The 57671-nt window shown below is 38.0% G+C and carries 62 protein-coding genes, 3 tRNA genes, 3 pseudogenes, 1 riboswitch and 2 other annotated features; of the genes and pseudogenes, 17 read left to right on the top strand and 51 right to left on the bottom strand.

The genetic code is table 11. The features are described from left to right. Nucleotides 1-8: 8 nt before the first annotated feature. The 4 genes from MLD65_RS14320 to MLD65_RS14305 all read right to left on the bottom strand — a co-directional run bounded on the left by MLD65_RS14320 (nt 9) and on the right by MLD65_RS14305 (nt 848). Nucleotides 9-80, bottom strand: a tRNA-Glu gene (locus MLD65_RS14320). A 5-nt stretch (nt 81-85) separates the two neighbouring features. Beyond that, nucleotides 86-176, bottom strand: a tRNA-Ser gene (locus tag MLD65_RS14315). Between the two features lie 3 nt (nt 177-179). After that, nucleotides 180-254 (bottom strand) — tRNA-Asn (locus MLD65_RS14310). A 135-nt stretch (nt 255-389) separates the two neighbouring features. Further along, nucleotides 390-848 carry a SprT family protein gene (locus tag MLD65_RS14305; RefSeq protein WP_243292543.1) on the bottom strand — a complete coding sequence of 153 codons (459 nt, stop codon included), beginning with the start codon at nt 846-848 and terminating at the stop codon, nt 390-392. Between the two features lie 99 nt (nt 849-947). On the opposite strand from MLD65_RS14305, the gene cmpA reads away from it, so the two are divergent. Then, a complete protein-coding gene (gene cmpA / locus MLD65_RS14300) occupies nt 948-1061 on the top strand; it encodes a cortex morphogenetic protein CmpA (protein WP_243292542.1) in 114 nt (37 codons plus the stop codon). A gap of 17 nt (nt 1062-1078) precedes the next feature. Here cmpA and MLD65_RS14295 read toward each other — a convergent pair whose 3' ends face one another. The 14 genes from MLD65_RS14295 to acpS all read right to left on the bottom strand — a co-directional run bounded on the left by MLD65_RS14295 (nt 1079) and on the right by acpS (nt 12010). Further along, the gene (locus tag MLD65_RS14295) at nt 1079-3235 is read right to left on the bottom strand and encodes a Tex family protein (RefSeq protein WP_243292541.1); all 2157 of its coding nucleotides are present in this window, start codon (nt 3233-3235) and stop codon (nt 1079-1081) included. A 111-nt stretch (nt 3236-3346) separates the two neighbouring features. Beyond that, the gene (locus tag MLD65_RS14290) at nt 3347-3946 is read right to left on the bottom strand and encodes a PP2C family serine/threonine-protein phosphatase (protein WP_243292540.1); all 600 of its coding nucleotides are present in this window, start codon (nt 3944-3946) and stop codon (nt 3347-3349) included. Beyond that, nucleotides 3934-4731 (bottom strand): RNA polymerase sigma factor SigB, encoded by a 798-nt coding sequence (gene sigB / locus MLD65_RS14285; RefSeq protein ID WP_243292539.1) that lies wholly within the window; start codon nt 4729-4731, stop codon nt 3934-3936. The genes MLD65_RS14290 and sigB overlap by 13 nt, the downstream gene beginning before the upstream one ends. After that, nucleotides 4697-5173 carry an anti-sigma B factor RsbW gene (gene rsbW / locus MLD65_RS14280; protein ID WP_243292538.1) on the bottom strand — a complete coding sequence of 159 codons (477 nt, stop codon included), beginning with the start codon at nt 5171-5173 and terminating at the stop codon, nt 4697-4699. The genes sigB and rsbW overlap by 35 nt, the downstream gene beginning before the upstream one ends. Continuing rightward, on the bottom strand, nt 5170-5502 hold the full coding sequence (locus MLD65_RS14275) for an anti-sigma factor antagonist (protein WP_243292537.1): 333 nt from the start codon (nt 5500-5502) through the stop codon (nt 5170-5172). The genes rsbW and MLD65_RS14275 overlap by 4 nt, the downstream gene beginning before the upstream one ends. 64 nt (nt 5503-5566) lie before the next feature. Beyond that, entirely contained in the window at nt 5567-6574 is a 1008-nt protein-coding gene (locus MLD65_RS14270; protein ID WP_243292536.1) for a PP2C family protein-serine/threonine phosphatase, read from the bottom strand. Between the two features lie 13 nt (nt 6575-6587). Then, nucleotides 6588-6989 (bottom strand): anti-sigma regulatory factor, encoded by a 402-nt coding sequence (locus tag MLD65_RS14265; RefSeq protein WP_243292535.1) that lies wholly within the window; start codon nt 6987-6989, stop codon nt 6588-6590. Continuing rightward, nucleotides 6986-7357, bottom strand: coding sequence for an STAS domain-containing protein (locus MLD65_RS14260; RefSeq protein WP_243292534.1), 372 nt, complete (start codon nt 7355-7357; stop codon nt 6986-6988). The genes MLD65_RS14265 and MLD65_RS14260 overlap by 4 nt, the downstream gene beginning before the upstream one ends. Beyond that, nucleotides 7357-8190, bottom strand: coding sequence for an STAS domain-containing protein (locus MLD65_RS14255; protein ID WP_243292533.1), 834 nt, complete (start codon nt 8188-8190; stop codon nt 7357-7359). Before MLD65_RS14255 ends, MLD65_RS14260 begins: the two co-directional genes overlap by 1 nt. Before the next feature lie 159 nt (nt 8191-8349). After that, on the bottom strand, nt 8350-8700 hold the full coding sequence (gene ndoA, locus MLD65_RS14250; RefSeq protein ID WP_035404386.1) for a type II toxin-antitoxin system endoribonuclease NdoA: 351 nt from the start codon (nt 8698-8700) through the stop codon (nt 8350-8352). A gap of 4 nt (nt 8701-8704) precedes the next feature. Then, nucleotides 8705-8986 carry a CopG family ribbon-helix-helix protein gene (locus tag MLD65_RS14245; RefSeq protein WP_243292532.1) on the bottom strand — a complete coding sequence of 94 codons (282 nt, stop codon included), beginning with the start codon at nt 8984-8986 and terminating at the stop codon, nt 8705-8707. Between the two features lie 145 nt (nt 8987-9131). After that, nucleotides 9132-10277 carry an alanine racemase gene (gene alr / locus MLD65_RS14240; protein WP_243292531.1) on the bottom strand — a complete coding sequence of 382 codons (1146 nt, stop codon included), beginning with the start codon at nt 10275-10277 and terminating at the stop codon, nt 9132-9134. A 180-nt stretch (nt 10278-10457) separates the two neighbouring features. Further along, entirely contained in the window at nt 10458-11474 is a 1017-nt protein-coding gene (locus MLD65_RS14235; protein ID WP_243292530.1) for a LolA family protein, read from the bottom strand. A 173-nt stretch (nt 11475-11647) separates the two neighbouring features. Continuing rightward, entirely contained in the window at nt 11648-12010 is a 363-nt protein-coding gene (gene acpS / locus MLD65_RS14230; RefSeq protein WP_243292529.1) for a holo-ACP synthase, read from the bottom strand. Nucleotides 12011-12107: 97 nt separating this feature from the next. Here acpS and MLD65_RS14225 point away from each other — a divergent pair, with 97 nt between their 5' ends. Then, entirely contained in the window at nt 12108-12707 is a 600-nt protein-coding gene (locus MLD65_RS14225; protein ID WP_243292528.1) for a rhomboid family intramembrane serine protease, read from the top strand. 124 nt (nt 12708-12831) lie between these two features. On the opposite strand, the gene MLD65_RS14220 is transcribed toward MLD65_RS14225, so the two are convergent. From MLD65_RS14220 to MLD65_RS14195, 6 genes are all read right to left on the bottom strand, one after another. Further along, a complete protein-coding gene (locus tag MLD65_RS14220) occupies nt 12832-14271 on the bottom strand; it encodes a PH domain-containing protein (RefSeq protein ID WP_243292527.1) in 1440 nt (479 codons plus the stop codon). Next, nucleotides 14264-14743, bottom strand: a complete 480-nt coding sequence (locus MLD65_RS14215) for a PH domain-containing protein (protein WP_243292526.1) — start codon at nt 14741-14743, stop codon at nt 14264-14266. The genes MLD65_RS14220 and MLD65_RS14215 overlap by 8 nt, the downstream gene beginning before the upstream one ends. A gap of 246 nt (nt 14744-14989) precedes the next feature. Further along, nucleotides 14990-16441, bottom strand: a complete 1452-nt coding sequence (gene cshA / locus MLD65_RS14210) for a degradosome RNA helicase CshA (RefSeq protein WP_481748532.1) — start codon at nt 16439-16441, stop codon at nt 14990-14992. A 569-nt stretch (nt 16442-17010) separates the two neighbouring features. Further along, nucleotides 17011-17724, bottom strand: a complete 714-nt coding sequence (locus MLD65_RS14205) for an alpha/beta hydrolase (RefSeq protein WP_243292524.1) — start codon at nt 17722-17724, stop codon at nt 17011-17013. A gap of 23 nt (nt 17725-17747) precedes the next feature. Beyond that, on the bottom strand, nt 17748-19112 hold the full coding sequence (locus MLD65_RS14200; protein ID WP_243292523.1) for a UDP-N-acetylmuramoyl-tripeptide--D-alanyl-D-alanine ligase: 1365 nt from the start codon (nt 19110-19112) through the stop codon (nt 17748-17750). 68 nt (nt 19113-19180) lie between these two features. Further along, the gene (locus tag MLD65_RS14195) at nt 19181-20266 is read right to left on the bottom strand and encodes a D-alanine--D-alanine ligase (protein WP_243292522.1); all 1086 of its coding nucleotides are present in this window, start codon (nt 20264-20266) and stop codon (nt 19181-19183) included. 229 nt (nt 20267-20495) lie between these two features. Between MLD65_RS14195 and MLD65_RS14190 the strand changes: the two genes are divergently transcribed. Beyond that, a complete protein-coding gene (locus MLD65_RS14190) occupies nt 20496-20813 on the top strand; it encodes a thioredoxin family protein (protein ID WP_243292548.1) in 318 nt (105 codons plus the stop codon). Between the two features lie 238 nt (nt 20814-21051). On the opposite strand, the gene MLD65_RS14185 is transcribed toward MLD65_RS14190, so the two are convergent. From MLD65_RS14185 to MLD65_RS14175, 3 genes are all read right to left on the bottom strand, one after another. Continuing rightward, nucleotides 21052-21849 (bottom strand): HAD family hydrolase, encoded by a 798-nt coding sequence (locus tag MLD65_RS14185; RefSeq protein ID WP_243292521.1) that lies wholly within the window; start codon nt 21847-21849, stop codon nt 21052-21054. A gap of 262 nt (nt 21850-22111) precedes the next feature. After that, complete coding sequence (locus MLD65_RS14180; protein WP_243292520.1) at nt 22112-23182, bottom strand: branched-chain amino acid aminotransferase; 1071 nt, start codon at nt 23180-23182, stop codon at nt 22112-22114. 164 nt (nt 23183-23346) lie between these two features. After that, nucleotides 23347-23593 (bottom strand) — a binding site (T-box leader). A gap of 54 nt (nt 23594-23647) precedes the next feature. Further along, nucleotides 23648-23896: a binding site (T-box leader), on the bottom strand. 397 nt (nt 23897-24293) lie between these two features. Next, complete coding sequence (locus MLD65_RS14175) at nt 24294-24950, bottom strand: FMN-dependent NADH-azoreductase (RefSeq protein ID WP_243292547.1); 657 nt, start codon at nt 24948-24950, stop codon at nt 24294-24296. Between the two features lie 484 nt (nt 24951-25434). Between MLD65_RS14175 and MLD65_RS14170 the strand changes: the two genes are divergently transcribed. From MLD65_RS14170 to MLD65_RS14150, 5 genes are read left to right on the top strand one after another with little or no spacing between them, the layout of a single operon-like run. Further along, a complete protein-coding gene (locus tag MLD65_RS14170; protein WP_243292519.1) occupies nt 25435-26385 on the top strand; it encodes an ABC transporter permease in 951 nt (316 codons plus the stop codon). Next, nucleotides 26378-27328, top strand: a complete 951-nt coding sequence (locus tag MLD65_RS14165; RefSeq protein ID WP_243292518.1) for an iron chelate uptake ABC transporter family permease subunit — start codon at nt 26378-26380, stop codon at nt 27326-27328. The genes MLD65_RS14170 and MLD65_RS14165 overlap by 8 nt, the downstream gene beginning before the upstream one ends. Beyond that, the gene (locus tag MLD65_RS14160) at nt 27325-28086 is read left to right on the top strand and encodes an iron ABC transporter ATP-binding protein (protein WP_243292517.1); all 762 of its coding nucleotides are present in this window, start codon (nt 27325-27327) and stop codon (nt 28084-28086) included. The genes MLD65_RS14165 and MLD65_RS14160 overlap by 4 nt, the downstream gene beginning before the upstream one ends. 18 nt (nt 28087-28104) lie before the next feature. After that, nucleotides 28105-29076 (top strand): siderophore ABC transporter substrate-binding protein, encoded by a 972-nt coding sequence (locus MLD65_RS14155; RefSeq protein WP_243292516.1) that lies wholly within the window; start codon nt 28105-28107, stop codon nt 29074-29076. Continuing rightward, nucleotides 29076-29384: an antibiotic biosynthesis monooxygenase family protein gene (locus MLD65_RS14150; RefSeq protein WP_243292515.1), complete on the top strand. Its 309-nt coding sequence runs from the start codon at nt 29076-29078 to the stop codon at nt 29382-29384. The genes MLD65_RS14155 and MLD65_RS14150 overlap by 1 nt, the downstream gene beginning before the upstream one ends. 39 nt (nt 29385-29423) lie before the next feature. Here the strand turns inward: MLD65_RS14150 and MLD65_RS14145 are convergent. Next, nucleotides 29424-29551, bottom strand: a pseudogene (locus tag MLD65_RS14145) (metallothiol transferase FosB); the annotation flags it as partial. Between the two features lie 368 nt (nt 29552-29919). Beyond that, nucleotides 29920-30654 (bottom strand): AAA family ATPase, encoded by a 735-nt coding sequence (locus tag MLD65_RS14140; protein WP_243292514.1) that lies wholly within the window; start codon nt 30652-30654, stop codon nt 29920-29922. Nucleotides 30655-31054: 400 nt separating this feature from the next. Between MLD65_RS14140 and MLD65_RS14135 the strand changes: the two genes are divergently transcribed. Next, entirely contained in the window at nt 31055-31798 is a 744-nt protein-coding gene (locus tag MLD65_RS14135; RefSeq protein WP_243292513.1) for a YqjF family protein, read from the top strand. A gap of 4 nt (nt 31799-31802) precedes the next feature. Here the strand turns inward: MLD65_RS14135 and MLD65_RS14130 are convergent, their stop codons facing one another. Both MLD65_RS14130 and MLD65_RS14125 read right to left on the bottom strand, forming a co-directional pair. Continuing rightward, on the bottom strand, nt 31803-32264 hold the full coding sequence (locus tag MLD65_RS14130) for a VOC family protein (RefSeq protein WP_243292512.1): 462 nt from the start codon (nt 32262-32264) through the stop codon (nt 31803-31805). A 199-nt stretch (nt 32265-32463) separates the two neighbouring features. Then, nucleotides 32464-32928 (bottom strand): VOC family protein, encoded by a 465-nt coding sequence (locus MLD65_RS14125; protein WP_243292511.1) that lies wholly within the window; start codon nt 32926-32928, stop codon nt 32464-32466. 355 nt (nt 32929-33283) lie between these two features. Between MLD65_RS14125 and MLD65_RS14120 the strand changes: the two genes are divergently transcribed. After that, a complete protein-coding gene (locus tag MLD65_RS14120; protein WP_243292510.1) occupies nt 33284-33385 on the top strand; it encodes a YjcZ family sporulation protein in 102 nt (33 codons plus the stop codon). 123 nt (nt 33386-33508) lie between these two features. On the opposite strand, the gene thiE is transcribed toward MLD65_RS14120, so the two are convergent. From thiE to MLD65_RS14055, 13 genes are all read right to left on the bottom strand, one after another. After that, nucleotides 33509-34117 (bottom strand): thiamine phosphate synthase, encoded by a 609-nt coding sequence (thiE, locus tag MLD65_RS14115; RefSeq protein ID WP_243292546.1) that lies wholly within the window; start codon nt 34115-34117, stop codon nt 33509-33511. A 35-nt stretch (nt 34118-34152) separates the two neighbouring features. Beyond that, nucleotides 34153-34962 carry a bifunctional hydroxymethylpyrimidine kinase/phosphomethylpyrimidine kinase gene (gene thiD / locus MLD65_RS14110; RefSeq protein WP_243292509.1) on the bottom strand — a complete coding sequence of 270 codons (810 nt, stop codon included), beginning with the start codon at nt 34960-34962 and terminating at the stop codon, nt 34153-34155. 18 nt (nt 34963-34980) lie between these two features. Further along, nucleotides 34981-36006, bottom strand: a complete 1026-nt coding sequence (locus MLD65_RS14105) for a thiazole biosynthesis adenylyltransferase ThiF (protein WP_243292508.1) — start codon at nt 36004-36006, stop codon at nt 34981-34983. Then, the gene (locus MLD65_RS14100) at nt 36003-36770 is read right to left on the bottom strand and encodes a thiazole synthase (RefSeq protein ID WP_243292507.1); all 768 of its coding nucleotides are present in this window, start codon (nt 36768-36770) and stop codon (nt 36003-36005) included. The genes MLD65_RS14105 and MLD65_RS14100 overlap by 4 nt, the downstream gene beginning before the upstream one ends. Before the next feature lies 1 nt (nt 36771). Continuing rightward, the gene (gene thiS, locus MLD65_RS14095; protein WP_243292506.1) at nt 36772-36975 is read right to left on the bottom strand and encodes a sulfur carrier protein ThiS; all 204 of its coding nucleotides are present in this window, start codon (nt 36973-36975) and stop codon (nt 36772-36774) included. 12 nt (nt 36976-36987) lie between these two features. After that, complete coding sequence (thiO, locus tag MLD65_RS14090; protein ID WP_243292505.1) at nt 36988-38124, bottom strand: glycine oxidase ThiO; 1137 nt, start codon at nt 38122-38124, stop codon at nt 36988-36990. Further along, nucleotides 38121-38738: a thiazole tautomerase TenI gene (gene tenI / locus MLD65_RS14085; RefSeq protein WP_243292504.1), complete on the bottom strand. Its 618-nt coding sequence runs from the start codon at nt 38736-38738 to the stop codon at nt 38121-38123. Before tenI ends, thiO begins: the two co-directional genes overlap by 4 nt. Nucleotides 38739-38753: 15 nt before the next feature. Continuing rightward, nucleotides 38754-39548, bottom strand: a complete 795-nt coding sequence (locus MLD65_RS14080) for an energy-coupling factor transporter transmembrane component T family protein (protein ID WP_243292503.1) — start codon at nt 39546-39548, stop codon at nt 38754-38756. Between the two features lie 15 nt (nt 39549-39563). Further along, on the bottom strand, nt 39564-41018 hold the full coding sequence (locus MLD65_RS14075; RefSeq protein ID WP_243292502.1) for an ABC transporter ATP-binding protein: 1455 nt from the start codon (nt 41016-41018) through the stop codon (nt 39564-39566). An 11-nt stretch (nt 41019-41029) separates the two neighbouring features. Beyond that, nucleotides 41030-41617 (bottom strand): ECF transporter S component, encoded by a 588-nt coding sequence (locus tag MLD65_RS14070; RefSeq protein WP_243292501.1) that lies wholly within the window; start codon nt 41615-41617, stop codon nt 41030-41032. Beyond that, entirely contained in the window at nt 41604-42299 is a 696-nt protein-coding gene (gene tenA, locus MLD65_RS14065) for a thiaminase II (protein WP_243292500.1), read from the bottom strand. Before tenA ends, MLD65_RS14070 begins: the two co-directional genes overlap by 14 nt. Before the next feature lie 289 nt (nt 42300-42588). After that, nucleotides 42589-42697: riboswitch (TPP riboswitch) on the bottom strand. A gap of 218 nt (nt 42698-42915) precedes the next feature. Then, nucleotides 42916-43326 carry a Uma2 family endonuclease gene (locus tag MLD65_RS14060; protein WP_243292499.1) on the bottom strand — a complete coding sequence of 137 codons (411 nt, stop codon included), beginning with the start codon at nt 43324-43326 and terminating at the stop codon, nt 42916-42918. Nucleotides 43327-43710: 384 nt separating this feature from the next. Continuing rightward, the gene (locus MLD65_RS14055; RefSeq protein ID WP_243292498.1) at nt 43711-44439 is read right to left on the bottom strand and encodes a DsbA family oxidoreductase; all 729 of its coding nucleotides are present in this window, start codon (nt 44437-44439) and stop codon (nt 43711-43713) included. 567 nt (nt 44440-45006) lie between these two features. Here MLD65_RS14055 and MLD65_RS14050 point away from each other — a divergent pair. The 3 genes from MLD65_RS14050 to MLD65_RS14040 all read left to right on the top strand — a co-directional run bounded on the left by MLD65_RS14050 (nt 45007) and on the right by MLD65_RS14040 (nt 47887). Beyond that, nucleotides 45007-45723 carry a Crp/Fnr family transcriptional regulator gene (locus MLD65_RS14050; protein ID WP_243292545.1) on the top strand — a complete coding sequence of 239 codons (717 nt, stop codon included), beginning with the start codon at nt 45007-45009 and terminating at the stop codon, nt 45721-45723. A gap of 256 nt (nt 45724-45979) precedes the next feature. Continuing rightward, a complete protein-coding gene (locus tag MLD65_RS14045) occupies nt 45980-47215 on the top strand; it encodes a nitrate/nitrite transporter (RefSeq protein ID WP_243292497.1) in 1236 nt (411 codons plus the stop codon). 135 nt (nt 47216-47350) lie between these two features. Next, entirely contained in the window at nt 47351-47887 is a 537-nt protein-coding gene (locus tag MLD65_RS14040) for a hypothetical protein (protein WP_243292496.1), read from the top strand. Between the two features lie 317 nt (nt 47888-48204). Here MLD65_RS14040 and MLD65_RS14035 read toward each other — a convergent pair whose 3' ends face one another. The 4 genes from MLD65_RS14035 to MLD65_RS14020 are packed head-to-tail and all read right to left on the bottom strand — an operon-like array spanning nt 48205 to nt 52631. Then, on the bottom strand, nt 48205-48735 hold the full coding sequence (locus MLD65_RS14035; protein ID WP_243292495.1) for a QcrA and Rieske domain-containing protein: 531 nt from the start codon (nt 48733-48735) through the stop codon (nt 48205-48207). A gap of 21 nt (nt 48736-48756) precedes the next feature. Then, nucleotides 48757-49299: a 4Fe-4S dicluster domain-containing protein gene (locus tag MLD65_RS14030; protein ID WP_243292494.1), complete on the bottom strand. Its 543-nt coding sequence runs from the start codon at nt 49297-49299 to the stop codon at nt 48757-48759. Between the two features lie 30 nt (nt 49300-49329). Beyond that, nucleotides 49330-51453 (bottom strand): formate dehydrogenase subunit alpha, encoded by a 2124-nt coding sequence (fdhF, locus tag MLD65_RS14025; protein ID WP_243292544.1) that lies wholly within the window; start codon nt 51451-51453, stop codon nt 49330-49332. Next, nucleotides 51453-52631, bottom strand: a complete 1179-nt coding sequence (locus MLD65_RS14020) for an MFS transporter (protein ID WP_243292493.1) — start codon at nt 52629-52631, stop codon at nt 51453-51455. The genes fdhF and MLD65_RS14020 overlap by 1 nt, the downstream gene beginning before the upstream one ends. Nucleotides 52632-52806: 175 nt before the next feature. On the opposite strand from MLD65_RS14020, the gene MLD65_RS14015 reads away from it, so the two are divergent. Beyond that, entirely contained in the window at nt 52807-53544 is a 738-nt protein-coding gene (locus MLD65_RS14015) for an Mrp/NBP35 family ATP-binding protein (protein WP_347709310.1), read from the top strand. Between the two features lie 399 nt (nt 53545-53943). On the opposite strand, the gene MLD65_RS14010 is transcribed toward MLD65_RS14015, so the two are convergent. Then, nucleotides 53944-54090: a YwiC-like family protein gene (locus tag MLD65_RS14010; RefSeq protein ID WP_243292492.1), complete on the bottom strand. Its 147-nt coding sequence runs from the start codon at nt 54088-54090 to the stop codon at nt 53944-53946. Nucleotides 54091-54612: 522 nt separating this feature from the next. Between MLD65_RS14010 and MLD65_RS14005 the strand changes: the two genes are divergently transcribed. Next, entirely contained in the window at nt 54613-55071 is a 459-nt protein-coding gene (locus MLD65_RS14005) for a cyclic nucleotide-binding domain-containing protein (protein ID WP_243292491.1), read from the top strand. A 244-nt stretch (nt 55072-55315) separates the two neighbouring features. Here MLD65_RS14005 and MLD65_RS18475 read toward each other — a convergent pair whose 3' ends face one another. Continuing rightward, nucleotides 55316-55504, bottom strand: a complete 189-nt coding sequence (locus MLD65_RS18475) for a hypothetical protein (RefSeq protein WP_481748531.1) — start codon at nt 55502-55504, stop codon at nt 55316-55318. Between the two features lie 200 nt (nt 55505-55704). On the opposite strand from MLD65_RS18475, the gene MLD65_RS14000 reads away from it, so the two are divergent. Both MLD65_RS14000 and MLD65_RS13995 read left to right on the top strand, forming a co-directional pair. Next, the gene (locus tag MLD65_RS14000; protein WP_243292490.1) at nt 55705-56277 is read left to right on the top strand and encodes a DUF2087 domain-containing protein; all 573 of its coding nucleotides are present in this window, start codon (nt 55705-55707) and stop codon (nt 56275-56277) included. A gap of 73 nt (nt 56278-56350) precedes the next feature. Beyond that, nucleotides 56351-57478: pseudogene (locus MLD65_RS13995) on the top strand (MFS transporter); the annotation flags it as partial. A 66-nt stretch (nt 57479-57544) separates the two neighbouring features. Here MLD65_RS13995 and MLD65_RS13990 read toward each other — a convergent pair. After that, nucleotides 57545-57671 (bottom strand): annotated as a pseudogene (locus MLD65_RS13990) (IS200/IS605 family element RNA-guided endonuclease TnpB); the annotation flags it as partial.

Raw genomic sequence — 57671 nt, 5'->3', positions numbered from 1 at the left:
AAATATGATGACCCGTACGGGATTCGAACCCGTGTTACCGCCGTGAAAGGGCGGTGTCTTAACCACTTGACCAACGGGCCCTATATGGCGGAGAAGGAGGGATTTGAACCCTCGCGCCGCTTACGCGACCTACACCCTTAGCAGGGGCGCCTCTTCAGCCACTTGAGTACTTCTCCATATGGCTCCGCAGGTAGGATTCGAACCTACGACCGTTCGGTTAACAGCCGAATGCTCTACCACTGAGCTACTGCGGAATAACTTCTTGCGACTTCCTTCATTTTAATGATCCAAGTCAATTTTGTCAAGATTTTTATGATCGTTAAATATTCACTTTCTGTTTACCTATCGTAATGACGACGGCTTTTACAATTTATCATACAACCCTGATGTTAGTCAACCTCTTTTAACAAATTTATTTTCCCATTACATTTCCCACAGACATATCTTTTTGTATCCATTCTTTTGTATCGAACAAATTGCTGTGAACATTGTTTACAACCATACACATATCGTTTTCTAGTTGCTTTATTTTTAGGGATGGGCGAGCAAAATCTTGGTGCGTTTACTTTTTGAAGCAATGATTTAAAATCACGATCCCGGTGCTGATAACCCTTACCCTCTATATGTAAGTGATAATGGCAAAGCTCATGTTTAATAATCCCTTCTAACTCTTCGAATCCAAAGGCTTCATAATACTTTGGGTTAATTTCGATATGATGACTTTGCAATAAATATCGCCCACCTGTCGTTCGTAAACGATTATTAAAATACGCTGAATGGTTAAAGGGCTTTCCGAATGATGATAAAGATATATTTTCAACTAACTGTTGTAATTCGATATTGTTCACAATTCGACACCTTCTTCAGAATCCTCACACGGGACAACATTTGAACACATATATTAAATAGTACCATACTCCATTATATAAGTTCAGGAGGTATAAACAATGCCTACATGGCTTAAAAATCAGATGATGCGCGCTTTTTATCAAAAAGATCGCTATCAAATTAAACTTCTTAATCAATGTTGGTATTTTTACAGAAAAAAACACTGCCCGTAAAAAGCAGTGTTCATTCCTTATTCTTGAATCATGGTTAAAGCAACTCTTCCTTTTTGGACATCAACCGAATCTACCCATACGGTTACAATATCTCCAACTGAAACGACATCAAGCGGGTGCTTCACAAAGTTTTTACTTAATTTTGAAATGTGCACAAGGCCGTCTTGTTTAACGCCAATATCAATAAATGCGCCAAAATCAACAACATTTCGAACAGTACCTTGCATTTCCATTCCACGCTTTAAATCTTCTAATTGTAATACATCTTTCTTTAGTAACGGTTTTGGTACTTCATCACGAGGGTCACGTTCTGGTCGAATAAGAGCATCACAAATGTCTTTTAATGTATATTCACCAATTCCCAATTGTTTAGAAGTTTCCTTCATATCGAGTTTTTGTAAAGATTCTTTTAAAGGCTGGGATCCTAAATCTTCTGTTGTAAAAGAGAGACTATTTAATAATTTCTCAACATCAGGATAACTTTCAGGATGAATACTTGTTCGGTCTAGTAAATGCTCCCCATCAACAATACGTAAAAATCCTATACATTGTTCAAATGTTTTTGCACCGAGACGAGGGATATCTTTTAACTGTTTTCGATTCACGAATTTCCCTATTTCTTCTCGGCGCTTCACAATATTATTTGCTACCGTTTTACTTAAGCCGGAAACATACTGTAATAATGCCGGAGATGCTGTATTTACGTTGACTCCAACTTGGTTAACAACCGTTTCTACGACAAAAGTTAACGATTCTGAAAGTCGTTTTTGCGAAACATCATGTTGATATTGCCCAACTCCAACGGACTTTGGATCGATTTTCACGAGCTCAGCAAGCGGGTCTTGTAACCGCCTTGCAATCGATACAGCGCTTCGTTCTTCTACTTGTAATTCTGGAAATTCTTCACGAGCTAAATCAGATGCAGAATAAACACTCGCTCCCGCTTCATTAACGATTAAATAATACACGTCTTTATTAAGCTCTTTAATAACATCTGCTACAAATTGTTCGGTTTCACGAGAAGCTGTTCCATTCCCAATCGCAATGACTTCGATATCATACGTTAGTAAAACATCCTTAAATTTCTGTTTTGCCTTTTCATATTCATTTTTTGGCGGATGTGGATAAATGACATCGATGGAAAGCAATTTCCCAGTATCATTTACAACCGCCAACTTACACCCAGTCCGATACGCAGGGTCAACACCTAGTACCATTTTACCTTTTAGCGGCGGCTGTAATAAAAGTTTTCGTAAGTTTTCAGAAAAGATATGTATCGCTCTTTCTTCTGCACTTTCTGTTAATTCTTTACGTATTTCGCGCTCAATCGATGGTTCAATCAATCGTTTATAAGCATCTTCAATAGATTTAATCATTAAATCCTTCACAACTGTTTCGGTTTTTATTAGCTTCCTTTCGATATATGCTAATAGTTCATCGACAGGCGGTTCTATGGATATTTTTAATACACCGTCTTTTTCCCCGCGATTCATCGCTAATATTCGATGTGGTACAATTTTAGAAATCGGTTCTTCATATTCATAATACATTTCATAAACTTTATTCTCATCTTTTTCTACATTTTTAATTACTGAAGTAATTCTTCCTTTTTTGAACGTTTTCTCCCTTATATATTGGCGTATCGTAGCATCGTCTGAAATCCACTCTGCTACAATATCGTTCGCTCCATTTAAAACATCGTCAATTTGATTAAGCTCTTTTTCTGCATCAATATATTTGGTCGCTTCTCCCTCTATATCCCCAGACTTTGGAAGCGAAAATACCCACTTTGCAAGTGGTTCGAGCCCTTTTTCTTTCGCAATCGTTGCCTTCGTTCTTCTTTTTTGTCGGTACGGACGATACAAATCTTCAACTTGTTGCAGTTTTGTTGCCACAAGTATTTTTTTCTTCAACTCATCGGTTAGTTTATTCTGCTCGCTAATTAATCGAATGACCTCTTCTTTTCGCGCTTCTAAATTTTGCATATACATCCATCGTTCTTCGATAGCACGAATTTGTACTTCATCTAGCGCACCCGTTTGTTCCTTTCGGTAACGTGCAATAAACGGAACCGTATTCCCTTCATTAAGTAGGCGAATGACATTTTCTATTTTTGTAAGCGAAATCGTTAATTCTTCACTAATAGCCTTTAAAATGTTTAGTTGCAGATCCATTTTTCGTCCTCCAGCTCATTTTCAAATATGTCAACATTTTACCAAATGCTTTACTTGAACAAAAGATTCACATCAAAAAAATAGAGACTGTACTTCAATTCGCACAGTCCGTTAAAGTAATTGCCCAACAACATAAGTTAAATCATCCGTACGGAGCGGTATATACTGTTCTAAGTTTTTCGTGATTTCTTCCACTGTGTGGTATTGTTTCAATAGCGATCTACTCATAGGTAATTTAAGGCCATCTGAATATAGGATAAATGTAGAACCTTGTTCATAAGCAAATGTATGAATGCGATACTTTTGTGGTTTACCAGATAAATAACCACCGACAGGTAACGGGTAAATAAATTGATTAGAAGGGGAATAGAGCGTAAAGCGAATGTTGCCAACAGAGCTATACACGCATTCACGCTTTAAAAAGTCTACTTTTAAAAGCGAAACCGTTGCTCCCCGTTTGTTTTTCATCCCTTCATTACACTTAGATAACAATGTCGACAAATCTTCTTCTTGATACTTCTCTACCATTCTACAAATGGCAGATGATGATTCATATGCTGCTTTTCCACTACCGAGGCCATCTGCAATGACACAGATAAAATAACAATCTGTCGCGAGCATATAAAAACAATCACCGCAATAAACATTCCCCATTTTTTCAGCCTGATAGGCGAACGCTCGAATATACTTTGTTGCTTCTATTTGAAACATGAAGATGTCTCCGTCTTATCTATTCTTGCAGCTCTACGAAGTTTTTCGATAGCGCGCCGCTGTAAGCGTGATACATGCATTTGCGATATCCCTAACAATTCCCCTGTTTCCCTCTGACTTCTATTTTGAAAAAATAGATGTTCAATAATTTGCCGCTCACGACTTGTTAGAACATGTAAAACGCTCTCCAATGTTAATTTTTGGTTAATATGTTCGTAACCTTGCTCCTGCTGTCCGATCACATCTAGTATCGTAACAGCACTTCCATCGGAATCCGCCTCCATCTTATGATCGACAGAAAGCGCTTGATAGCTTCTCCCCATTTCCATCGCTTCCAATACTTCTTCCTCTGAGGCGTCAACATATGTTGCAATTTCGTTTACCTTAGGTGAACGTTGAAGTTCATTTGTTAATTCATCTACAGCTACTTTAATTTTAGGACCGAGTTCTTTAATACGCCGAGGAACATGGATACTCCACGTTTTATCACGCAAATACCGCTTCATTTCACCTACAATTGTCGGAATCGCAAATGCTTCAAATGGTTTCCCAATGGACGAATCGTATCGATGAATCGCTCCTAGCAAACCAACCATTCCGACTTGTATTAAATCTTCTAAGAAATCTTTACCATTCACATATTTTTTTGCTAAAGATCGAACCAGGTTTTCATAATGCTTGACGAGGATTTCTTGGGCCTTTTGATCTTCTTTTTCTTGATACAGACAAATGAGCTCGTTAATCTCTTCTTTACTTCGTTTCTGTTTTGGAGATAATGGCGTCATTGTCTATTCTCTCCTCATTTAATAACTTAGTCATAAAGACGGTTACACCAGATTCTGCGTGTACTTTAACCTCGTCCATTAGCGTATCAATTAAAAATAGCCCTAACCCTCCTTCATTCAATTCTTCTATCGGAACAGAAGGAGAATATGGCCCAAGTTGTTCCTTAAGGTTTGGGAACTCAAAGCTTTTTCCGTTATCGGCTACCATAATTTCTAAACGATCCTCATTCATCCTAAACCCAATGACTATTTCACCCACTTCCTCTTCGTAGGCATGTTTAACGGCATTTGTACACGCTTCACTCGTTGCCACTTTTAAATCTTCAATTTCGTCATAAGTAAAGCCCATTCGACTTGCGATACCGGATACGGTTAAGCGAACAACACCAATAAATTCAGGTTTGGCAGGAATCTTCATTTCTACGTAATCCTTATTTGTCATTCGTTTTCACCTACCGCATTTGTTGTAATGTTGATGATGTCACTTAATCCAGTAATGGTAAACAACCTCTCTAATCTGTTAGATAATCCAGTTAATGTTAATTGACCATTTCGTTTTCGAACAGATTTCAACAAACCAACAAAAACACCTAATCCCGTACTATCCATATAACCGACATCCTTCAAGCATATGATGATGCAAGCATTCTCTTTTTCTGCAAACGGATATAGTTCTTCTTTTAATTTAGGAGCAGTATAAGCATCAATTTCTCCTGACAATTGTACATGTATTTGGTTCATCTTTTCGTTTATATCAATGGCTAAATTCATAAACGATCCCTCCACCTAAAAGGACTCATTTCTTTCTATAACATTTACCCTGCTGTCACGAAAATTAAACCTTTCGACGCAATAGAATGAATGTAAAGTCATCCTGAAGCTCAAAATCTTGCATTCTTTCAAATTCATTGTAAACATGCTCCACACATTCTTGAGCGGATAAATGCATATATTTTCGAATAGCTTCCGTAACCGTACTGCGTTCTACAAATCCATCCTTTGTCCTCGTTTCTGTTACTCCATCGGAAAGAAGGACGATAAAATCACCAGCTTGTAATGACTTTTCGTACTGTCGGTATTGAATATGTCGATTAATCCCTAAAACGAGTCCTTTTGTTCTCAAATCATAAAAGGTATCGTCTTTTGCCGAAAAATAAAAACCAGGTTCATGACCAGCAGACGAATAAGTAAAAGTATGATTTGCCGCATTGTACATACCGAAAAACATCGTAATAAACATGTTAGAATCTACATTTTGTTCAACAACGCTGTTTAAGTTCTCTAAAACACGACTTGGACTTTTACGTGATTCAGGCAAGCTATCCATCGCGTATTTAATCATCGACATACATAAGGCTGCCGGTATCCCTTTTCCAATAACATCCGCAATTGCTACACTTACGATATCGTCATCTTGAACAAAATGATAGTAATCCCCATTCATTATTTTTGCCGGGACACTTTTAACACCGATATCTAAACAATCTAAAGTAGGAACTTCTGTTTCTAGTAATGTTTGCTGAACATTTGCAGCAATCTCAATTTCTGACTTCAATTCCTGTTGCTGATCACGTAAAGATTGATGCTCCTGATAGGCTAATCCGTAACCAATCATCACTTCCAATAAAAAGTCTAATGAATGAAATAGAGATGGTGGTAAATTAGGAAATAATTCCTCTGTTATTTTTTTGTGCATACTAACGATTTCATCAGGTGGAATTTGATGTTCAATAATATGCCGACTAAATTTTTGCCCTTCGTATAATGCTTCTTCCGTTCTATTGTCTATATAAGAACTTACTAAATCTTTATATATAGCTAAAATGTCTTTTTTATCTTTCATAAGTTAGCTCCTCCTAACGAAGCCATTTGATAACCGTCACTTCTGTACTTTCACCAATTTGAGAAATAATATCAAATTCGTCCATTAATCGCTTCACCCCTGGGAGACCAGCTCCTAAGCCCCCGGACGTGGAAAAGCCATCTTCCATCACTTTACGAATATCGGTAATTCCAGGACCTTTATCTTTTGCTGTTATTTTCATTCCACTTTTCCCGAGATTTTTTATCTTTTCAATACATATTTGGCCCTCTTCAGCATATAAATAAATATTTCTTGCTAATTCACTTATTGCAGTCGTAATTCTTGCTTGATCCACAGAACCAAAACCTAGCTCCTTTGCCACGTTTCGACCTAATTGACGGGCTGCCACAATGTCCCATTCGGTCACAATTTTCACACAAGATTTGTTGGTCATTGGCTATCCCCTAACTCCCGTTGCAGTCGCTCTAATCCCTTCTCTAAATCTAAAGCCGTTTGAACATCCTCTAGTTCAATCCCTAGCTCAATTAATGTGATGGCCACAGCCGGCTGAATGCCCGTTAGAACAACCTTTGCCCCCATTAATTTCGACATGCTAATCACATCACCTAATATTTTGGCAATAAATGAATCAATGACTTCTACAGAAGTTAAATCAATTGCAACTCCTCTAGCACCTGTTGTATGTATTTTTTTTAGTAAATCCTCTTGAAACTGCAACGCTGTCTTATCATCAAGCTCCAATTGGATGGAGACGAGCAAACAATTATACAGCTTCAAGATTGGAATTCTTTGAATATACATTATTCAACCCCCATTTCAACAATTTTCCGATTCGTCATCGCTAATGCGGCTTCAATTCCTTTTAAGAGCGTGTTTTTCGTTGTAATTTTGTTCAAATCTATCCCTAAGTTAACGATTGTCTGGGCAATCTCTGGGCGAATACCAACTAATAGACATTTTGCCCCAACTAGTCTAACCGCCTCCGCTGCTTGAATGATATGATGTGCCACCATCGTATCGACTACTGGAACACCAGTAATATCAATCAAGACGACTTCAGAACGATATTTCACCACACCGTTAAGTAAATTTTCCATTATACGCTTCGCTCGGTCTGTATCAATTGTACCGACTAATGGCATCACCGTAATATGCTCAAACACCGGAATTAATGGAGCGGATAATTCTTGAAGTGCAATTTTTTGCAAACTAATGGTACGCTCATATGACGCTGTATATTGCTGAAGAAGCTCTGCATTAATTGGGGAGACAGTTTGTTCAATATACCATAAAAGATCTACATGTCGTTCTGCCGTTTCCTTTTCAGCCATCTTTTGAAAAACAATTCGTTCAAAACTATTTAAGCTTCTCGTTACCATATGAATCGGCCAACCAGCTTGAACGAGCTTTTGCGACAACTCATGTGCTTTATCCGAAATGTCTTGATCTGGAGTAAAATAATATGTATTTAATATGTTTACATACTCATTCGCAATATTAACAAAAACTTGCTCTGTTACCGTGTTTGAATATTGTTCTTTTTCTTCAAACAATTGTTCAATCCATTCTTGTAAAATTTCCTCCCGATTCATCTCGATAAAGGTTGGTATTGAGTTAAGTCCACTCTCTCCCATTTTCAACTCCTCCTCCATTTATAAAAAATTCTTTCTCTTATTATACCTTTTCAAATTCGTACTGGACATTTTCTCATAACAATCGTAAAGAATTGTTACAAAAATAAAAAAAAGTTGCCACATACGTTGGCAACTAGTGATACATATATTATGAGTGCATTAAAAGTCGATAAGTCCTAAGCTTATTTGCAAGGCCTCATCTACTTTATCCATCATTTCGTCATCTAAGTGTGTAATTTTATCAGTTAACCTTTGTTTATCAATGGTTCTAATTTGCTCGAGCAAAATAACTGAATCACGTTCAAAACCGTACCGTTTGGCGTCAATTTCAACATGCGTAGGCAGCTTTGCCTTTTGAATTTGAGCCGTGATAGCCGCAACTATAACCGTAGGACTGAAACGATTTCCAATGTCGTTTTGAATAATTAAAACTGGACGAACGCCTCCTTGCTCGGAACCAACAACAGGGGATAAGTCAGCAAAATAAACGTCGCCTCGTTTTACAATCAAATGATTACCCCCCGCTTACTAAACGTTCAACGGTATGGTCCGCTTCATATTCAGCCAAAAATGCTTCGGAAGCGATGTTTAAATTAATTTTTGCCATTTCCATATATCCACGTCTCATCGATTCACGAATTTGTCGCTTTTTACGTTCGCGTAAATACATTTTTGTGGCTTGATAAATAAGGTCATTTCTATTCCCGTTTTCTTGTTTCGCTAAACCATCAATTTCAGATACGAGTGTTTGCGGTAACCGAACTAAAATTTCTGTTGTTGCGCTGGATTCAGACACAAACATACACCTCCACCGATCTACACAGCCATTCTCTATTCCACCTTCAATAATATCACTTATACTTGGTGAATTAAAGCCATTTTTATTGATTTCTCCACTATTATCGACAATTTATGGATTTTTTTATTCATAAAAAAAGAATTTATAGTAGCGAATTTCTCACTTCCATTATACGCCCGTTTTTTAAAAAGATACGAGGTACTCGCCAACCAATCATACACGGGACCTCATAATTAATGGTATCTAGCCTTTTGGCAACTTCATCAACGGAAATAGTTTGACCATTTTGTGTACCGATAAGCGTTACTTTTGTTCCGAGCGGCTGTTTCTTATGAAGCTTTATCATAAGCTGGTCCATACAAATTCGACCGACAATTGGTACGCGTTCTCCCTCTACTAACACTTCGAAACCCGATAACCGACGAATCCATCCGTCAGCATACCCAATAGGTACTGTTCCAATCCATTCATCTTCATTTGCTGTATAAGTGGCGCCATAGCTGATTTTTTCACCTTTTTTCATTTTTTTAATATGAACAATGGATGAATGTAAAGAGAAAGCCTCTTTTAATGCGAAAGGTATCTCGTCCACAATGTCAGCAGAAGGTGCTAGTCCATACATAGAAATTCCAAAGCGTACAGCATTGAACACTTTTTTTGGAAAGCGTAAGCTCGTAGCACTATTTGCACAATGAATGATGACATTTTTTTGATTAACGTGTTCTATTAATTCAAGGAATCGTTCATATTGCTTGTCAAAGTACGTTTTATCTTTCTCATCTGCTGTAGCAAAATGAGTAAAAACTCCTTCTAAACAAAAAGATGGATGCTTCTCTATAAAAGTTAGCACTTCTTCTAGCTCATCACGTTGTTTAACACCAAGCCTGCCCATCCCAGTATCTAATTTAATATGAATAGGAACGCTCTCTTTTGTGTCATAGCTCCCAGCTTGCTTTAGCCAATCAATCGAATAAGCTGTTAATGCAATATGATGTTTAGCGGCAATGCCTATATCACTTGGTCTAGCTGCCCCCATCACAAGAATAGGTACCGTTACTCCCTTCTCGCGTAGTGCAAGCGCTTCATCTAAAAAAGCAACGGCAAGTCTTGAAGCACCCGCTCTCAGTGCAGCATTGGCCACTTCAACATCACCGTGACCGTAAGCGTTTGCTTTTACAACAGCTATAATGGCTGTTTCCTCAGGTAAATGCCTCTTTAGCGATCGAACATTCGCTTCAATATGATCTAAGTTTACTTCTGCCCACGTATCTCGATAATACTTGTTCATCTATGTCCCCATCCTCTATTATAATTGTACGAATGTTTTTATACTTCATTTTACCATGATTTTTTTGTCATTGTAGAGAACATATTTTGATTAGGGTCGTAACTGTCGGCAATTGAGCAATAAAGAGCCCTTCTAAAAAAAGAGAAAAATCGAGCGGGGATCACACCGCTCGATCAAAAGTTATTTCCCTGCCTGCGCTTGGACTGATTGTGCGATTGTAACCATTTCATCTTGCGTTAATTCACTTGAAGCAAGCATGTAGTCAACCCCATCATATGTCCACGAAATAGAGTTTTCTGTAAGTGCTCCAACCGTAAAACCGAGATCAACCGGTTCACCACTAACAAACTCTGAAGCTGTGACAGGAGCGACTTCCGAGCGTTCTTGAATTAGTGTAAAGGAGCGATCATCTCCACTATATGTTAAAACAACTCGTTTACCATTATCTGTTATCACTTCTTTTTCTTGCTTTAAAGTGACTCCCATCGGCAGTTTGTCTTCAAGCGGATACATCACGGCAAACTTCTCTTCATCCGGCTGTGCTAATGTCGGAATATCCACTTGGGCATTAGACATGTTTTTCTCCATATCGAATGCATTTTGATCAAATTTCGGGTCGATTTCAAAATTCGAAAACTCAACAGTGACAAGTGGATTTTTATCTACATCCATGACCTTGACACCTTTTGGCGATAAATCCTTATTAAATGTGATTTCTTGATATGGGAGCATATTACTGTTTTGATAATTCGTCTTCGTCTCAAAAACGTAAGATTTTTCAACAGCTTGGAACGTAGCCTCCGAATCTTGTTTTACATCTTTTACTAAAGATTCGTACAAGTATGCTTGACTGCTGTTTTGCGGCCATTCACTTTGAAAACGGAAGCTCTTATTTAGGGCAGGTGTTAATACAAAAACTCCATCATCATTTCGGAGAATAATTTGGCTTTGTTCTTTACTAGCATTTTTTAATGCTACTCGGTAATAGTCCGGTTTTTTATGCCAAATTGCCACCTCATATACTTGTGGTTCCTCCCCGGTTTGAATTGTCATTTTCGCATCCGCTTTGTACCCTTTTAGATCTTCAACTTTTTTATTTAGTGAATTCGTAATGTCTTCTTGAGATTTCCCTCCACATGCAGCGAGAACTCCGATGAATAGCAATAAAATGACCGATAAAGCTAAACCTCTCCTCAAGTTTTTTCAACCCCTTTGTCTCAAATGACGTTAAATGGGAGTTGTTTTTCCATCAATTAGCCTTTTTCTGTTCTTTCAGACAGCACAGCCTGTTTCTCGTTTTAAAAGGCGTCATTGACTTGTCTCCCTTATCGCACTAAAAATATATGAGACAAGGAAGCCATTTATGCAGACTAGCATTCAATCATTTCGATAATTACTTGGGCAACAGCAAATTGCCTACTATGTGAAATCGTTACATGAACGGTATGTTTTGTCACATTTTGTTTCAAAACAGGTTTTCCAAGCTCATCGTTTAAAACTTCGATATCTAAAAAGCTTAATTGTTCGCCAATTCCTGTTCCAAGTGCTTTGCTAAAAGCTTCTTTTACCGCAAATCGGCCTGCTACATATTCTACTTTCCGTGTTTCTGATAGTTGGGAGAGACGATTTTGTTCATTTACTGTTAATACCCGATGAATAAACTTTGGATTCCTCTTTATAATTTCAGCTATTCGATCTAACTCAACAATATCGAGTCCAATCCCTGCAATCATACCTTTTCACCTTTTTCCTTTTCTTGTACTATTTTACCTTTTTCGTTCATACAAGTTAATAAAGAAATGATCTTGTCCACCTTAAAGGAGCTGTTATATGTTTACTCGAAATGAAGACTTTAAAACTTTTATTCATTTATACCCTATTGTAACAGCCATTTGCTTTATACAAGTCATTTTATGGGGAATGTTACAAATCCCTTATCCGTTTTTCACCTTATTATTCGGTTTACTTAGTGGTTATAATGGAGGGATTGAAGCAGGAGAATGGTGGCGATTAGCTTCCCCCATTTTCCTTCATGCTTCTTTTTCACACTTGCTTTTTAATACAATCGCCTTAATCCTTTTCGCCCCGCCTCTCGAACGAATTTTAAAAAGTGCAAAGTTTGCCCTCGTTTACTTAATAACGGGGATTGTGGCTAATATCGCTACATTTATCATCGAACCAGCTTATTATATACACGTAGGAGCATCTGGCGCGATTTATGGATTATTTGGTATGTATGTATTTATGGCCTTTTATCGTCAACGCTATATGGATAAACGTCATGCACAACTCATTTTAACAATTCTCTTTATCGGTTTAGTCATGACCTTTTTAAGTCCAAATACAAATGTTGTCGCCCATTTATCAGGCTTAATTGCCGGTTTTGCCGTAACGCCTTTATTTATCAAAAAGAACAGCTTCAATCATTGATAATAAACATAAAGTTTCCTGATCATATTGATTTTTCTCTTTTTTATGTTATTGCTTTATAGAATCACCGAATAAAAAGAAGCAAGGAGCAAGTATAGGCTACTCCTATGCTTCTTTATTTTGATTAGCTGTCTTCTTCTCGTTTAGTCTTTGAGAACCATTCAACTATCTTGATCGCGTCTTGATCATCTAATTCTGCGACTGAAAAGTGACTACCTAAAAATCCAGACATGACGGAGCTCGAAATTGTCGCTAAACGTTTTCTTCTTTGAAAAAATGATGAGCTCATCTCAATGGATTGAATTCGTTTTCGTTCCATTATGACCGTTGTTTTGCTAAGACGTCGAAAGGATAAAGTCAACTCATTTTCATGAATATTCCACCCGCCATCGCGATATTGAAAATATCCTAAAATCACAACCGCCGGAATGAGTACAAGGGAAAGGTATCCCCACGGCTGTAAAAAAATACATAATGGGATGATGAGTACAAACGCCCACAATAATTTTTTTATCCAAATACGCGGTAACGCTCTACGTGGCAATCTATGTACTTCATGTTGGATGGTTACATCCATAAAACGTTCGATTGTCTCTTTTATTCGCTTTTTTTCAATGAGTGGAAACAGCATCGTGCCAATCCCTTCATCCGTTGAGTTCCCTGCTGTATCAATTAAAACAGTCGCATAGCCAATACATTGTCTTAGTGGATTTTCTATAATTTGGATTGCTTGTATCCGTTCTATAGGTACCGTAACTTTTTGCTTTTCTAACAAACCTCTTGAAATGATGAGTTGGTCATCTTCTAATTCAACTGAAAAATGGGCAAATTTCAATACAACGCCAATAATACTGATTCCCCAAGCAACGAGCAATAAGAGAACAACCATTAGGATGATTGCAGTGACTCCTTCATTCGATAATATTTCGATTCGTTCAACTAGTTTTTCATACAATTTATCAAGTGCAAATAACTCGTCAAACTGGGAAAAGAAAGCTAAAATCGAGAGAGCAATCCCAATTCCACTTGAAGTCGCTGCTGTGATGAGAAGTTGCTTTGGGCTAATGTTATAAATGATCTGCTTAGACGTTTCTTCTATAAATTCTAATGAATCGGAATTAGCTAACAAGTTATGTTTCTTTTCACGTAACAATGTTTGTATCTGCTCCGCATCACGTCCATGAATCGCGGATAGTTCAATCTCTGCATCTTCTGATCCGCCGGCCGTTTCTACTTGCAGCTTGACTAACCCAAATATACGCTGGATTATTCCAGCACTTACATGGATTGTTTGAATTCGTTCAATCGGAACATATCTTTTTTTCTTAATGAAAATGCCATGTTCCACACGAAACTCATTTTCTTCAATCCGATATGTATATTTCCACCAGTGGAGAATACTTAAAATGATCAGAATCAAGACAATCCCTGCAATTCCAAGGTAAGCATATTCTTTATATGGAAAACCGACTAAAAGTATAAGGATGGTGGCGATCAATTCTTTAATCATTTTAAAAAGACGGATGATAACCGCCACTGGATGAAGGTGACGTGGTTCAAACATCTTCCTTTGCCTCCCTCGCAAGCTGAGAAATATAGTTGCGTAATTGATCGGCTTCATCTTCTTCTAGTGCCGGTATTTCATGTTCAGTTGCTGCAGATGAAATCGTTACAGTAGCTAGGTTATATTTTCTTAAAATAGGACCTTGGGACGTATCAACGTGCTGTACACGAACCATTGGAATTAAGATACGTTTAATAACAAACACTCCGTATTGCAGTTCAATTTCATGTTGATTCACTTCATAGCGCCACATTTTCAATCGAACTTTCGGAACGTACATGACCATGAGCGCGATATAAATAATGAGAATCACGGCTAGTATAGGTATAATCCATTTCGGCCAATCGAAAATAAATATAAGTACCGTTAATGCAACAAAAATGATAAATAATATTCCACTACTTATCGCAGCATTTATGCGAAAAACCGACAATGCCTTTGGACTTAGCCGATTCATTGGCAATTCTCTCATTCAACCCCTCCTCTTCTAATCATTATATACGGGGAGTATTTCCCCCAATTTATATACGATTACAACAAATGGAAAGTTTCAAGAAGACGGATTTTTACGGTAAAATCTCGTTTCATTGACTGTATCCGCAAGTTGCATTGGTTTTGACGCAAGTTATGAAAAGCATCAACAAATTATGAAAGAAATCCGCAAGTTCGCGAATAAATTCTGGTGTACTATAAGAAAAGCATGCGGATATCCGCATGCTTATCTTGAACGGGATGAGGAAACATTTCGATTTCCTCTACTAGAGCGATTTTGTGATTGTCTTTTATTCTTGACACCTTTCCCTTTAAAGTCACGTTTCATTTGAGAACGTTTTTTGTCTTTTTTTGCAGGGGCTGGTGGTTCAGCAGTTAATTTAACTGGTGTTGTATCAGGTTCTTTCGTCATCATTTTGATAGCAGCGGCTAGAACAGAAACAGAGTCGTATTGTTCCAAAAGTTCCTCAGCTGCATTTTTATAAATCGATAAATTTTCGTTTTCGATCATGGATCGTAATTTTTCAATTGTAATTTTTTGCTGGCCTTCTAACGCCTCATCAAGTGTAGGTGGGCGCATTTTATCCATTTTACGCTTCGTTGTCTTTTCAATATTTTCTAAGATCCCGAATTCTCTTGGTGTAATGAACGTCATCGCAACTCCCGTTTTACCAGCACGTCCTGTTCTTCCGATACGGTGCACGTAGCTCTCTGGATCTTGCGGTACATCAAAGTTGTACACGTGCGTAACACCTGAAATATCAAGTCCGCGTGCTGCTACATCTGTTGCAACTAATACATCAATAGAACCTTCTTTAAACTTTCGCAAAACCGATATACGTTTTGCCTGTGTTAAATCACCATGAATTCCTTCTGCGGAATATCCACGTATATTCAACGCTTCTGAAAGCTCATCTACTCTTCGCTTTGTTCTTCCAAAAACGATCGCTAATTCAGGTGATTGAATATCTAATAACCTTGTCAGAACATCAAACTTCTTCTTCTCAGGTACTTCTAAATAAAATTGCTGAATGTTTGGAACCGTTACTTCTTTTGCCTTTACTTTGACATGCTCTGGGTTATTCATAAAACGTTCTGCAATGGCTTTAATCGGTCCAGGCATCGTCGCAGAAAATAACAATGTTTGTCTAGACTCAGGAATGTTTGCTAAAATCGCTTCAATATCTTCAATAAAGCCCATGTTTAACATTTCATCTGCTTCATCAAGAACAACTGTTTGAACATTGTCTAAACGAATAGTTTTTCGTTTAATATGATCAAGCAATCTTCCTGGTGTTCCAACAATAATATGCGGACGTTTCTTTAAGGAACGAATTTGTCTATTAATATCTTGACCACCATACACAGATAGCACTTGCGTCCGTTTATGGTAACCAATTTTATATAGCTCTTCAGATACTTGAATGGCTAATTCTCTTGTTGGAGCAATAACAATTCCTTGAATAAATCCACTTTGGACATCAATTTTTTCCACAAGCGGAATTCCAAACGCCGCCGTTTTTCCTGTACCTGTTTGTGCTTGTCCGATCACGTCTTTATGATTTAACGCTAACGGAATGGTTTGAGCTTGAATCGGCGTCGTTTCCTCAAACCCCATCTTCTTAATGGATTTCATTAAATCCTGGCTTAACTCAAATTGGTCGAACATTTTTGTCAATGTATTCATTCTCCTTTTAAAAAATAAATTGTATCGTTAAAACAAGTGTAAAATCGAGGTTCTCATCAAAACCACCGTGGCTAACAATTGAAAATTATCCGCCAATTATATCGAAGGAAAGTAACACTCTCCATAATCGTTTAGAAAAACTGACTTACGGAGTGAGCAGCTGTTTTTCTAATCCATTTCCATACACAGTTAAAATTCGGAAAGCTTCAGAATAATACACCAAGTAATTTGAAGGAGAGTTATAGCTAATTCTTTGAAAGAAAATATATTTTTTTGCACATTTGTTTCGGTGTCTCACTCAAGAACCGCTAGTGCTTTACTTAATCCGTTCAGAAGGTTAGAGCCGGTCGCTAGAGCTAAGGGGCGACAGCCCTCTTAAAATGAGGGAAATTTTATGAAGCAATAGCTATTCTTATGTGGTAGAAGATAACCTCTTTCTCAATATGCTAAAAAGAAAAGCCCTTTCCAAGGGCGGATTGTTGATTCCAAATATTGTACACTCTAGGTGTAATCATACCATTTTCAACACAGTATTTCAACAACACCTTGTTATCTTTCCATTACCTTACTCCGCTTACAGACTCTTTTTTTGATTGCAAGAACGATTCAACTCGATTAACGAGAACGGGGAAATCCTCCCCATAACATACGTGATGCTTCGACATTGGTAAAAAACAAAGCTCTTTTTCTGTTGTCGGAATGACCTCATATAAATAATGGGCACTTTTAACTGGAACAATCCCGTCTCGTTCACCTTGAACAATTAAAGTAGGAGCTTGAACTTGTTTTAAAGCAGGTTTCACAAATCGGACAAGCTTCCGAAATTGAACTGTTGCACTGAACGGGGTTTCCTTTATTTTCTTTTTATACCGATTAAATAATTCGTTTTCTGTTAACGATCCTTGAACACCATCTCGAATCATCTTTTTAATATCTGCAAACATTTGCCCTGGATTCATATAATAAGCAGCAGCACTTAGCAAAACTAGTTTAGATACAGAATATTTAGTTGACAAATAGGCTGCGATTAACCCTCCCATTGAAAACCCAATCATATATACCCGATCCGTGTGATTGAGTAAATCAACTAATTCTTTCTCAACATGTTCAATCCACGCTTCAAAACGCACACCAGTTAGAGAAAGTGTCTCACCATGCCCCGGTAACGTTGGCACACGAATGTCCCAATTCGTCGTCCTTTTTAAATGTTCTGCTAACGGCTCCACCTCATATGGACCCCCTGTAAAACCATGTACACAAAGGCAACCAATCATGAGGCATTACTCCCTTCAAATCATTAATCTTCACATAATGCATGAACAACTTCTTCTAACTTCATACCTCGGGAAGCTTTGACTAAAACAACATCATTCGGTGATGTTATTTTCTTTAATTCTGCAATTAAGGCTTCTTTGTTCGTAAATACATGAATTCGCTCATCCTCTAAAAAAGGCTTTGCACCGTTTGCAATTTCCTTTCCAAGCGTTCCAAACGTAAATAAATGGGCAACTCCTGAATCTTCAATCGCTTCCCCTACTTCTTGATGGAACTCTACTTCTTTTTCTCCTAATTCAAGCATGTCTCCTAGCACTAAAATCTTTTGTCCAAACCCTTTCATATCTCTCACTAATTGAATGGCTGCTTTCATCGAAGTAGGACTTGCATTATAAGCATCATTAATCACGGAAAGACCTTTTTTAGTTTTGACCATTTCAAGTCGCATATTACTTAATTCTACATTTTTTAACCCTTTTTTAATGTTTTCTTCATCGATGCCGAGCACTTCAGCGACAGATATAGATGCTAATGCGTTTAAAACGTTGTGTCGACCTAAAATAGGAATGAAAAATGTTTGTCCTTCAAACACATTGCATGTAAATTCTGCACCATTTTCTTTATGCAATATGGAAATTGGATACAGGTCATTATGTTTGGATTCACCAAATGTTTTTGTTTGAATAGATAAGGTATTGTTACGTAATAACGGTTCATCTCCATAATAGATAAGTATTCCATCTTTTTTAAGTCCTTTTACAATTTCTAACTTTGCTTCTGCGATCGCTTCCCTTGAACCTAAATCCATTAGGTGAGATTCACCAATATTCGTGATGACACTGACATCTGGTTTTGCTAGTTTAGATAATAATTCAATTTCCCCTTGACCGCTCATCCCCATTTCTAACACCGCTACTTCTGTATGTTCAGGCATACTTAAAATGGTTAGCGGAAGTCCGATATGGTTGTTAAAGTTCCCTTTCGTTTTATGTACAACATATGTTGTCGAGAGCACCGCTCCAACTAAATCTTTCGTTGTAGTTTTTCCATTGCTGCCTGTTATACCGACAACCTTTGGATTTACTTCCTTTAAGTATTGTTTAGCAAGTGTTTGAAGAGCGACAAGTGTGTCTTCAACATAAATAACCGCTTTATCTGTAGGTGCCCCTGCTTCATTTTTCGCCCACAATGTGGCGACAGCGCCATTTTCAAACGCATTCTCAACAAACTGATGACCATTAAAATTGTCCCCTACTAGAGGAACAAACAAATTGCCTTCCATGATATTTCGAGAGTCTGTCGAAACACCTACTACTTCTACATTCAGGTGATGATTAGTTGTTCCATTGACCATATTGACAATATCAAGAAACGTCCTTTTAATCATTAGTACCACTCCTTAAGAGAAAGAAACACTATTCTTCTATTGGAATAGTGTTCCTTATTCGTTCATTTTTAAAATGTATGTTTAATTTGTTGTTTTTGTTCATGGCGTTCTAAACCAAGCTGAACAAGCTTTTCAATGAGTTGATCGTATGTTACACCGCTATGCTTCCATAGCAATGGAAACATGCTAAATGGTGTAAAGCCTGGCATTGTATTCACTTCATTAATGAGAGCCGTTCCGTCTTTTTTCAAGAAAAAGTCTGCACGTACAAGGCCCGCACCATCTATCGCTTTAAAAGCTTGAATCGCCATTTCTTTTATTTTTTCATATTCTGCTTCCGTTACATCGGCAGGAATAATGAGCTCTGTATCGCCATCTTCATATTTCGCTTTATAATCATAAAACTCCTTCTTTGGAGCAATTTCACCAACAACAGAACATATTGGTTCATCGTTTCCGATCACACCAATTTCAATTTCTCGGCCTTCCACCGCTTCTTCTACGATGATTTTACGATCGAATTCAAACGCCTCTTCAAATGCTTGAATTAACGTTTCACGATCTTTCGCTTTATTAATTCCGACGCTTGACCCTAAATTTGCTGGTTTTACAAAGCACGGATACCCTAACGATTGTTCTACTTTTATATAAGCACTTTCACGATCCGACTCCCATTCACTACGAATAAATGAAACATATTTCGCTTGAGCTAAGTTTGCTTGAGCAAATAAGTTTTTCATGATGACTTTGTCCATGCCTGCTGCTGATGCAAGCACACCATTTCCTACATAAGGAACATTCAAGATTTCGAGCATTCCTTGTATCGTGCCGTCCTCACCATTCGGTCCATGCAGTAGTGGAAAGATCACATCTAGGGATTCCTGACCTTCTGTTTGTTTTGCTGGGAACAGCTGTTGATTTAACATAGCAGGCGCAAATTCCGTTTCGCCTGTTTGTAAACGAAGCTGCCTGTCAGATTGTGGCGGTTCCGTTAATTGCTTTCCGCGAATCCACTGCCCTTCTTCTGTAATATATATAGGATGTATGTCAAATTTATTAGCATCTAGTGCTTTAATAACAGCGAGAGCCGTTTGTAAAGAGACTTGATGCTCCGCTGATTTCCCCCCGTAAACAAGCCCTAATTTCACTTTCATTCTTTTTCCTCCCTAGTAAAAAACTGAGCGATTCCATCTCTTATACACATCTCTGTATTATTGTATCATCTTCAAGGTTGTTTTGTTATACGGTTTACGATATAACTTTCGATGAAAATGAACATTTTCTGTCAAGACAAAATGTAACATAAGTCATTTAAATTATATTACAATATATCTTGTCCAAAGTATTCATCTTTCGCTGTGACGAATGTAAGGAGGTATAATGTTGAAAGGTATTCAAACGGTAGAAGAGTTTAATCGAATCATCGCTAGTGAAAAAGAAGTCCTTGTCAAATTTTACGCAAACTGGTGTCCAGACTGCACACGTATGAATATGTTTATCGGGGAAATTCTTGAAGACTATAAGGAATACGATTGGTATGAAATCAATCGTGATGAATTCCCAGAATTAGCCGGAAAATATGAAGTACTCGGTATTCCAAGCATATTAATTTATAAAAATGGCGAAAAGCTTGCTCACCTTCATAGTGCAAATGCCAAAACACCTGAGCAAGTTCGCGAGTTCTTAAGCAACCATCTTTAAAGATGCATAAAAACAGCTGTGCATTAAAATAGCCAGCTGTTTTTAAACCCTTACTAAATATGGAATAGTTTTTCCATTTATCTGACTCATTACCATAACTTAGGAGTGACATAAAATCCATAACTTATTATCCATTGCAAACATTTAATTAACATTCATGATTGGAAAAAAATGAGGGCATTGAGATGAATACATATATTATAGAGATTATCAACTCCCGACTTTGGTGATGACCTGTTTATCTACTAACCTTACTTTCTTTTACTAGCGTAACAAGCTCTTTTAAATTTTGAACTTCATAAGTTGGGTGAACATCCATGTATGGAGATACTCCTTTGCGGTTTAACCAGACAGAAGGAATTTTCGTCTTATTCGCTCCTAAAATATCCGTACTGAGCTTATCACCGACCATCATCACTTCGTCTTCTGTGACACCCATTAAATGTAGTGCATGCTGAAAAATCTCTGTACTCGGTTTTCCTTTTCCAAATTCTCCCGAAATAATGATATGTTTAAAATAACTTGCTAATGAAGGGATGCTTTCAATCTTTTCTTTTTGTAAGCTTGGGTCACCATTTGTTAATAACAATAATTCAACATGTCCCTTTAGCTCATCGAGTACTTCAAATGTATCATCATATACATAGGGCCTTTTTCTTCTTTCTTGACCGAACTGCTCTGAAAGCTCTTTGGCAAAAGGCTGATCATTAATTCCAACTGCCTTAAGGCCATTATTCCAAGCGTCTTTTCGATAAGTTGGTGCAAGCTCTTGTAATTTCTTTAAGTTTTCATCTTTCGGATCACTAAAGTGCGACCATAAAGCTTCAAATGGATTAATTCCAATCATTTTTACATAGGAATACGTTTCATACGACATATAGAGCTTTTTAGCCTCTTCTTTCACCGCTTTTTCGAAACCTACCACATCAACACCATATTTATCGTACGCTAACTGACAAGTTGCCTGAAAAGACTCTTCTACACTTTTTTCATCCCATAATAACGTATCATCTAAATCAAAAAAAATGGCCTTCATGATTGGATCCCCTTTCAAGACATTATGAATAAATACTATCACAAAAAAGAGAGAAACATTGTAAAATTCAAAATAAATTTACTAGAAAAGCGCAATGCAAGCTGACTAATAGGTGCTTTTTACCTTTCGAGCGGCTTGTGCCGATGGCGCCTTGAACTGACAACGATGACTCCATTTATCCCTGAAAACAAAATCAAAAGGATATACATTCTCGTATTACGTAAAACCCTCACTTGCTTTACTACAAGTGAGGGTTTTGTATTTATTCGATTTCAACTGTCCAGCCAAACTTATCATGCTCTTTGCCGTATTGTAAATTAGTAATTGCTGTATAAAGTTTTTTCGCAAATTCACCTGTTTGAAACTCGTTCACGACCATTTTTTCGTTATTCCAATTTAACTCACCAACCGGTGAAATGACAGCAGCTGTCCCTGTTCCAAATACTTCTTCAAGCTCTCCATTCTTATACGCCTTGTAAACATCCTCAATGGAAATTTTTTCTTCACGTACAGGTACTCCCCAGTCTTTAAGGAGATAGAGAACTGAGTCTCTTGTAATACCATTTAAAATACTTCCGTTAAGCTTAGGCGTTACAACTTCTCCATTGATTTTGAAGAAAATATTCATTGATCCAACTTCTTCTACATATTTTTTTTCTTTTCCATCTAGCCAAAGAACTTGATCATATCCAAGTTGCTCTGCTTTCTTTTGTGCAAGTAAACTTGCTGCATAGTTTCCTGATGTTTTTACATGCCCTACTCCGCCTTGAATAGCACGAACATACTCATCTTCTACATAAATTTTTACTGGAGATAACTGCCCTGCATAGTACGCACCAACTGGTGATAAGACAATTAAAAATTTATAGCTATTGGAAGGTCTTACACCTAAATATGGTTCTGTTGCAATGACAAATGGCCGAATATATAAAGATGTACCTTCTGCATGAGGAACCCAATCTTTTTCTATTTCAAGTAATTGCTTTAATCCTTCTAATACAAGGTCTTCATCAAGTTCCGGTATACACATTCGACGACACGTATCATTTAATCGTTTAATATTTTTATCTGGACGGAACAAGAGAACTCTTCCATCGGACGCTTTATAAGCTTTTAATCCCTCAAAAACACCTTGACCATAGTGAAAAACCATTGCTGATGGATCTAACATAAGCGGTTCATATGGTGCAATTCTCGGCGAGTGCCACCCTTTCTTATCACTATAATCCATAGCAAACATATGATCTGTAAACCGTTTACCAAATCCTAACGTACTAGGTTCTGGCTTTGTTTTTAGTTGAGCAGCTTGTTTAAATTCGATCACTTGATTCATTACGAAACACCTCTCCCTTTTGATTGGATAATCCTAAAACATCGCATACTGTTTTTTATGCATGTAGAAAATGTCCCAATTCTCCCCTCTACAATCTTTAAATATTGGTTTTGAGTATAAAAAAAACACCTCTCAACCGATAGTGCCCATACGTTTACTTCGGTTGCTGAGGCGAATAACTCGCGGTACCACTCAGCTTCTCTATTTTCCTCACAGAAAATAGACTCAATAAGTCAACTACATGACTTTCTTGTTAACGGAAGAATCCGTTACTTTATACTCTGGATAAACCATTTTTAAAGCAAAGCTCCAAGGTGACTTTCGAAGCGAGTTAACGGCTGTCCTTTCAGCCACGAGACAGCTCTCTTAACGTTAGAGCTCACCACTACTTTTCCTTATCAACGCTCTCATTATTTTGTTGTTAATATAGAAAACTCGCCCCCCAATCCACACGAATTTCTGGATTGTTGAGGCGAGTAACTCGCGGTACCACTCAACTTTTCCACCCTCTTCGCAGAAGGTAGACTCATCAAGTCTCTTTTAAGACTTTACTTGCTAACGGAAGGTTCCGTTGCTTCATACTCTGGTATGAACCATTTCTAAAGCAAAGCTCCAAGGCGATCTTCAAAGAGGAATAACGGCTGTCCTTTCAGCCTTGGGACAACTCTCTATACGTCAGAGCACTCTTTTACTACTCCTTTTCTAAGCCTTTTTATTATTCTAAATTAATTATTTTTTCAATAATTTTGAAATGATTATAACGACTTTTCCAATCAACGTCAATACATATTTTTAAATTTTGTGAATAAATTTAAAATAAACAATTGGAAAACTGTATAATTTTTGGATCATCACTGTAACTTGGGGGTGACATAAAATCCATATCCTATGATCGATTGCAAACATCTATTTTACATTCATAATTGCAAAAAAATAGGGGAAATGAGATGGGCACATATTTTTTAGAAATTATCAATCCCGATTTTTGGTGATGAGCCTAATTTTTGTATGTTAAAAACCAAAAATGTTGATTTGTCAGCATTCTTAAACATATAAAAGGGGCATCCAAGGTCGATAAATCGACTTATTGGACCCCCCTTTATGTTTCCATTTATGCTGAAACGGTTTCAGTTGCAAAATTTTCCGCTACTTCTTTTGCTTCTTCAATCGCTTTTGCTTTTATTTCTTCCGCTTTATCTGGCATCGCATTAACACCTTCTACGATAATGGATTGAACGTCAGTTACTCCAATAAAACCCAGCACTTGTTGGATATAACGGTCACCAAATTCCATATCCTTCGCTGGTCCTTCAGAGTAAATCCCGCCGCGCGCTTGGATATGAACAGCTTTTTTCCCTTCTAATAAGCCGACAGGGCCTTCATCTGTATATTTAAATGTTTTACCTGCAATCGTAATATTGTCAATGTAAGCCTTCATTTTAGGAGGAACGCTGAAGTTCCAAAGCGGTGTCACGAAAACATATTTATCTGCTTCCATAAATTGTTCTAATAGCACGTTCATTTGCGAAACTTTTGCTTGTTCTTGTTCAGTTAAAGCGTCAAACGCAGTTCCTTGCTGAAGTTTTCCCCAAGCACTAAATACATCTTCATCAATAAGTGGAACTTCTGTTTGATATAAATCAACCTTTACAATTTCATCTTGCGGATTTGCTTGCTTGTAAGCCTCTAAAAACGCTTCCCCTACTGTTAAACTAAAAGATTGATCAACTGGTTTTGGATTTGCTGTAATATATAAAACTTTACTCATTTTGACATCTTCCCTTTCTTTTTTAAATAGTTGTTTTATAAAATCAAACATATTATTTCCCCTTATTCATATTTGAAACTCATAACGGATTCTATCGGTGAATAAACTTGCAAAACCACCTCCTGAATAGCTTTTATACACCCCGATATCTCAATGTAATATATTATTAAATTGAGATATATAGCCAAAAAACAATGAATAAATTCAACTTCAAAAATCTTTATTTCGAGATTTATTATAATATGGCACTTTAAAAACGTCAAGTCATTTGACTTTCAAATGTTTTATGAAGGTATTCCTTTTACACCCCCTCCAAAAACCTTAGGTACACAAGAGATGGTGTTGGAACACATTTAATTGATAATTATTTTCAAAAATTAATTGACAATCATTTCCTTCGTGCTTATAATGGACACTGCATCTAATCGATAATGACTTTCATTATCGATTAGATTGGAAGAATAACAATTTATTGGGGATAGTTATGAAAAAAAGATACCTTATCGTCTTACTCATTTTACTTTCACTCCTTTCTTTATTCGTTGGAGTGAGCCATATAACGCCGAAAGATTTGTTGAATCTACAATCTGAAGAAACGCAAATTTTCCTCATTAGCCGCTTGCCAAGGTTAATTTCCATCCTATTTGCAGGCGCGGGAATGAGCATTGCAGGCTTAATCATGCAACAGCTCAGTCGGAATAAATTTGTGTCTCCAACAACAGCGGGTACTCTTGATGCTACTCGATTAGGAATCTTAGTATCGATGTTGTTATTTACGAACGCGTCTATGCTTGAAAAAATGGTTATAGCATTTGTGTTTGCGCTCGCCGGCACGCTTTTGTTCATGCAATTGCTAGACCGCATAAAGTTCAAGGATGCAATATTTATTCCTCTCGTTGGCTTAATGTTTGGGAACATTTTGTCTTCGGTTACGACATTTTTTGCGTATCAAGCGGATATGATTCAAAATATGTCGGCGTGGCTGCAAGGCGATTTTTCAATGATTATGAAGGGCCGCTATGAACTGCTATACATAACTATTCCAGTATTTGTAGTTGCTTATTTATATGCGAACCGCTTTACAGTAGCGGGTATGGGAGAGGACTTTTCCACAAATTTAGGATTATCCTATAAACGAATTCTAAATTTTGGACTGATCCTTGTCGCATTTTTGACCGTAACCGTCGTCTTGACAGTTGGGATGATTCCGTTTCTAGGCTTAATTATCCCGAACATTATATCGATCTTTAAAGGTGATCATTTACAAAAAACCTTACCCCATACAGCTTTTCTTGGGGCAATATTTTTACTTTCGTGCGATATATTAGGTCGCATCATTATTTTCCCATATGAAATCTCCATTAGTTTGATGGTCGGAGTCATTGGCAGCGGCATCTTCCTCTATTTACTTTTTAGGAGGAAGGCATATGCGTAATTCAAATAAGATGATGATTCTTATCACGATCGCAACCGTGTTTTGTATTATTTATTTATTTCAAGATTTAAATGGCAGCTTTGATTATGCACTACCTAGAAGAGGCATAAAAGTCATTGCAATGGTCTTAACAGGAATCTCTATTGCCTATGCAACTGTCGTTTTCCAAACGATTGCTCACAACCGAATCTTAACGCCGAGCATTATGGGACTTGACTCCTTGTATTTACTAATTCAAACGTTCATTATTTTCGCCCTTGGGTCTGAACACATAATGGTTGTCAATAAGAAGGTAAATTTCTTTATATCCATCATAGCAATGATTGTTTTTGCCTTGTTGCTTTATTACTTCCTTTTCAAAAATGGGAACAAGCCGATTTACTTCATATTGCTCGTTGGTATTATCGTCGGAACTTTTTTCCAAAGTATTTCTACGTTCCTTCATGTGCTCATTGATCCAAATGAATTTCAGAGAGTACAAGATAAAATGTTTGCTAGCTTCAATAATGTAAACGCTGATTTAGTATGGCTCTCTGTATTCATCATAACAGTTATCGTAGTGATAGTATGGCGCTATATGAACTATTTAGATGTCTTATCGCTCGGGCGTGACAATGCGATCAATCTCGGAGTTCCGTACGACAAAATTGTAAAGCGGATGCTTGTAATTGTAGCGATCTTGGTATCGGTTGCAACAGCACTCGTTGGACCTATTACATTTTTCGGTTTAATCGTAGCCAATTTATCATACCAATTTTTTCAAACGTATCGGCATGCGACTTTCATTAGTGGAGCTATCGTTATGAGCATCATTGCGCTTGTTGGAGGGCAATGGGTTGTTGAACGAGTTTTTTCGTTCTCGACAACACTTAGTGTCATCATTAATTTTTTCGGTGGCGTGTATTTCATTTATTTACTGCTAAAGGAGAGTAGGTCTCATTGATTCAAGTTCGTGCTCTATCCAAATTTTATGGGAAAAAGGCCGTCATTGAAAACGTGACTGTCGACATTCATCGAGGGAAAATTACGTCCTTCATTGGACCTAATGGTGCTGGTAAATCAACGCTTCTTTCGATGGTTAGTAGATTAATTGAAGCGGATACGGGTGAGGTGTTAGTCGAAAACACAAAAGTCATGAGCATGGAATCAAACGATTTCTCCAAGCGTGTATCCATCTTAAAACAATCCAATTATATGAATGTTCGTTTAACAATCCGTGAGCTTGTATCATTTGGTAGGTTTCCTTACTCAAAAGGGCGACTAACAGAGGAAGATGAAGAGATGGTGAATCGCGCTCTAGAATATATGGGCTTAGTGGACATGCAGGATAACTATTTAGATGAGTTATCTGGCGGTCAACGCCAACGTGCTTTTATCGCAATGGTCATTGCTCAAGATACGGATTACATTTTACTTGATGAACCGCTGAACAATTTAGATATGAAGCATTCTGTACAAATTATGAAAATACTTCGGCGCCTCGTTAATGAATTAGGAAAAACAGTTGTCATTGTATTACACGATATTAATTTTGCATCTGTCTATTCAGATCGAATTGTCGCCTTGAAAAACGGAAAAGTTGTTAAGAATGGCTCAACAAAAGAAATCATTCAATCAGATGCATTAAGAGAAATATATGATATGGATATACCTATTCAAAAAATCGATAATTGCCGAATTTGTGTTTATTTTAATTCATAGAAAAGGAGATTAATAGTGATGAAAAAATGGTCATTATTTGCATTAGTATTCACAATTATTTTCGTTCTTGCAGCATGTGGATCAAAGGAAACAGCTAATTCTAACGAAAACAAGAACGCAGGAAGTGACAAGCCTCAAGAAGAATCAACGGAAATCAAGATTAAGCATGAGCTTGATGATGAAGAAGTTGTTTTAGAAAAAACTCCTGAAAAAGTTGTTGTATTTGATTTTGGTGTATTAGATACATTAGACGAGTTAGGCGTTAAGGTAGATGGTGTTCCGCAAGCAGTTATCCCAACGTATTTAGAGAGGTTTGCAGGGAGTGAATATACGAATGTTGGTCACTTAAAAGAGCCAGACTTTGAAGCGATTCATGAACTACAGCCTGATGTCATCTTTATCTCTGCACGTCAATCAGACATGTATGAAGAATTTAAAAAAATTGCACCGACCGTTTATATGGGTGTAGATTACGAAAACTATATGGAATCTTTTACACATAACATGGAATTACTTGCGCAAATATTTAATAAAGAAGAAGAAATGAAAAAAGAACTCGATGCGATTAATCAATTCATTGACAAATTAAAGGAAAAAACAACAAATTCTGATGAGAAAACATTGATCGTTATGGGGAATGAAGAAAAAGTAAGTGCGTTTGGGCCAAACTCACGTTTTGGTATTATTCATGATGTGTTTGGGTATAAGCCAACAGACGAAAAGATTGAAAAAGCAACACATGGACAAAGCATTTCATTTGAATATATTTTAGAAACAAACCCGGACATCTTATTCGTTATTGATCGCGATGCAGCATTTGATGAAAAGGCAAGCGCAAAAGATGCCATTGAAAATGAATTAGTGAAGAAAACAAATGCTTTTAAAAACGAGAAAGTCTTTTACTTGAATGGTGGACCATGGTACTTATCTGGCGGTGGCTTGCAGTCTATGAAAAGAATGATTGAAGACGTGGAAAGAGGTATCGAATAATGTTTTATCAAATTAAGCGAATCGTTGTGAAGGAAGGCTTTTCTGAAAAAGTAGTGGAACGCTTTAAAGGTGAAGGGCATATCGAGAAACAACCTGGTTTTATTGACTTCCAAGTTATCGTAAAAAAAGTTCGCCGAGGTGACGAGGAAGTATTAGTGCTCGTCAGATGGGAAACCGAAGAAGATTGGAAAAATTGGGAGAAGAGCCCCGAACATATCGCAGGACATAAAGCGAGCGCTGGGAAACCGAAGCCTGATTTTATCATTGAGTCAAACCAACATGTGTATGATTTGAAGTTTAGAAAATGAAAAGATATTTAAGAGGCGCCTATTGGCTGCCTCTTTTTATCAATCATAAAACTCCAAATGCTGCTTTTCACTTTTATAATAAGCTAAACGGTCTTCCAATGTCCTTGTATGAAATTCAAACTTATGTCTGTAAAATAGACAGACCGCTTATCTTTTTCATCTCGCTCATGTTTTATGGTTTTTTCCATCACTTTCTCGGTTTTATTCATCACTTTCCCACACTTTTTTATCACTTCTCGATTTAATCAATCACTTTGACAAATTTATTCATCACATTTTTACTTTTATCATTCACTTTCTCGTGTTTATTTATCACTTTAATAAATATCATAACCTTCCTTTTAGACTTCTAAAATATCTTTTAAAGATTCCCCTTCCACCTGTCGATTTCCCCGGAAATAGATAGATAATTTGCGAAGTATGTCACATAACGTTACTTTATCTTTAAGGTAAGCTTCCTTATCGTAATGGCTCCCTATGTATATCTAATGCTCGTTTCGACTAGGAGTAGATTGGGTGTCAAAATCACATCCTATCACCCTTCCAAAATATCTTTTAAAAATTTGTCGCGATACTGTAAGAAATATTTCGTAATTTGATAATGGTCCGTTCTTTCATATTCAACTTCTTTCACTTCTCCATCATCAAAGCTTAATATGGTAGCATTCGGAAACCCAAGCAAGATGGGGGAATGTGTCGCAATGATGAATTGACATTCTCCGCTTGAAGAAAGATCATGTAAGATTCTCATGAAGGATAATTGACGCTGCGGAGATAAGGCTGCTTCCGGCTCATCTAATAAATAGATAGCCTTCCCCTTAAAACGATTTAAGAAAAGAGATAAAAATGCCTCCCCATGGGACTGTTCATGTAGCGACTGTCCACCGTAGTCTTTAAAACCTGTAGCTGTTAAACCATCTTGCTCTAATTCATCAAGATGTGTTGCAAAATGATAAAACGATTCCGCTCTTAAAAAGAAGCCGTTTGTCACTTTCGGCAACCAGGAAAGGCGAATGTATTCACCTAAATCGGAATGAGACGCATGCACTTCATATAAGTTGTTTCGACTACCGCCAGCCGTATTAAATTGACATTGGTACGCAATGGCTTCTAATAGTGTTGATTTCCCCGATCCATTTTCCCCAACAAAGAAAGTAACGTTACTCTTCAAATCAAGCTGATCAAAGCTTTTAATAGATGGAATGGAGAATGGATACCGCTTAAAAGATGAAATTCGATCACGTAAAAGCGTTATTCTCTTTAAAAACATGTATTTCACCTACAAACCGGTTTTAATATATTGTACCCTTCCTAAACGAAAAATTAAATGACGCTACTTGCTCTTAACCATTCGAGCAATTTTTCGCTTCCCTGTTCAAAAGTTAAATCATTTACTTTAACCGAAAAAGTATGATATCCATAAGCCTCGTAAATTTTTACATGTGTAGATTACATACATCACTTTTACAACAGCCTCTTCCTCAATGTTGTTAAAAGCAACAATCTTTTAGAAAACAGCCTTTGCTAAAAACAAGATGATCCTTTAAATGTAGAATAATTTTTTATAATGTAAATAAATAGTAATAAGAATACTTATGTAAAATAACCTTATGGGTATAATGAAAGCAATAATGAAGATTAACAAACGTACATTTAAAGGGTGAATCACGATGTATAAGGATTTGCAAAAAATTGACCATCGTCCATATCCAATGCCAAATAACCGCTGGCTTATGACACAAACGTGGAAAGATTTATTGTTTATTCATTGGCCTGTGGCTAAGGAAGAAATTGAAAAACACATCCCCTCTCCTCTTCAAGTGGATACGTTCGAAGGGAAAGCGTGGATTGCCATCGTTCCGTTTTGGTTGAAGAGTATTCGATTACATGGACTTCCGCGAATTCCATTTGCTTCTACCTTTTTCGAAATCAATGTTCGTACATACGTTACCTATAAAAATAGAAGAGGGGTATACTTTTTCACCCTTGATGCAAACCATCTTCCTGCGATTAAGATCGCAAAGGCTACTTTTTTCCTTCCATACTTACACGCAACAGTGAATTTAACAAAAAGTGGGGATTTTGTTAATTTTAAAAGTATTCGCAAACAACATGGCTATCCAAAAGCCACCTTTCACGCAAACTATGAGCCGACCTCGAGTCCTTTCTTAGCACAAAGAGGTTCTCTAGAAGAATGGCTAATTGAACGATATAACCTTCTCTTAGTGAATAGAGGAAAGGTTTATATTGGAGAAATTCATCATAAACAGTGGGAACTCCAACATGCAAACGTTGATATAAAAACGAATGAACTTCTATCATTCTTACCATCATCTATTGTAAAAGAGCCACCTCTTGTGCACTATTCAAAGTTTATGCGTGCTTTTATATGGAAGTTTAAACAATTAAAGTGAATAACTATATTGACTGATGCAGCTTTTCCCATTCACTTAAATACATCATATCAAGCTCTTGTTTCGGTTCTTGTGGTAAAGTGGTTAAAAACTCCAAGCTATTTCCGTCAAGATCTCTAAAGTAGACTGAAGCAGCTGGAACCCAAGCATGAACGATCGGTTCAATCGCTTTTTTTCCGAATGCTTCTCTAGGTGGGATCCCGCGTTCCTTCAACCAACCCATTGCCTTTTTCATGTTTTCAATTGATATATGAAAAGCAAAATGACTACTTCGCCATTGATCAGCAGGAACCTCCCAAACACCTAGCATTTGTTCTTTTTTATCAGGATCCCCCATCCAAAAAAAGGATACTTTTCTTTCTTCCACTGTATGAGCAAGCGTTAAGCCCATTTTTTGATAGAACTCAATCGCCGTATTTAGATCTCTTGTGTAAACATGAGTTTCATAAATTTTATTTGTGAGCATTTGTTTTCCCCCTTCATTTTTAAGCAATATCACATTCTAAAGAAACACCTTTTTTCCTTACATATAACTGAATAACCCCAAACAACGATGAATCACAACCATAGTATAGAGTGCGAAGCTTACATTTGTTGAAGTTTGACTCACAACAAGTGCATAAAATGAACGATTCATTTCCTCCTCCTTCTTAATGAAACTTTTTTTACGGTAAATTTTTCAATAAATACTCCCACTCATCTAAAGAAAATTTTTTATTAATATGCCTTAAGTCTTTCGGAACATTAATGTAACACATTAATTCTAAGCTATTTCCATCAGGGTCATTAAAATAGACAGATGCATTTCCTTGATGGGGTCTAACAAATGGTTCAACTGAATTTCTATTTCCAAATGGAACTGCTTCAATCTGAAGAGAACGTAACCACTCTACTGCCTTTTTCAAATTTTCATAGGTTATGAAAAAAGCGATATGACGTAGTGCTGGGTGATAAGGTGTTTCAACCTCTTCACATTCCCATAGCCCTAACCAGCTCCTTCCCTCTTCAATCCAGTAAAATGCTGTATTTTCATCCTTCCAAGCAAACTTCAACCCTAACTTTTCATAAAATTTCATAGAGGTATCTAAATGACTAACAGGTAAATGTGCCTCGTATAATCCTTGAATCACTTCTTCCATCCCCTTTTTAAACATATTTCATTATAAGAATACGAAATCATTCATTACAATTCATTCACAATTTGATTGATTATTTTTACAACTTTAGTCGTAGTTGTCCCTTCAATCCTTACTCTGAAAGAGGATTATTAATTGGCTTTTCTTCTAAAATATTACAGAACTGTCACTTGCTATTTGTTTTTTTGATTTCGCTAAAGTTAATGCCTTCCCATAATTAGACGAAAGCCAGTCAACTGGATCAAGGGATAAGACATTTTTTAATAATGTACAAAAACCCAATCACATTAAACCATACGATCATAAAATATTACTGTTCGTAATATTATTCTTTGGAGGTGTTTAATCCATGGGTGATTCTTGTCACAACGGTAGTGGTTTTGCAGTCGTGTTAGTATTGTTTATCTTGTTAGTCATCATCGGTCTAGCTGCTCTTAAGGATTATTGTTAATAAACAAATTAGCTATTGGTTAGCATGAGAGAACTAAAGAGTATGAAACCGTAACATAATCGCGAAATATAAAAAAGCGTAACATCAGTAAGAATGTTACGCTTTTTATTCATGTCTCGATATTTAGAAAGAATATCTTTTGTACTCATCTAGCAATTCAAAAGCGGCCATTTCGTTATCTTTTGCTTTACTAATGGCTGATATGACGGCAACACCGTCTGCTCCTGCTTGAATGATCGGTTCAAGGAGACCGTTATGAATCCCTCCGATTGCGACAAGTGGTAATTCAACGCCTGACTCTCTTATTTGCTGAATGACGATGGGGCCTTTTACTTCACGAATATCTTTTTTTGTATTCGTTTCATACATTGGGCCGACTCCAATGTAATCGGCTCCTGCTTTTAGCGCCGCCTTTGCTTCTTCAACATTATGTGTTGATATTCCAAGAATTTTATGACCGATCTTAGCACGAACCTCAGAAATATCCCCATCTTCTTGTCCGATATGCACACCGTCTGCGTCTAATTGTAAGGCAAGCTCCACATCATCATTTACGATAAATGGGATTTGGAGTTGTTTACATAATTGTTGTAAGTCTTTGGCGAGTTGAATTTTTTCCTTACCAACTAAACTACCGGTACCTTTTTCTCGAAATTGGAACATCGTAATACCACCACGAATCGCATCTTTTAAGACTTCATATGGATCTTTTGTACAATTGGTACTCCCCATTACAAAATATAACGTTAAATGCTCACGCTGAAACTTCACGTTAACACCTCTTGACGCTTCCGGTATGCCCAATGATTCGTTGGACCGTGTCCGCCACCAATTCCGAGCTCATCTTCAATTGCCGCTTGAATAAATGCTTTCGCAACTCCGACTGCCTCTTGTACGGTTTTCCCTTTTGCAAGCTCTGCCGTAATAGCGGCTGCAAACGTACACCCTGTCCCGTGTGTATGGTTCGTATCAACGCGCGGACTTTCCCATTCGAAAAATTGCTCTCCATCATATAATAAGTCAATTAATCGATCACTAGGATCATGGCCACCCTTCATCACAACATTCTTTGCTCCTAATTCAACTAGCTTTTTCGCCGCTTCTTTTCGAGCATCCATGCTGTCAATGATCATTTCCGTTAGCACTTCCGCTTCTGGGATATTGGGTGTTATGACCTTTGCGATTGGGATTAAGTATTTTTTCATCGCATGTACTGCCTTCTCTTGTAATAAAGGTGCTCCACCTTTTGCAATCATAACAGGATCTACGACAAGATTATTCCATTGATATTTTTTGACTCGCTCAGCCACCGCTTCAATGATTTCTTCGCTAAACAACATGCCTGTTTTTAATGCGTGAGGACGTAAATCTTCTTCAATCGAGTCGATTTGCTCGATAATCGCCGCAACAGATAATGGATAAACTCCTTGTACACCGAGCGTATTTTGAGCGGTTACCGCTGTAATCGCGGACATGCCAAATGCCCCAAGCTCTTGAAACGTCTTCAAATCGGCTTGAATGCCTGCTCCACCCCCACTGTCAGAACCAGCAATCGTTAATGCTTTATAGACGTTCATAGGGTTAACCTCCTTTCATTACCCTAAATAGCGATGATATAATACTTTCGCTTCATTGATATCCTTTGTGCCATGAACGAGTACGCGTCCATCTTTAAACACAACAAGACGATGCTCGTTAACTTGAAACGATAGAAGGTACGGGTTTGCCTCCACTTTTTTTCCTTGCTGAGAAAGTAATTGCGCCAACTGCTTTAAATCTCGTTCCTTTTGAAGTGCTGGTCGAATTTGTACTGAATCCCGTCCGCAAAGCACGGCCGTTTTTGTTTGCATATCGTACGTTAAATAAGGGTAGGTTGGGTTCGTTCCACAAGAAGGACAGTTTTCCTTTTTCACCTTATCAACGCGAATCGACGTATGTTGATTTTTCCATAAATCAAACGAAATCAGTTTCCCGTTTAATGAGTCCCAATCCTCAACAAGAATTTTTAACGCCTCGACTACTTGATAAGAAACAACCATTTGCACCGTAGGACTAATTATGCCTGCTGTATCACACGTCAAACCACCTAACGGAACAGTATCTAACAAACAATGTAAACAAGGTGTTTTCCTAGGAATAATCACATAACTTAAACCATAACTACTAACACAAGCTCCGTAAATCCACGGAATGTTATATTTTTGAGAAACGTCATTTATGACCATTCTTGTATCAAAATTATCTGTTGCATCAAGAATTAAATGAGGCTTCTCTTTTTTTATCAAGTTTTCTAAATCAATCGGTGTTGCATCACCAGCGATCGCTTCAATTTCAACATCTTGATTGACTTGTTTGAGACGTTCTTTCGCTGCAATAGCTTTCGGAAAACGATTACGTGCATCTTCTTCACTATAAAGTTGCTGCCTTTGCAAATTGCTCCATTCTACATAATCACGATCAATGATCGTTAGCTTTCCGATACCAGCACGAACGAGCGCTTCTGCATTTCCTGTACCTAAAGCACCTGCTCCGATAATTAGAACATGTTTCGTTGCTATTTTTTTTTGGCCCTCTTTTCCGATTGGTGAAAAAAGCTCCTGTCTCGAATATCGTTCGGTCAAACAGTACTCATCCCTTCCATCGGGCTGCTTGCTGTTGCATACCGTTTCTTCGGAATTCGTCCAGCTTCAAAGCCGAGCCTTCCTGCTTCAATGGCAAGCTTCATCGCTTTTGCCATTTTTACTGGGTCTTTTGCACCTGCTACTGCTGTATTCAGTAAAACGCCATCTGCCCCTAATTCCATTGCCATAGCTGCATCTGTTGGACAGCCAATACCCGCATCGACAATGACAGGAACCGTTGCTTGTTCAACAATTAAGCTGATGTTTAATGGATTGATAATACCTTGCCCTGAACCAATCGGTGATGCACCTGGCATGACAGCATGACAGCCTAATTCTTGTAGGCGTTTCGCTAAAAGAACGTCATCAGATGTATAAGGTAAAACGATAAACCCTTCTTCTAATAATATTTCTGTTGCCTTTAATGTTTCGACTGGATCTGGTAAAAGTGTTTTTGGACAACCGATAACTTCAACTTTAATCATGTCACAAAGTCCTGATGCTTTCGCTAATTTTGCAATGCGAACGGCTTCTTCCGCTGTTTTCGCTCCAGCTGTATTCGGTAGCAATTTGTATTTTTCAACCTCAAGCTTCTCTAAAAAGTTTGGTTGATTTGGTTCAAAAATGTTCATCCGACGTACCGCAAAGGTTAAAATTTCAGTTTCTGAAACGTCTACAGCTTCTTTTTGAATATCAAAGTTCGGATATTTTCCTGTCCCTAATAAAAGTCTTGATTCAAATTCATATGGTCCAATTTTTAACATATTAACCGCCTCCTACAAAATGTACGATTTCCACTTTATCTCCATTTGATAACATTGTTGTTTCATAGTCTTGCTTCTGAATAATGTCTACATTCACTTCAACAATCGCAATTTTATTGTCTAATTGAAAATGCGATAGTAAGTCTGATACTGTTTTGACGCTTTCAGGAAGTTGAAGCGCCTCTCCATTAATGATCAGTTCCATTTCCACTCACTCCTAAGTGGTTATTATATTTTTAGCATTTCTTGTTAGTTGAAAACTTGAAAGGTCAAAGTCTATCTGTTTTCCTTCTATTAAATCTGCAAATAGAACTCCTGTGATCGGACTTAGCAATATCCCATTTCGGTAATGTCCAGTCGCTACCCACATCCCTTTAATTTGAGGGTGTTCTCCCATAAACGGGAGCCCATCTTCTGTTTGGGGACGGATACCGCTCCATACTTTTTCTAAGCTAGCATCAGATAGTTTCGGTATCATCATTTGAGCCCGTTTTAGCAAGCTATAGATTCCTTTTACAGATACAGCCTTTTTAAATGTATGAGGAATCGAGGTTGCACCGATGAGAAGTCGATTTCCTTGTTTCGGAACGATATAACAACCGTCTTTTGAAAACATCGTTGTTTCTAACAATGGCGTTTCCGTCAAAACGGAAAGACATTCCCCTTTAACTGGGTACATGTTCAAATCCAAATTCGTATCTTTTACTAACTGAGCGGACCAAGCCCCTCCTGCGATAACAACAGAATCTGCATAAATCGTTTCATTTTCGGTTTTGACTCCATTAACGCGTCCTTTCTTTTTCAAAAGAGAAATGGCTTCCTTATGTTCTCTCATCTCTGCGCCATATACTTTTGCGGCCTCACTAAAGGCTCGGGATAAATCAGGTGCTCTTACTTGTCCATCATTACGAATGTACATAGCACCTTTAAAATCTTCTGTCACATTTCGTTCTAATTGTTTCAGTTCGTGTTGATCAAGCCAGTTGACATGAGCATCTCGGGAGTCCCAAAAATGATATTGCTCTTGTAAAGCATCAAATTCTTCGTCGGTGAAAGCAATTTTTACTAGTCCTTTTTGTACAAGCCCGATATCAATCCCGGTTAGTTGTTTCAATTCCTCCGATACGCTCGGAAACATAGCACGACTCTTTAAGGCTAACGGAATCAAAGGACTATCGCTTGAAAATTCTGATTGAGCCCCAAGCATTCCTGCCGCAGCACTTGAAGCCTGACTCGCCATTTTTTCTTTTTCCAACATGACGACACGTGCACCACGTTTTGCTAATTGGAACGCAATAGAACTTCCAATGATCCCACCGCCTACAATGACTGTATCATAGTTTAGGCTGCTCATACGTTCGTCCTCTCCTTTCTTATCAAGCTCCGATACGCTTTCGCCGCAAACGCTGGGTTATTTGCTAAAAATACTCCAGACATCACAGCTATTCCGTCTGCACCTACTTGTAAAATGTGTTCAACGTTATCTTGTTTAATTCCACCAATTGCTACAACCGGAATACGTACTTCTTTTATCAATCTTTCGAGTTCCATCAACCCTCTTGGAGCTAGGCTAGGCTTACACGATGTTTCAAAAACATGACCATAGATAAGATAATCGGCTCCCTCTTGTTCCGCTTGCTTCGCTTCTTCTATGGAATGAACGGAGCATCCGACTCGTAAATTCGGAAAGCTTTGTTTCACAAGTTTTGCCTGTAAGCTATGGTAAGCGAGCTGGACACCTTTTAATTGAAAAGCAACAGCTACATCGACTCGGTCATTAATCATTAATTTCTCCCTCGGTACTCCTTTTTCAATAAGAGCTGAAACGATTTCTGCTAATTCTTTGGCTGTTTTTGTTTTTTCACGCAAATGAATCGCATCAACATATGGGTAAATAGTAGAAGCAATACTTACCAACTGATTGACAGGTTGTTTACCTGTTGTGATGACATGGAATTCCTTTCTCATTATGTCCCCTTCTTTCTAACGAACATCGGTTATGAGGAAGTACGGAAAAACATTCGATACGTAATATGCTAGAAAAATAAGCACAGCCATACTTGTTACGAAAAGTACATCATATTTGCTAAAGCGAATTTCATAGTAAAACGTCCGGTTCGACTCATTCGTAAAGCGCTTCGCTTCCATCGCAACCGCAATCCGTTGTGCCCTTCGAATACTTTGTGAAAGAAGAGGAATTGCGTAACGTTTCATTTTTTCAAATAGACCACGAATGCTTTTTGCTTGTGTAGCTCCGCGAATTTTTAAGGCGTTATGAATCGTTTGAAATTCTTCCATCATAATCGGAATGAGTCGTACTCCTGCTAAAAAGCTGTAAGCATATTTAGGCTTTAATTTAAGCTGCTGCATCAGCGAATAAAATAAATAGACAGGCCTTGTTGTTAAAGAGAAAATAATACCGAGAAGTGCAAAGATTAATGCACGGAAACCAAGGTGTAAGCCGCGAAAAAAGCTTTCTTTCGTAATGTGCACAAGCCCCCACTCAAACCACGTTGTTTCTCCTTTCCCAAAAAAGATCATGGAAGTGGCCGTTGAAATAAAAATGACGAAGAAAGGAAGGAGAATAAGCATGAGCCATTTTTTTGGATAACCTGTATATGCTATAAACAATAGGAGAAAAACAATTGTTAAATTAATGAGTATATTTGGATTATGAATGAAAAGCACACTTAAAAATATGACGAGCATCACAATCAGCTTCAAGCTAGGGTTTATGCGATGAAGCCATGTTTCCTTATATTGTAACTGTAACCTCATTGGTCTTCCCCCCTTTTAAACCGAAAGCAACGCATTTTTATCATGAAGCGATACTATAGACTCATCTTTTATTAGGCGCCCTTCCTTTATCTCCCATCTTCTCGTTGCAAAGTGTTCCACAATGTTTTCATCATGCGTCACCATAACAATCGTTGTTCCTCGCTTACGTAACTGTTCAAGAAGCTCTAAAAGGGCGAACGTGTTTTTCGCATCTTGCCCAAATGTCGGTTCATCTAATAGTAGGATCTTTTGTTCATTAATAATCGATGCTGCGACACTTAACCGTCGTTTTTGTCCCATAGACAGTTGGTAAGGATGCTGATGTTTCACCTCTTCCAAATGAAACATATTGAGCAAGGAGGAAACTTTATCCTTTATGTCCTCTTCTGGTTTCTTTTGAAGCCTTAAACCGTACGCTAGCTCATCATAAACAGAATGAGTGACAAATTGAAACTCTGGATTTTGAAAAACAAACGCCATTTCGTCATATACATTTTTCATGTTCGAAAGATGTCTTCCATAAAATGTACAAGTTCCGTTCGTGCGAATTAACTTTGTCATTGCATGGAGCAACGTACTTTTCCCCGCTCCATTTTTTCCTGTCACGACGATCCATTCCCCAGCATTAATCGTGGCTTCCTCGATATAAATTTTCACTTCTTTATTCCGATACCCTTTAAAATGTTGAAAGCGTAGCACTTCCTCTTGTGAAGAAGGCACTTCTCTTTTTTTACGTGTATTTATATAATCATCCCAAACCGATGGATGCCAAATTCCATGTTTATCAATCGTTGCTTTATACTTTTGAAAGATTTCCTTTGTTGGACCATCTGCAATAATTTCTCCCTTGTCGTTAAACAACACGATGCGGTCAACAAAATCAAATACGTGTTCAATTTTATGTTCAACAATAATAACTGTTTGGTCTTTTGCGATGTTTTTAATCGTGTCCCAAATCGATTCGGTTCCATCTGAATCAATCATAGCTGTCGGTTCATCTAAAAATAATACGTCGGGGTCTAAAGCAAGTGCTGATGCAATCGCAAGCCTTTGTTTCATTCCACCTGATAATTGATTGATATTGGTGTGGATCGTGTCTACTTGTAGACCTACTAAGTTTATAAGCTCGTTGATACGTTTATACATGTTCTCACGAGGTATTTGCATGTTTTCAAGGACAAAAGCAAGTTCCTCATCTACATAAGGCATACAAAATTGTGAATCGGGATCTTGAAAAACATATCCCCATTTCTCCGGAATCGCCTTTTGTTCTGCCTTCATCGGAATATCGATTGAATTAGGGATCAACCCTGCTAACACTTGAAGCAAGGTTGATTTTCCACATCCTGAAGGACCTAACAACAACACTTTTTCTCCTTTATGAAACGAAATAGATAAATCCTTAAACAATAATGTGTCGTTGCCAGGAAATTTTAGACGTAACTGATCTACATATGCGACTCGTTCCATCTCTTCACCTTCTAGCGATCTAATGCGTCGTAATCCGCTTTCGACGCTGGGCGTACAAGTTGTGTGACTCCTGTTGCTTCAAGAGCTTTGACTAAATAGTAAGCGAAAAACCCTGATATGATAATAGCACCAACTACACGTGCAACAATAAATAAAGTCAGGTTCCAAAGAGCAAGCTCCTCAATATATCCTTTGTAGAAATCCATAATGAGTGAGCCAACCGTTGATCCGATTGCTGCTAATGAAACCGCCAATACATCATAACGTTTGTAACGGAATGCAGCGAAAACCATTTCAGCTAATAACCCTTGTACGAATCCATAAATAAGAACTTCAAGGCCCCATTCGGAACCTGTCATAAATTCACCAGATGCAGCTGCCACTTCTGCTAAGAGAGCGACTCCAGGCTTACGAATAATTAAAAAGGCGACGGTTGCTGCAATAAACCACATTCCATAAATGAGCTGATCGAAATGTAACCCAAACGGCTTCACAAAATAGTAAAACGGCCCCCAAAGTTTATACACAAGTCCAAACACAATCGCAATGACGATCGTTGTTAAAATGTCTACTAGTTTTAGTCCTTTATGATTTTGCATCTGTTACTTTCTCCTTTTCGTTTACAGGCCACGCTTCTAACGTATACGCCATTTCCCAAAATGAATATTCATACTGACTGCTAATGATAAAGTGTTGTTCCATACGCTTGCGATCTGCCTCTGTTACTGTCTCTGCAATCGCATCTAACCTCGCAATTTGCTCTTCCACTAACGTACGGAACCAATCAGATCCGTAAGCATTGATCCACTCTTGATAAATCGGTTCTGCCGGCTTACTCCCTTTTAAGCGTTCGCCAATCTCGTAATATAACCAATAACATGGCAAAATCACTGCGATAATATCGCCGATATGACCTTCGTATGCAGCACGGTACATATGTGATGTATACGCATAAGCAGTCGGTGCCGGAATAAATGATTCCTTTTCCTCTTCTGTAATTCCTAATCTTTTAGCAAAATTCTCATGTAACGAAAGCTCCGCCTCATACGTGTTTTGTGCATGATGCGCCATTTTAGCTGTCGTATGTAATTCAGGTGCTTTCGCCGATCCTAACGCTTGCACACGAGCAAAATGACTTAAATAATATGAATCTTGCAAAACGTAGTAACGGAATGAATTTAAATCTAAGCTTCCATCCGCTAGTTTCGTCACGAATGGATGATGAAAACTAGCTTCCCAAATTGAGTCAACTTTTTTTCTAAGTAACTGTGAAAATGACATAAGACTCCCTCCTAGAAATTAAAGAAATTCTTCACAGACCGGGCCCTTCTGTGTTTTAGCGCCAAGCGCCTTGCTCAGCCTCAGACAAAAATGTTCTTACGACGAAAAGGCGCTTTTTGCCTTTACGGCGTCACGTTTTAGACTCAAGAGGCTAGGTGCTGGAGCTGGACATCGAAGACTTCATTAAACCTTGTAAATTTTTTCCTGCATAATTAAAATAAAAAACCACTTTCCTTACATGCGTAAAGAAAGTGGTTTGGAAATCATTCGTAAATATACGTATAGTAATGTTCCGTCACTTCCACTTCCCTACGCTGGTATCATCCAGATCAGGTTCTAAGGGTCTTAAAGGAACACTTTAATCTCAGCCCATCTTTTGGGCACCCCTAGTGGATACATATTAAGCGATATTTAATTCGTATTCTGACACCTATAATAGCACAACTTATGAAACTGTCAAATCTTTTTTTGTTGTCCTTCTCCACCTAAAAGCCTAGAAGCTTTAATGTTAAGTTATTATCAAAAAAGGCCTCGTTTATTTCGTGTCATTCAATATAAGCTTTGATCGTAAACAGATAAGGAGCTCACTTAAAACCTTAATTGATTTTAAGTGAGCTCAAGAAAGAATGGTGCTCATCTCTATTTCAAATTCAGGGAAAATGTGAGATTGGAATACGTCCTCTTTATTATAAATACGAGGTATTTCATACGTACCCATATCTCCAATAATATATTGCTCCACAATATTCTCATTAGGATAAATTAATAAATATTCTCTTACTGCATATTTTTGATATTGGTTCAGTTTCTCAATACGATCTCTCTGCCAAGTCGATGGAGATAGAACTTCTATAATGAGGTCTGGCGCACCCTTGCAACCTTGATTATCTAATTTTCTTTCGTCGCAAACTACACTAATATCGGGCTGTACAACATGAAATTCTTTTTCATTTTCTGCAGCATACGATGCGCTGATGCAGTCGTGACGGCGCAGCTTGCATATAGGGAATCCCATCAATAATTTCATAACGTGGCTCATCAGTCCATGTTAAATATTCAGCATATGACACTTTCTTAGGAATAGGTTGATTTATACTCAAAAGAGACACCACCTTCATTTCCTTTAGTTTAACACCAATATTGGAAAAATTCAGTGGAATACATGTTTCCTTATTATTAAATTATTTAAAGAATTTTAGATTTATCGCATCATAATTAAAAAAAATGACCATATGAAAGAGATACATAAGTTATTTAAAAAGGTTGATAAAACTACATGTAAGATTTTTTCATTTTCTGTTAGTAACGAGTTGCTTTTTAGCTCGTCATATATTTTTTAATTAAACGTTTGTTTAACATGTTTTTGTGCGGCTCCTATCCGCTCTCTTTTGAAGATAGCGGCTGTTTCCATTTATTCGTTTTTATTTGGAATCTCGCATTGCCCTTCCCCACACATTGAACCTGCCTCTTCTTCTTCAGACAAACGCTGAAGGTCCGGTGATTGTTCTTCTTCCCATGCTTTTTCCAGCGCTTTAAGGAAGGTTTCTGTCGGTTGGGCACCAGAGATGGCATACTTATCGTTAATGACAAAAAACGGAACACCTCGGACACCAATTTTCCGGGCCATATTTTCATCCGCGCGTACCTCGTTTGCATATTCGTCAGCGTTATAAAGTACGTTTTTTACTTCCTTTGGATCTAATCCGACTGCATGTGCTATATTCATTAATGTTTCAAGATCCCCAATATGCTTTGACTCAGTGAAATGAGCATACAACAAGTTTTCCGTTATGTCCGTTTCTTTACCTTTTGTTTTTGCATACTTAGCTAATCGATGTGCATCAAACGTATTCGTTGGAATCATCGTTTCAAAATGAAACGTTAATCCAACCGTTTCCGCCTGTTTTGCTACTTGTGCTGTCATCTTTTTTGCCTCATCTACACTTACACCATATTTTTTCGCAAGCATTTCAGCCTCGGTCATACGAGTATCCTTCGGGGCTTCCGGATCCAATTCGAAGCTTTTAAATTCAATCTTGACCCCTTCCCGATGCGGGAACTGCTTTAACGCTTCTTCTAAACGACGCTTTCCGATATAACAAAACGGACATACGAAATCTGACCATATTTTAATATTCAATACGTTCACTCCTCATTTATCTTGAATTAAAAATATTATACCATTGTTTCGTTTGACTTTCTCTTTTTATGCTTAATGCGATCCTTGTTCTTGATTACTACATTGGTTAATAGTGAGAATCGTGTTGTTGATTCTTCCGTCAGTCAAAATAAATAGATAAAGGTCAACACATGATTCATTTGTAGTATAGAAATTTGGAGCTGTAAAGCAAAAATAAAATTGACGATATGTGAATAAAAGGTTACAATGACAAAGGACATAAATTCCTACAAAAAGGAATTTATGTCCTTTTTTATTTTCATAAACAACAAAGGTTTTGTATATAACACATCATTTGATGAATTTCGATATGACACATTTTTTGCAAGAATCTAGTTCTTTAAAGGATAATAGAATTTTTTGTAGAATACACAAAGTGGTGGGTCCTTAATGTTTTTTGTAGTATCGTCACTTCAAAAACTCTACAAATTAGGGGCGAAGTCCTTTTTTATGCTTTTGAAAGTCTTATAGCTCTTGGGATGAAAAAAAGCAAAATCCTCAAAATAAGTAGGTGTGGAGTGGTTGAAAATGAAATTGAACGCATTCAGACAAAGTGACATAGAATTAATTTCTGAGGAATTGAAGAATTTACTTATGTCCATAAGTACTTTAAGAAAAGTCAAGGTACATTCATACTTGTTTCAAGAAGGTGCAGATGCCTATGAACTGTATTTGATAAAATCAGGCCTCTTCCAAATCAGCAAACTGACGATGGAAGGAAGAGAGTTAAACTTGAGAATATGTAAGGAAAACGATATTATTGGTGAGTTGACCTTATTCTCAACAGATGCCAAGTACATGCTCAGCGCGCTAGCACTTTCCGACAGCGAAGTGCTTGTGATAAAGAAAGATCACCTTGAAGCCGAGTTATTAAAAAATACTTCATTGACATTTGAATTCATGAGGTGGATCAGTGATCATTTGCGCAAGAACCAGTCTAAAATTCGAGACTTGGTGATGAACGGGAAGAAAGGTGCACTTTATTCTACATTAATTCGTTTTACGAATAGTTATGGTGTTCGTACAGAAGAGGGAATCCTGATCGATATTCATCTTACAAATCAGGAGTTTGCGAATTTCTGCGCTGCGACTCGTGAAAGCGTCAACCGCATGTTAAGTGAATTGAAGAAAAAAGAAATCATTAGTACAACAACTGATGGAAAACTCATTGTGAAAGACTTGCAATACCTTCGAGATGAAATAGGGTGTGAGAATTGTTCAATCAGCATCTGTAACATTGACTGATGTTTCTCTGAATATGAATCATTCATTTTTCGAAGCTATCTTTGGATTAAGGTAGCTTTTTTTACTTTCTCCCCCCTATAGGCAACATATCTTCCTTAATATTACCCACTTTTCCACTCACATTCCGTGGTTGTTCATATGAGGTTTTTGTTGAAAAACTTTGCTGTGATGTACTTCACAACCAAGAAAAGATCCTTTCTGCTACGATACCTCTAACAAGGAATAAACTATCGTTCTAGAAGGGAGTTATAGCACAATGAAGAGTCCAAAAATACAACTATCTCTTCAAACATCAAGTTTAGTGGCAGGATTTATGATTTGGGTGTTAATTTCTTCATTAATGCCAAATATTAGACATGATATTGAACTGACGAACCAAGAAGCGACACTCGTAACCGCCATTCCCGTCATACTTGGATCCTTGCTCCGAGTGCCATTAGGTTATTATACAAATAAGCTTGGTGCAAGGGTGACCTTTACGATCAGCTTCTTCATCTTATTAGTGCCTGTGTTCTATATTAGTATTGCCGACTCATTAACAGACTTAATAATTGGCGGTCTGCTGATAGGGATAGGAGGAGCAACGTTTTCTATCGGTGTAACCTCGCTGCCTAAATACTTTCCACCTAACAAGCATGGGTTCGTAAATGGGATTTATGGTGCTGGAAATATCGGAACCGCCATAACTGCTTTTTCAGCCCCCGTCATGGCAGAGTCATTAGGGTGGGAAATGACCGTAAGACTCTTTCTTGCGCTACTGATCCTCTTTGGACTGCTTAATGTAGTATTAGGGGATAAACATGAGAAAAAAGTGAATGTTCCTGTTTGGAAGCAAATAAAAGAAGTTTATAAGAACGCAACTTTGTGGAGTTTAAGCTTGTTTTATTTCATTACGTTTGGGGCATTTGTAGCTTTCACAGTGTACTTGCCGAACTTCCTGGTTAACCACTTTGGCATGACAACGGTGGATGCCGGACTGCGCACAGCAGGATTTATCACGCTCGCTACCTTAATGCGTCCAATTGGAGGGTATTTATCCGATAAATTCAATCCTTTCGGCATTTTGATGGCTGTGTTTGCCGGATTGACTTTCTCTGGTATCCTACTGTCCTTCTCTCCTACACTGGAGCTTTATACAATAGGGGTTCTCACCGTTGCTTTTTGTGCTGGAATCGGTAATGGTACTGTCTTTAAACTTGTTCCGATGTACTTCACGAAGCAGGCAGGAATTGTTAATGGTATCGTTTCTGCCATCGGAGGACTCGGCGGCTTCTTCCCTCCTCTTGTACTCACGACCGTTTTCGGAGCGACGGGACACTATGCTATCGGTTTCATGGCTTTATCAGAATTTGCCTTAGCAAGCTTAATTATCGTCGTATGGATGTTCTTCCAAGAGAAAATGAGCGTTGAAAGAAAGGGCAGCAAGAGGTCATCTCAAAGTATGCTATTTGCGGATACTAACGGGGTCGTCCAAAAACAGACAATGAATTGAGTCCAAAAAGCGGTCCTTAAGTTTTAACGGACAGCTTTCTTCTACTAATATCTGATTGAGCCACCTAAAACGTATATTAATATTGACAGAAAGAAAACTCAGTAATGCATTTCACATTGTAAGGGGGAAAACTTGATGCTATCTGTAACGGTAGAGATCCAAAATAAAGAAGAATTTGATTTGTTATTATTAAAACTAGGGTTTTTTCGTAAAAACGGCTTCTATATTTTTAAGACAAATAACCGGGAACTTTTAAGAGCTGAATATACTTCTGATGATGACAGTGCCGTTTTTAAATTTTCACCAGGATTGAACTTGGAAGAATACACTACCATTCATCATTTATTAAAAGAGATTCTCCAAGACGGAAAGCTAAATTTTGATGATTCCAACAGTTTGCTCGGATATTTAAAAAACGGAGAAGGAGCCTATATCCTGACGAACTGGTATAAATGGTATGAGTTCCTCCAAGATGCCAAACTGAAATCTCTTGAAGGAAAAAAAGTAAGAGTACTAGATGAGAAAGAACGTGAACTTGCTTCCGGACTGTTTGTTGAATACAAAAAAGATAACGCCTCACATAAAATCATACAATGTTCCGTTATTACTTTATTGGGAGAAAGAACATATAGCGGAAATGCCTTGAAAATTGAACCGACAAATGAATGGTAAAATAAAAAAAGTTCCAGAAAGCTTTACTTTGCTGGAACTTTTTTTATTACGAAAACGGTCTAAATCCATCTTCCCTCCGCCCCCATCCATGTCCTTATACGAGCTCGATAAGGACATAGACATCTCTTTTATCTCACTTCCTATACGTTTGCTTTCTCCACCTTAAATAAATCACGAAACAAATAACGGATGAAATAAAACTTATAGTGGAATAAGCCCACACATGTGTATATTCCTGACCGAAATAGGCTTCTATTGTCCATTGTAACATCACAACATTCAATGCCAATGTAAGGAAAATGCCGACCCAGTATCCTTTACGATCCATGACGGATTTCCCTTCCAACTGCATAAACATAGCCATCTTTCACTTCTAACTCGATTAAAGGTAGCTCCCTTTGTGGAGGACCGGCGAGAGGATGCCCGTCATCCACGCTGAAAAACCCTCTGTGACAAGGACATAGGAGGACAGATTCCTCTTTTTCATAAAATACCGGGCATTGAAGATGGGTGCACTTACTATTATAAGCTTTTAACTTTCCCTCTTTAGTGTGGACAAGTATAGCCGGTTCATCTTCTGTCGGATAGTTGAAATTAACAGCGCTGTCCTTTGGAATATCAGAAAGCTTGCCAATTAATTTTTTATTTTTCTCATCCTCTTTCTCATTTAATGCCAATACGGAGAAAGGCAATGTCGCTAGCCCAAGGGTGATGGAAGCACCAACGGCTGATTTCAAAAACGCTCTCCGATTATATTTGAGGTCTTCATCCCTGTTAAGGTTATCCACTAAGTTGATCATATCGTCCTGAGTATCTTTGCTGTTTCTTTTTTGTTTGTTGTTATTCATCCAAAAGCTCTCCCTTCTTCGTTAATCAGTATAAACACCAAAGAATTCTGGAACATAGTCCCACTTATTTCCCTCTTGTGGCTTTTTCCCTTCAACGAGATTCATCTGTGAACGTTTTCTGCGCAATGCTTGCATTTCGTCAAAGTCAATGAATCGGATCGCATCACTTGGACAAACAGAGGCACACATCGGAGCGATATCATATTTGGATCTGTCATAACACATGTCACATTTGTACATTTTGTTTTCTTCAAAATCAAACTTTGGAATCCCGAAAGGACAGCCGAATGTACAGTTGCGGCAGCCGATACACTTCTCCTCCATCGCAGAAAGAACAACGCCTTCTTCGGTAATTTGAATGGCATTGGCCGGACATACTCTCGCACAAGCCGGATCTTTACATTGCATACATAACATAGGATATGTTTGCCTACTTTCAGTAAAATCGACATATTCGACGTAATTCCGTTCTTTCGCATCATGGTCCCCGCATTCACGGCAGGCAGCTTGACATGCCCGGCAGCCGATACATCGTTCAAATTCTAAATACATGATTTTATTCATCGTTCTATCTCCTTCCCCGTGTCATTTTGTTTACGCTTTTTCTATTCTCAATGAACAAACTTTAAATTCCGGCATCCGAGAAGTTGGGTCAAGACAGTCATTTGTCAATTGATTAACCGCCAGTTCTTCCCCCCAATGATATGGGACAAATACGGTATCTTTTCGAATCGCCTTTGTTATCCGTGTTTTAACGGTCATGCTAGACCTAGGCGTAATCAAATTCACAATATCGCCATCCATCAACCCGTATTTACTTGCTAAAGCAGGATGCATTTCGGCAAACGGCTCGGGACATTGCTCCATGAGAAAGTCAACTCTTCTCGTTTGATTCCCGGATAAATAATGGAACACCACTCGCCCGGTTGTGAGGAATAAAGGAAAGTCATTTGATGGCGTTTCTCCAGCATCCTTCCAATCAACCACTGCAAGATTTGCTTTTCCATCAGGTGTCCCGAACGATTCCTCAAACATGGTCGGTGTACCTGGGTGGTCTTCTGAAGGACAAGGCCAAAACACCCCATTTTCCTTATCAATTCGTTCCCAAGTAATACCGTAATAATCTGCTTTTCCTCCCTTTGTTGCGAGACGGAACTCATCAAATATTTCACTCGGATCTTTGTAGGAAAAATACTTTCCTTTCCCCATCCGCTCTGCAATCATGCTCATGATTTTCCAATCTGGTTGGGATTCGCCAAGCGGTTCTGTTACCTTGCGGATGCGAATGACCCTTCCTTCAAGGTTCGTAGTTGTTCCCTCATCTTCTGCCCAAGTCGTTGCAGGCAGAACGACGTCTGCAAATTGCGCAGTTTCGGAGAGGAAAAAGTCGCTAACGACGAGAAAATCAAGTGCCTTGAACCCTCTCCATACATGCTCAAGATTTGGAGCTGATACGGCAGGATTACTACAAATCACATGCATTCCCCGAATTTTGCCGTTAAGAATCTCGTCAAACATCTCATAAGCAGACACACCGGGCTTTGGCATTTCACTCGGTTCAATTCCCCATACTTTGGCTACGTGTTCAACCGCTTTAGGGTCCGTCAATTTTCGATAGCCTGGGAGCAAGTCTGATTTTTGCCCGTGTTCTCTCCCTCCCTGTCCATTGCCTTGGCCAGTGAAGGTCGCCACCCCGGAAGCAAATTTCCCGATTTGCCCCCTTAGCAAAGCCATTGACGTATATAAAGTTACATTATCGACACCTTTAGATTGCTGCTCCACACCTCTGGCAAACATGACGACAGAACGAGGAGACTTCCCATATATATGGCCTGCTTTAATAATTTTATCAATTGAAATCCCTGTAATTTCAGATGTATATTCGGGTGTAAATTTCTCTACATTTTCCTTTAATGCTTCAAAATTGTTGCATCTTTTAGCAACATAATCATGATCCACATACCCTTCCTTGATCAGAATATGGAGCATACCATTCGCCAAGGCAGAATCTGTACCCGGCTTTAAATCAAGATGAACATCAGCAACCCTTGCTGTTGGTGTTTCTCTTGGATCGGCGACAATTAGCTTCGCCCCTTTGTCCTTTGCTCTCCATAACCATTGAATACTAGTTGGATGACACTCTGCTGTATTCGACCCAGCGATGAAGAAGCAGTCTGTATGCTCTAATTCTGGCCACGGAACTGTAGATCCCCTGTCAATTCCTAGAGTTTTCAAAAATCCGCCAGCTGCAGAACTCATGCAAAAGCGACCATTGTAGTCAATATACCTTGTACCAAGTCCGACCCTCGCATATTTCCCTACTAAATAACATTTTTCATTTGTCATGGACACACCACCGAAAACGGAAAGTGCATCTTTTCCACTCTCTTTTTGGAGCTTCTTAAAGTTCGTTTCGATCAAATCTAAAGCTTCTTTCCATGATGATTCTACAAATTGGCCATTCTTTTTAATAAGCGGCTTAAGAATTCGATCTTTATGATCAATCGTCTGATAGGCGGTGACCCCTTTCGGACACATTTTCCCGTTCGTGACCGGCCAATCATAGCGAGGTTCCACGCCGACTACCTTGTTGTTTTTTTCATTCACCCGGATATGCATGCCGCATTGCATACCGCAATAACAGCAATGGGTGGTGATGAGTTTCTCACCTGGTTTATGGAGGTTTTTAACTCCTTCTCTCGCAATAAATTGACTCATCATTTACTTCCTCCTTTTTGGTACTTTTCCAACTCTTTTTGGACATGCTCAGGAAACTGATAATAGTCATCTTGTCTTGACCTACTGAAACCAGGAAGATGGATTCCGTTATTGGTCAGTATCGGTTTTTCTTGTTCTTGAACTTGTTGTCCCATATTCATCTGTTTCATCACCCTGATTCTTCTGCGACATGCCGGACAGTAGTCCGATAAATAACTTCCGTCAGCTAACTGCAGATCGAAACTTTGCGAACGGAGAATTTCCTGGACGTCACTAATTTGATCGTCTGAGCTGTAAGCAATTCCACAGCTTCGGCAAGGCTTGGTATCCACCTTCCATTCCTCTTGATAGTTCATAGGAACAGCCGTTGCAAGCGGCCGGATCGGTAAATGAAACAACTTCCCAAATGGAAAATAAATAAGGAGAACTACTACAGTAATTTGGTGTATGAGTGTGAGGTAGTGATGCATCCACCCATCTAGTAGTGCGTAAGAAACCGTTAAAACCAACCCTGTAACGGTAACGGCTAACAACAGGATCAACGGGAACAAATCAAACTCTGCCCTTTGCGTGACCTTAACATCTTGACTAATAATCCTTCTGGCTAATGCCATGCTTACCCCAATCAGAACCATCGTTGCTGTTATATTCAAACCGTTATAGACCATTTCCGCGAACAAACCGTGTGCTGCCATCGATATCGTTTCAATCCCCATTACAACAATTACGTATGTGTCCGGATCGACAAGTTCAAAATGCATCCATCCAAAAGTCAAACCGAACGTGATGGCGAAAGAACCAATACACCCCCAGGCAATCAAAAAGTGCTGCACCCCTCTGTAGATACCTCTTTTAAAGATGAACTTCTGGAGAAAAATATTTTCAAAGGCTGTTTTGATAATCGCTCGAACATTTCGTTTTTGTCTTTTTTTCGTTTTTAAATTTTGGAAGCTTCTCCTGACCACTTGCTTTGTAGCTGGACGAAGCAGCCAAGAGCACATCCTTACAGTCAAACCGATAGCAAAAATGAAAGAGGAAATCAGATATCCCATTAATGCCATATCAAAATGAAGAAACTTCTCGGTTCCAATCCAGATCGTAAATAACAGAAACAAAATAACGAAGAATGCGTACTTACTCGTTTTAGAATAAAATGATCGTTCTATTGACTTCATCATTCCCTATCCTCCATGTGACTTTTTTTACACCTAAGGAACTCAATTTTTGTTAAAGTTTTAGTTAGTTACTGATGCATCAATTTCCTTCATTGTAATAAAAGAGCCTCTTATGTACTGTGAAGTACATCACATAGGAAGGAATTCATCAAAATAAAAATTTTACGAGGTGTTTAAAATGTTAACAGGACAAGTAATTGCCGTAACTAGCGGAAAAGGTGGGGTTGGCAAATCCACGGTATCCACCAACCTAGCTGTGTCACTTGCACGAAGAGGGAAAAATGTCGCATTGATTGACCTTGATATATATGGATTTAGCATTCCTAACATCATGAACCTTAAAGACAGGCCAAAAACGTTTAACGGAAAAATTATTCCTGTAGAATCAAACGGGGTTAAGGTGATGTCAATGGGGTTTTTAATCAAAAACAATGAACCGGTGATATGGAGAGGGCCAATGCTCGGAAAAATGGTCGAGCATTTCAGTAAAGATGTTATGTGGGGAGAATTGGATTATTGCATTTTAGATATGCCTCCAGGTACTGGAGATATCGCCCTAGATATGCATCATCATATTCCCCAAAGCAAGGAAATAATCGTGACGACCCCTCACCAAACAGCGTCGATCGTTGCTGAAAGAGCCGGTACAATGGCCTTTAAGGCAAAACACGATATCCTTGGTGTTGTTGAGAACATGTCTTACTTTCAGCCTGGAGAAGGAGAAAAGAAATACTATTTATTTGGAACCGGTGGTGGAGAAGTTTTGGCAGAGACACTCGGAACGGATCTGTTAGCGCAACTGCCAATCCAGGAACCAGATCAACACTCTGACACACCAGCTATCTATAAAGAGGATTCTCTCCTGTTCCAACACTATGAAAACCTGGCATCTTTAATTCTGACGAAAACAAATTAAGAAAAGCGCAAGGCGTCCGCCTATCGGGGAAAAGCAGAACAAAAGTGCGAGAGCTTCGCAAAAGCGGCGTACAAATTGGACCATTTCAGTAGGAAATAAAGGAAACTTGAACAACGTTTTAGTCGATGTTGACTAATTGTACGGATGAAATGGGCAGTTTGCTAGCCTAACGCTTAGAGCTCAACGCAACCAACTATGAACAAAGTTGTCCATAGGTTGGAAATTTATAATTTCCTAAACAACAAGACAAGCTGGTAGAAGGTTTCTTTTCACCTTCTACCAGCTTGTGACCTCGAGCCGATGGCGCCCTGCGCTAGACACTAAAAACTATGTGCAAAAATTTTTTACTTTTAACTTTTAAAGAAGAATGATGATACTAATTAAGAATAGCAGACCATTTTACGTATTCACTTTTTTCTTACCATTTAACAGCATCAACAGTGGATAGGTAGCCAGGTAGAGAAGCAGCCAGCCAATAAATAATGGAATAGTCGCATACTCAAAGGAACTTTCGATAATCCGTACGATATACGGAACCAGTAACATATCCTAGGCCACATGTTGCTTTGGAAGCAATGGTTTCAAGACGATCTTTCCCACATTTAACCTTTCAGCCACATAATAATCATATGTGATTTATTTCACTTACATATCTCCCCCTTTCCCTTACAATTAAAGTAAAAGAGACAAGGATAATGGAGCGGTACTTTAAGGAAATTCCTTTTTAGTCATCTAGAAACTTACAAGAGCATGTGAAGTGAACTTCAAGAAACCGCGACAATGTGAGTTCAGATAAGTGTGCTAAAGACTCCTGTTCAAGGGAGATGATTTTAGAGGAAACTTGCTTAAAAACATGCGGATGAAAGAATCGTCGGATCACCTATTGATCTCTTCCTCCAGAACTCCAAACAGACGTTCGATTATCATTATGCAGGGAGACAACCTAGACCGAGTGTTCTTTATTCATTCCAATGATACCAGTTGAGACAATACTCCTTATATATTTTGCAAACCCTTTTTGTCTCTCGTCTATCATGGAAATTACCGATATATTTTGGAGGGAGAATTGTGGTTACATCTCAATATACACTTTTACTTTACTTGAAAAACCTGTCGATCTTTCACGATCTCGATCATCAAGTATTAAAAAAAATAGTTGCTGCCTCCACACTAATGGAAGTCCAGGCGTTTAAACCTATTAGGGAGCTTCTTACTCAAGAGGAAATATACATTGTTCTCGTCGGGGAGTTGGTTCTGTACTATCATAATGCCGAAAAGAAACCATTTCAAGTAAGCTCCATACAAAAGGGTGAATTTTTCAGCCTCCTTGATGTTGATACAAGCGGCCTGATCATCAGCCCATCAGAGAATACAGTATTAATGAAAGTTCCTTTATTGTTCATAGAACACTTACTGATCCAGTATCCAAAATTCAAACAAAATGTTATACAAGCTATGAACCATAGTTTACGTTCCTCATACGAAAACTTAATCACACATCTCGGTAGGGGCTCAAACAAAGTGTAGCTGGTTTTGGGCAAATAAGAAGCCTTAACCTTCAATCGAAGCTCTTTCTTATTGCTCTAAATTTTGATGAAGTTGACACTGCCATCATACGTGCAATGGTGTTAGAAGTAATCGATAACCGTATGCTTGGACTGATCGGAGGGAGTGGTTTTGTTTTAACAGGAATATTTCTTATGATCGTTTTCTCATTAAAAGAGAAACAGCAGTTATTCTCTATTCGGGAATAACTGCTCCTCGCCTTTTATTAAGAGAAAATATCGCTCAAATTAACTTTGAATTCTGGGAAAGTACGAGAGCGAAATACATCCTCTTCACTGTAAATAATAAGTGTTTCATACGTTCCCTTTTCTCCAAGAATATATTGCTCCACAATTTTCTCATTAGGATAAATCAGTAAATACTCTCTTACTGGATAGTTTTGATATTGGTTCAATTTTTCAATACGTGCTTAATGTGCCTCATTGTTCTTTTGCAGAAGCAACTATCATGAAAGTTAAATATGAATAAAAAACGTTTACAAAAAGAGACTACCGACCTTTGGAAATTCACCTTATACTTTTGTAAATGTATTGAAATTCATCTTTGATTAGATTATTATCAAATTAGATAATAATTAAATTAGGAGGAAATCATTTGCAGTTAACCAGACTCGTTAATTTCCATAAAACGTTAGGTGATCCGACAAGACTTCGTATTATTGCTTTATTAAGACACGGCTCATTGCACGGCCAAGCGATAGCAGGGAAACTAGGCTTAAAACCGCCAACGATTACCCATCATATGACAAAGCTTCGCGAAATCGGCGTTGTTACGGAAAAACGTGAAAAGAATACGATTTATTTTTCCTTAAATACAAAAAGGCTTGAATCCAGCGCGTTAGCTATTTTGAAGATGGTGACGGAACCAGCTAGAAATGAAGAATTGAAAGCAAGCGAACGAGAGAGAAATCAGATTATTGCAAATTTCTTTACGCATGACGGAAAATTAAAGTCTATTCCTGCACAGCGCAAGAAACGAATCATTATTCTTGAGCATATTATTAAAGGATTAAAAATTGGTGAAGTGTATGATGAAAGTGAAATCAATCGTTACCTTGAGCAGTTTCATGAAGATTATGCCACATTAAGGCGAGAGCTTGTCATGAATCATTTTATGTTTCGCGAAAAAAATCAATATGAATTAAACCCGCCAGAGCTTTGGGTTTAATCGTTCCATCACAAATTTTTTTAAACAACTAATTTGATATATGTCTAATTAGAAAAATGAAAGAAGGGGTATTATGACAAGAATTATTCATCTTTTTCGTCAAGAGAAGCATTACGCACGGCTTTTTGGAGCTGGGATCGTAAATGGGATTGGAGACCGATTTAGTCAAGTCGCCCTACTCGTGTTATTAATTCAAATCACCGACTCAGGACTTGCCGTTGGAATTACTTTGGCAATTCGAGTGATCCCTTTTTTGTTGTTTGGACCGATTGGAGGTTTTTTGGCTGACAGGTTCTCACGAAAAAACATTTTGATTTTCACTGACTTATTACGAATTATTTTTGCCATCTCACTTGTGTTTGTAAATGATGAATCGATGATCTGGATCATTTATATCAGCACGTTTATGCTAGCATCGGGAGAAGCCATTTATGCTCCAGCAAGAAAATCCCTCATTCCTTCACTTGTTAAGCAAGAAAATATTATTAAGATTAATAGTTTGGAACAAGTGATGCTAGGTATCGTGTTAATGATTGGGGCATTTTCAGGAGGGGTTGTCACCTATTTTTTTGGTCCTGATGTGACCTTTTGGCTTAATGGACTGTCCTTTTTACTAGCCGCTTTCATTATTCTTAAACTCCCATCTGGTTACCACCATCATAAAGAAGAGAGCGAAACGAAAGCGGAGAAGTTTTCATTCTTTCATTCACTTCAAACACTAAGACAATTAATATCCCTATCTAGCCCCCTTCTCATTGCTGTTTCATTTGAAGTGTTCGTTCCATTATTTAATGGAATTGATAATGTGTTGATTAGTCTTTACGCTGTTCAAGAATTTCACCTTGGCGATATTGGTGTCGGTCTTTTTTATGGAGCACTAGGGATTGGGTTAATACTGAGTTTTTCCATAAGTCAGCGTATTCATAAGCACCTTATCATCATTGGATTAGGCACACTTATGTTAGAAGGAGTGTTACACATCTTATTAAGTCAAATTTCCTTCGCTTTTATAGCTATTCTTTTATACATATTGACTTCTCTTGTTTCGGGAATTTGTAATACATGTATCGATTCCATCGTCATGAAAGAAACACCAAGAGAATACCAAGGGATGATGTTTGGTTTACTCGCAACGGTTTCAAATTCTCTTATCGGCATATCGATGTTCTCAGCTGGAATGGTGTTAGAAGTAATCGATAACCGTATGCTTGGACTGATCGGAGGGAGTGGTTTTGTTTTAACAGGAATATTTCTTATGATCGTTTTAGTGTTTATCCAGTACAGCAATATTTCCATTCGTATGCTTGGTTGTATAAGATTGCACAGGATTCTTTTTAGACTTGAAGCGTGGTTTGTCGTTTTGCTTCTTAAAGAAGCGAGAATAAGCATCAGCA

Source organism: Bacillus sp. FJAT-47783, from assembly GCF_022808615.1.
In the GTDB taxonomy this organism is placed as follows: domain Bacteria; phylum Bacillota; class Bacilli; order Bacillales; family Aeribacillaceae; genus Bacillus_BZ.
The sequence above is the reverse complement of the archived record's forward strand: the minus strand, read 5'-3'. Positions and strand labels throughout refer to the sequence as shown.

Coding starts and splice junctions, on each gene's coding strand:
- MLD65_RS14075 (WP_243292502.1), bottom strand. CDS start 41,018: ATGGAACGAGTCGCATATGTAGATCAGTTACGTCTAAAATTTCCTGGC.
- MLD65_RS14030 (WP_243292494.1), bottom strand. CDS start 49,299: ATGAATAAAATCATGTATTTAGAATTTGAACGATGTATCGGCTGCCGG.
- MLD65_RS14035 (WP_243292495.1), bottom strand. CDS start 48,735: ATGAATAACAACAAACAAAAAAGAAACAGCAAAGATACTCAGGACGAT.
- MLD65_RS14045 (WP_243292497.1), top strand. CDS start 45,980: ATGAAGAGTCCAAAAATACAACTATCTCTTCAAACATCAAGTTTAGTG.
- MLD65_RS14175 (WP_243292547.1), bottom strand. CDS start 24,950: ATGAGTAAAGTTTTATATATTACAGCAAATCCAAAACCAGTTGATCAA.
- MLD65_RS14130 (WP_243292512.1), bottom strand. CDS start 32,264: ATGCTCACAAATAAAATTTATGAAACTCATGTTTACACAAGAGATCTA.
- alr (WP_243292531.1), bottom strand. CDS start 10,277: ATGAACAAGTATTATCGAGATACGTGGGCAGAAGTAAACTTAGATCAT.
- MLD65_RS14060 (WP_243292499.1), bottom strand. CDS start 43,326: ATGAAATTATTGATGGGATTCCCTATATGCAAGCTGCGCCGTCACGAC.
- MLD65_RS14290 (WP_243292540.1), bottom strand. CDS start 3,946: ATGTTTCAAATAGAAGCAACAAAGTATATTCGAGCGTTCGCCTATCAG.
- MLD65_RS14275 (WP_243292537.1), bottom strand. CDS start 5,502: ATGAATTTAGCCATTGATATAAACGAAAAGATGAACCAAATACATGTA.
- MLD65_RS14020 (WP_243292493.1), bottom strand. CDS start 52,631: ATGATGAAGTCAATAGAACGATCATTTTATTCTAAAACGAGTAAGTAC.
- tenI (WP_243292504.1), bottom strand. CDS start 38,738: ATGAGAAAGGAATTCCATGTCATCACAACAGGTAAACAACCTGTCAAT.
- MLD65_RS14270 (WP_243292536.1), bottom strand. CDS start 6,574: ATGAAAGATAAAAAAGACATTTTAGCTATATATAAAGATTTAGTAAGT.
- cmpA (WP_243292542.1), top strand. CDS start 948: ATGCCTACATGGCTTAAAAATCAGATGATGCGCGCTTTTTATCAAAAA.
- MLD65_RS14185 (WP_243292521.1), bottom strand. CDS start 21,849: ATGAAGGCCATTTTTTTTGATTTAGATGATACGTTATTATGGGATGAA.
- thiS (WP_243292506.1), bottom strand. CDS start 36,975: ATGGAACTGATCATTAATGGAGAGGCGCTTCAACTTCCTGAAAGCGTC.
- acpS (WP_243292529.1), bottom strand. CDS start 12,010: ATGATTGCAGGGATTGGACTCGATATTGTTGAGTTAGATCGAATAGCT.
- MLD65_RS14100 (WP_243292507.1), bottom strand. CDS start 36,770: ATGTTAAAAATTGGACCATATGAATTTGAATCAAGACTTTTATTAGGG.
- MLD65_RS14200 (WP_243292523.1), bottom strand. CDS start 19,112: ATGATTAAAAGGACGTTTCTTGATATTGTCAATATGGTCAATGGAACA.
- MLD65_RS14195 (WP_243292522.1), bottom strand. CDS start 20,266: ATGAAAGTGAAATTAGGGCTTGTTTACGGGGGGAAATCAGCGGAGCAT.
- MLD65_RS14140 (WP_243292514.1), bottom strand. CDS start 30,654: ATGTTTTTAAAGAGAATAACGCTTTTACGTGATCGAATTTCATCTTTT.
- thiE (WP_243292546.1), bottom strand. CDS start 34,117: ATGGGGAGTACCAATTGTACAAAAGATCCATATGAAGTCTTAAAAGAT.
- MLD65_RS14260 (WP_243292534.1), bottom strand. CDS start 7,357: ATGTATATTCAAAGAATTCCAATCTTGAAGCTGTATAATTGTTTGCTC.
- MLD65_RS14225 (WP_243292528.1), top strand. CDS start 12,108: ATGTTTACTCGAAATGAAGACTTTAAAACTTTTATTCATTTATACCCT.
- MLD65_RS14180 (WP_243292520.1), bottom strand. CDS start 23,182: ATGAATCAAGTGATCGAATTTAAACAAGCTGCTCAACTAAAAACAAAG.
- MLD65_RS14215 (WP_243292526.1), bottom strand. CDS start 14,743: ATGAGAGAATTGCCAATGAATCGGCTAAGTCCAAAGGCATTGTCGGTT.
- MLD65_RS14135 (WP_243292513.1), top strand. CDS start 31,055: ATGTATAAGGATTTGCAAAAAATTGACCATCGTCCATATCCAATGCCA.
- MLD65_RS14080 (WP_243292503.1), bottom strand. CDS start 39,548: ATGAGGTTACAGTTACAATATAAGGAAACATGGCTTCATCGCATAAAC.
- MLD65_RS14070 (WP_243292501.1), bottom strand. CDS start 41,617: ATGCAAAATCATAAAGGACTAAAACTAGTAGACATTTTAACAACGATC.
- MLD65_RS14205 (WP_243292524.1), bottom strand. CDS start 17,724: ATGATTGGTTGCCTTTGTGTACATGGTTTTACAGGGGGTCCATATGAG.
- MLD65_RS14255 (WP_243292533.1), bottom strand. CDS start 8,190: ATGGGAGAGAGTGGACTTAACTCAATACCAACCTTTATCGAGATGAAT.
- fdhF (WP_243292544.1), bottom strand. CDS start 51,453: ATGAGTCAATTTATTGCGAGAGAAGGAGTTAAAAACCTCCATAAACCA.
- MLD65_RS14120 (WP_243292510.1), top strand. CDS start 33,284: ATGGGTGATTCTTGTCACAACGGTAGTGGTTTTGCAGTCGTGTTAGTA.
- MLD65_RS14170 (WP_243292519.1), top strand. CDS start 25,435: ATGAAAAAAAGATACCTTATCGTCTTACTCATTTTACTTTCACTCCTT.
- MLD65_RS14220 (WP_243292527.1), bottom strand. CDS start 14,271: ATGTTTGAACCACGTCACCTTCATCCAGTGGCGGTTATCATCCGTCTT.
- MLD65_RS14165 (WP_243292518.1), top strand. CDS start 26,378: ATGCGTAATTCAAATAAGATGATGATTCTTATCACGATCGCAACCGTG.
- rsbW (WP_243292538.1), bottom strand. CDS start 5,173: ATGACAAATAAGGATTACGTAGAAATGAAGATTCCTGCCAAACCTGAA.
- MLD65_RS14010 (WP_243292492.1), bottom strand. CDS start 54,090: ATGTTACTGGTTCCGTATATCGTACGGATTATCGAAAGTTCCTTTGAG.
- MLD65_RS14155 (WP_243292516.1), top strand. CDS start 28,105: ATGAAAAAATGGTCATTATTTGCATTAGTATTCACAATTATTTTCGTT.
- MLD65_RS14050 (WP_243292545.1), top strand. CDS start 45,007: ATGAAATTGAACGCATTCAGACAAAGTGACATAGAATTAATTTCTGAG.
- MLD65_RS14040 (WP_243292496.1), top strand. CDS start 47,351: ATGCTATCTGTAACGGTAGAGATCCAAAATAAAGAAGAATTTGATTTG.
- tenA (WP_243292500.1), bottom strand. CDS start 42,299: ATGTCATTTTCACAGTTACTTAGAAAAAAAGTTGACTCAATTTGGGAA.
- thiD (WP_243292509.1), bottom strand. CDS start 34,962: ATGAACGTCTATAAAGCATTAACGATTGCTGGTTCTGACAGTGGGGGT.
- MLD65_RS14265 (WP_243292535.1), bottom strand. CDS start 6,989: ATGACCAACAAATCTTGTGTGAAAATTGTGACCGAATGGGACATTGTG.
- sigB (WP_243292539.1), bottom strand. CDS start 4,731: ATGACGCCATTATCTCCAAAACAGAAACGAAGTAAAGAAGAGATTAAC.
- MLD65_RS14295 (WP_243292541.1), bottom strand. CDS start 3,235: ATGGATCTGCAACTAAACATTTTAAAGGCTATTAGTGAAGAATTAACG.
- thiO (WP_243292505.1), bottom strand. CDS start 38,124: ATGAGCAGCCTAAACTATGATACAGTCATTGTAGGCGGTGGGATCATT.
- MLD65_RS14015 (WP_347709310.1), top strand. CDS start 52,807: ATGTTAACAGGACAAGTAATTGCCGTAACTAGCGGAAAAGGTGGGGTT.
- MLD65_RS14150 (WP_243292515.1), top strand. CDS start 29,076: ATGTTTTATCAAATTAAGCGAATCGTTGTGAAGGAAGGCTTTTCTGAA.